The sequence below is a fragment of the Kitasatospora sp. NPDC034035 genome (assembly GCF_055575755.1).
Genome location: NZ_JBVISA010000035.1, coordinates 1 through 55,923, shown reverse-complemented (window position 1 = coordinate 55,923; position 55,923 = coordinate 1). Strand labels below are relative to the sequence as shown.

Genomic DNA, 55,923 nt, shown 5'->3' with positions numbered 1-55,923 from the left:
TGGACTGCCCGGCCCAAGAGACCTGTGATTCCGGTACCGCCCCGATCCACACCATTCCCGACCGAGAGGTCCACCGTGATCAGTGACGCGATCCCACTCTCCACCAGCGACGCAGCGCATATCTCCTTCGCGGACGGCTATGTCTTCCACGTCCGCGGGGGCCAGATCACCGCCCCGGGCGAGCCGTGCCCGTGCGTCGGCCTGGAAGCGGTCCACCAGGTCACGGCCTACCGGGAGGCGTACCCGCAGTCCCAGTTGTCCCTGACCGACCAGTGCAACATGGCCTGCACGTACTGCTCGTTCCGCGACCGGGTCCACGCCGACGGCAAGCCCGTGACGATCCCCCTGGAGACGGTGGTGCAGGGCCTCGCGACCCACCGCAAGCGGCTCGGCGAGGAGAACGCGCGGTACAGCCGGATCGACTTCGGGCTCGCCGGCGAGACGATGCTGGTGCGCCACATGCACGAGGAGGTCCAGGCCCTGGTGGAGGAGGGCCTGGCCACGTCGCCGGTCAGCGTGGTGTGGGCCGGGCCGATGGTCACCAACGCGACGCTGTCGATGACGGCCGAACTCGCCGACCGGCTCGGCCCGCCCCAGGACATCAGCCTCGACGGTCCCAAGGACGTCCACGACCGGGTCCGCTTCTACACGGGCGACCGGGGCGGCACCTACGACCACGTGCGGCCCGTCCTGGACCAGGTACTGGCCCGCCACCCCGACATGGGCGTCTCCGCGGTGCTGACCGCGTACTGCACCGACTTCGTCGCGATCTTCCGCCACCTCTTCGAGGACGTCGGCGCCCGCAACATCTACATGAAGCCGGTCAACGCGACCCACGACAAGGACTACGCCCTCAACGCCGCCACGCTGCCGGCCTTCCGCCGGGGCTACGCAGACCTCGTCGAGCACATCCTCGGCCAGCCGCCGGAGGGCATCCTCGCCCGACTGCTCGCCCTGAACTCCGAGGACTTCTTCATGCGGTACTTCTACCGGGTGAAGGACCGCGCGGCGCAGGTCTACCGGTGCGGAGCAGGCAAGAGCGGCACGTACCTGGACACCAACGGCAACCTCTACCCCTGCGCGCACTTCATCGGGAAGTCCGGCTGGCACATCGGACACGCTTCCACCGGCGTCGAGGACAGCGAACGCAGCCGCTACCTCAACCTGGTCGTCGACGACCGCGACGGGTGCTCCACCTGCCCGTCGCGGTACGTCTGCGGCGGCGGCTGCTACTACCAGGCCGTGCTGGCGAACGGGGACATCACCAAGCCCGACGACGTCAAGTGCGACCTGATCCGGTTCCTCACCGACTTGGCGGTCCGTCTCGTCATCACGCTGCGCGAGAAGCACCCCGAGGTGCTGGACGCCCTCCCGGCCCCATACGGGCTCACCGACGAGGCCCTGACCGCACCCCCCGAGGCCGACTACGTGCCGGCGGCCCGCCTGCACGCGACCTCGGGCAACGAAGACGCGGTGCTCCCGCTGGTTGGGCCGGGTCGCCTCCGGGGAGGGTTGGTGAACCCGGAAGGCCTGCGCGCTCGGCTCTCGCTCGACGACGGTCACCTCGCGGTCCGTCTGGACTTCGGGGGCACGCCCAGCATCGTGCGTGCCGTCCGAGTCCGGCTGCAGCCGCTGGGATCGGGCACCTTCACCCTGCATGACCTCGCCGCCCAACAGTGGCCGGGCGAGCAGCAGCTGAGTTGCAGCCGCGACGGCGCCCAGTGGCTCCAGGCCCCGACCGCCCGCTTCCGCCGCGTTCCGCACCCCGACCCCATCTGGGAGGACGCCGTCGACGTCGACCTGTCCTGGACACCCCAGCAGGTGCGGCTCACGGTGCCCCTGCCCGCACAGGAGCTGGTGGCCGAGCTGGGGGTGAACGTGTTCGTCGACTTCGAGGACGGCGGCTGGACCGCCCTGACCCTGCACGAGCCGTTCGCGCTCCTCGACCGCTCCCGCGCCGGAGTCCTGCGGTTGTCGGGACCTGAAGCACCCGTGCACCCGGAAGCGGCCAGTGTGAACGGGCGGATGCCCGCCGGGCTCACCCCGATCGGCCGCTGGGCCGGCCTCCAGGGCAACACCTGCTGAGGGGTGGAACGGTGCGCATCCTCTTGACGACCCACCGATTCGCGGACGACGCCGCCGGCGGCACGGAGATCCTGGCCGATGACCTGGCTCAGGCGCTGAAAGCCCGTGGCCTGCACGTCAGTTGGCTTGCAGCGGGCGAACCGCCACCGCCGCACCGCCGCACGGCCGATGAGTACCTGAGCGTGCCCGCGGCCTTTGCCGACGACTACCCCGTCGGCTGGCTCGCCCAGGAGACGAAGCAGGCCCAACGCATCGCGCAGGTGCTCGCGACGCGCCCGGCCATCGATGTCGTTCACGTGCTGCACTTCAGCCGCATCGGCCTGGAGTTCCTGAACACTCCGTCCCTGCGAGGGGTGCCCGTCGTCGCGACGCTGACCGACTACACCGCGGTCTGCCCAGACCACCAGCTCGTCATCCGGTCCACCGGCACACAGTGCACCGCGACCGCGGCATCCCGGAACTGCGTCGGATGCCTCGACGCCCCCAAGAACGCTCTCGACGACGTGGAGCGATGGCGGGTACGGAACATCGCCTGGCTGAACGACCGAGTACAAGCCGTGTGGACTCAGACACCTCACCAAGCCGTGGAATTGGCAACAGCGGGCGTCGACATGGGCAAGATCGTCCGCGACCGGGCCCGCTACGGGCTGCCCGTCGGCTGGGCGCCGCTCACCGCCAGCGGACCCACTGGAGGCTACCTGCTGTTTCTGGGCAGATGCTCACCCGAGAAGGGCCTTCAGCTCCTGCTCGACGCCTACCGCAGCAGCCGCACCGAACTCCCGCTGGTGATCGCGACCGTGCCGGACGACGGCAGCTACGAGGAACAGATGCGCGCCGACGCTGCCGCGAACCCCCGGGTGCGCTGGCTTCCCCCGCACTCGCGCACCGAGGTCGGCCCGCTACTGGCCGACGCGCAGGCCCTGCTCGTGCCCTCGCAGTGGTGGGAGAACCACCCGCTCGTGGCGCACGAGGCACGGGCCCTGGGCGTTCCCGTGTGGTCCTCGGCGGTCCCGTCCATGCGCCACCTCGCCGACGACCCCGGCATCCACCTCGTCGAGGACTACCAGGACCCGGCCGCCTGGACGTGGGCGATCGAGACGGCATCCGAGCACCCGGCCCCCTGGGCGCCGTCGTTCGGCCGCCGGGCGCAGAAGTTCGAGCTGTTCGCCGACGAGACCGTCTCCGTGTACCGGAAGGTGGTAGCCAGATGATGCCCGAGGACACGCCGATCACGGTGCCCGAACGGTTCCAGAAGTTCCTCGTCACCGACGACTTCGACCGCTACGGCCTCACTCCCGGCCGGCCCACCCTCACTCCGCAGTACCTACAGGTGGAACTCACCGACCTGTGCAACCTCGCCTGCGCCGGCTGCCTGCGCGCCGTCCACGAGAGCAGCGGTGGCCACCTGTCGCTGGAAGTGTTCGTCGCGCTCCTTGACCAACTCCCCGACCTGGACCACGTCTCCTTCGTCGGCGGGGGAGAGGCACTGATCGTCGGTGACTTCGCCGCCTACGTCCAGTTGTGCACCGACCGTTCCGTCTTCACCTCGACGAACACCAATGGCCTGCTCGTACGCCGTCGGCTCCGGCCGGTCCTCGACGCCGGGCTCAGGCTGCTCGCCATCAGTGTCGATGGCGCGGACGACGTCACGCTCGGTCGGATGCGCTCAGGGTTGCGCCTCTCCCAACTGAGCACGGCCCTGCGAGAAGCTGTCAGGCTGACCGAAGGCCGGGCGACAGGGCTGTCCGCTGCGGTGACGCTCTCGACCGTGAACCTGGATCAGTTCCCGGCGATCGTCAACTTCGTTGCCGACCACGGTGTGAAGCGCGTGAGCGTGGAGAGCCTGCACCACTGGGGCGAGGACAAGACCCTCAACGCCGAGTCCCTGTTCGCCCTCCCACCACGGGACGTCGTGCCACACCTGGAGGTCGGCCTCGCGCGGGCCGACGAACTCGGTCTGCAGTTGTCGATCTTCGACTACTCCCGCCTCGCCTCCCCGGCCGCTGCGAATGCCGTGTGCCCCTGGCCGTGGGACGCCAGCTACATCACCAAGGACGGCGATGTCACGCCGTGCTGTGTCCACATGGAGTCCTCCCCGGGCAACGTGCTCGGCAACATCCACCAGACGCCGATGACCGAGATCTGGACCTCGCCGCCGTACCGGTCCCTACGGGACTCCTTCCTCCAGGGCCCCGCCTGGTCCTCGTGCGAAGGCTGCGTGTATCGAATGGAGTTCGGACGTGCTTGACCCCCAACCGCCCGCCCTGCTGAGCAGCCGGCCCGTCGGCGAAAGCCGGAAGATGCTGCACCGCGCGGTCGACCTCGGACTCGACTTCGCCACCGGCAAGCTGCGCGACCACCGCGTACTGCGGCACGCGACGGTCCAGCAACTCATCGACCAACTCTCCGAATCGATCCCCGTCACCGGGAGCAGCGACGACCAACTGATGAGCTCCCTGGGTGAGATCGCCCGCTGGTCGATCGCCCAGGCCGACCCGCGCTACCTCGCCTTCCCGGACACGGGCGACAGCCTCGCCGCTCTCGCGGCCGACATCGTCGCCACCTTCCTCAACCAGAACCTCATCGCCTTCGACCGCAGCGCGCCCGCCGCCAGTGTGATCGAAGCCCAGCTGATCACCTGGTTGCGGGAACTCATCGGCTACCAGGTCACGCCGTTGGCCGAGTACCAGGGACTCGCCTCGCTCGGCGGGATGTGGACCTCCGGCGGCAACATGAGCAACCACGTCGCCATCGCCGCCGCCCTCGCGCACACGTACCCCCAGGTCCGCCAAGGTGGCCTTCGCGCCCTTCCCGAACAGCCGGTGATCCTCCTCGCCGGCGGCGTCGAGCACTTCTCCTACCTCGCCGCCGCCCAAGCCCTCGGCCTCGGTAGGGACGGGCTGCTGTGGGCCGATGCCACCCCCGACTTCACCAGCGACCCTCGTTCCATCGGACACCTGCTTGCTGTCCCACCGCCCGGCAAGCGGATCTTCATGGTCGTCGGAGTCGCCGGGAACTGCCGCACCACGGGCATCGACGACCTGCAGGCACTCGCCGACCTCTGCCGGCTGCACGGCGTGTGGTTCCACGTCGACGCCTGCCACGGCGGAAGCCTGCTCTTCTCCGAGAAACTCAAGATCCAGCTCGCAGGCATCGAACGCGCTGACTCCGTCGCCCTCGACCCCCACAAGGGCCTGTTCGTCTCCTACCCCTCCAGCTACGCGCTCTTCCGCGACCCGGCCGCGCTCGGCAGCTTCGCCCGTTACCCGGACCGCGCCGAGGACCCCGACTGCCTCGACCTCGGGCTGATCACCCCTTTCTACGGATCCCGCGGCTTCGAGTCACTCAAGCTCTGGGCCCTGATGAAGCACCAGGGTACCGACGGCATCGGGCGGCTCGTCGAAGCCCGGCAGGCCACCTACCAGAGGATGGTCGACCTGCTGGATCGCACCGGCAGCTTCCGCATGCTCGGTACGTCCGACTTCTACCGGTGCGCGTTCGTCTTCCTGCCCACCCAAGTCGCCCACGTCCTCCAGGAGACCTACAGCCGACCGGAACTTCACCCCGCGGTGCGCGAACTCGTCTCCCGCTACACCGCGGCCTTCGCCGACCGCCTCTACCGCAGCGGCACCGTGGTCTTCGACCTCTTCGCCCTCCAGGACCTCGCCGATCGCATCGGACTCGGCACCGCTGCCAAGTACCAGGTTATGGGCATGTGCGTCGGCCATCCCCACATCGCCGACGAGGTCGAGCAGGAGATCGAGCAGGCCATCCTCGACCTCGCCCAGGAGTTCACCGCCGCCATGCTGACCGATGCCCGCACGATCCTCACCGCCCCGGCGCCGTCCGACGGTGGTGCGGCGGCGGCGGCGGACGTGACCGGACCGGCGGGCTGGTGAGTGCCGTGACCTACCCGCCCGCGTTCACCATCGCCTACCTCGTCCACAGCGACGTCGAACTCCTGCGCCGCACCATCCCCACCACCCTGGACGCCCTGACCCGCGGCACCCACCACCCGTACGACCTGGTCCTCGTTGTGGACGGCGCCGAAACCGCGCCGGTCGAAGAAATCGCCGAACTCGCCTACTCCACCTGGGGATTCGACGAAGTGCGGCTACGCTGGCGCACCCGTCACCGGGCCTCTGGCGACCAGGCCAACAACATCCACACCCACTTCGTCACCGACAAGAGTCGCTTCCTGATCACCATCGAGGGCGACGTCGTCGCCTTCCGCGATCCGGGTGCCACGGACGTCCTCGCCGAGATCTCCGACACCTTCGACCGCTGCCCCCAACTCGCCCTCGCCTAGCGCATCGACGATCACGACTGCTGGCAGTGGCGACTCGAAGAAGCCGGTCCCGCCCTCAGCGCCGATACGCGCTCGGTCAACCGGGTCTCCTCCCACTTCCTGATCTACGACACCCACCGGGCACGGCCCGTCATGGCCGCAGCCGGCGGCATCCCCGGCGACCGGTTCCACGACGACGGCCAGAGCTGGATGAACTACGAGGACTGGCTCTCCCACACCTTCGCCCACCCGGCCGGGCCCGGCATCGGCTACCTTCACCAACTCTCGCTTCGGGTCTTCCACTGCGACGAGAAGACCGTTCCCGGCTCAGCCCACTACCGCCGAGACCTCGCGACCCGCCTGCGCGTCTTCGCTGAACGCGAGCAGCAGGCGAAGGAGGAGTTCCGTGCCTGACGACCGCCTCGTCCCCGCACCCGTCTTCATCCTGTCCCCGATCCGTTCGGGATCGACCCTGCTGCGCTGCCTGCTCGGTTCCCACCCTGACGTCCACGCCCCGCACGAACTCCACCTCGGCGGCCTCACCGTCACGGTCGACGACGAGTTCACCGACCTCGCCATGCGCACCCTCAACCACGAGCGCCAGGACCTCGAACACCTGCTGTGGGATCGACTGCTGCACAGCCAACTCACCGAATCCGGCAAGACCGTGTTCGCTGATAAGTCCCCCGGCAACGTCTTCATCTGGCAGCGGCTCGTCGACTGCTGGCCCGACGCCCGTTACATCATCCTGCGCCGCCACCCGGTGGCCATCGCCGACTCCATCCGCCGCGCAGGCGACGCCACCGATCTGGCCGAAGCCGCCGTCACCGTCGACAAGTTCGCCACCGCCCTCGACGAGGCCGCCGCCAACGTCCCCACCTCCATCAGCGTCACCTACGAACAGCTGACCGCGGAGCCGGAGGCCATCTGCAAGGCGCTGTGCAAGTACATCAGCATCCCCTGGGAGCCGACCATGCTCGACTACGGGCGCCACGACCACGGCCCGTTCATCTACGGCATCGGCGACTGGTCCCCCCAGATCATCTCCGGACGCATCCAGGACGCCACCCCGCCTCCCTCCGTTGCGACGACCCCACCGCTGCTCAAGCACTGGTGCGAGAAATGGGGCTATTCGGCGTGAACCGGTCACGCTCCGCTGCGGTCTTCTGGCTCATGGGCCTGCCGGCCTCCGGCAAGAGCACCCTCGCCCGCCGACTCCGCACCCACCTCCAACCCGAGCACCACGATTGCGGTCTCTACGACGCCGATGAGCAACGGGCCACCGGAATCCTGCGCGAACTCGGTTGGTCCCGAGAAGACCGCATTGCGACCATCGAGGCGCTCTCGCACGCCGCCAGTCGACACGCCGTGGGCATCGTCACGCTCGTGACCTCCACGCCAGTGGAACGACAGCTCGCCGCCGACCTCCTCGGCCAGCGACTCCACCTCATCCACGTTCGCGCACCCGAAGAACTCCGGTACGCCCGCGACGCCCTCCGACCCTCACCCGCCTACCGTGCGAACCCCGCACCTGACGCACCCGAGCTCTCCTGGACGGAACCCGAGTACCCGGAGCTCACCTTAACCACCACCGGTTTCGTCGATGTCTCGGTGAAAGCCCTCTGCACCTTCGCCGACAGCGTCCTACGGGGCGGTACTGAGTAGTGGATGACCGTCATGCGCCAGCGGGACGGCCCGGTGCGCAGCCACTATCAGGGCCGGGCAGAACGCCGTCCCGTATCTGCGGATCGACGTCGCTGGTCAACCGCTCACTACGAGGACGCTCGGCGACCGCGATGAAAGCCAGCTCCGAGAAGAAGAATCCGCCCAGCCGGTCTGCCTCGCACACCGCCGCGTACCACTTCTCGACCTCGGCCGTACTGACCGACCCCCGACCGTGCCTGGCGGCGGACAACATTGCCTTCCGGACCTCGCTGATCCGGTCGGCCGCGTGCCCTGACAGCTCGGTCGACCACGTCAACAACGGTTCGATACTCACCAGCCTCAACGGGCTCCGTGCGAGCAGCAGCCCGAGCTTCCGGCCGATCCGCCCGTCCGCGTGATCCATCCAGTTCTGCGCATCGTCCGCGAAGGTGTGGCAGAGCCGTCGATCAAGGTCTGCATCCGCGCCGGCGATCACCAGGGAGTCGAAGTCGACGTGTGCGAGGATCGCCCGCCCGCCCGGCCTCAGGATCCGTGCGACCTCGACCAGCATCCGCTCCGGGCGAGGCAAGCACTCGATGGTGTTGTACGAAACGACGATGTCTGCGCTCTCGTCCCCGCATGGAAGCGGGGTACGCAGGTCCGCTGCAAGCGTCACCACTGGACCGCGGTGCGCCTGGAGCTCCTGCCGCGCTTGCCTCAGGAACGTGACAGACCTGTCGATCCCGATCAGCGTGGCCTGGGGAGCCATCCGGCTTAGCGCGAGAAGCGTCGGTCCGGAACCGCAGCCGAGATCGATGACCTGGCTGTGGGCCGTCGGTGCGATCAGCTCGGCAAGCCGGGAATGGATCGCCTCGGCACTGTCGGACACGACACGACCCCATCCTCTCGTGGCCCGCCTGCGTTCCGGGCGGCAGCCCATCTAAGACATGTATGCACAATATGTGACAAACAAGACCATGTCCTTCTGTCGGCAGTCGCATTGGCGCGGGGGCTGCGTGGCACGGTCCCGGCGGATCAGGCGGGCGGGGCTGCTGCGTGCTGCCGCCCGGTTGGTGTACGGGCGGCAGCACGCGACTGGTCCGGCTGCCGTGGGTCACATCGCGGCGGCGAGCGGGCTCGTGGTCAGCTCGCTGATGCTCTCGGCCGCCTTACGGGTGTGGTAGATCAACGGGCGGAGGTCGGCGGGCATTTCGGTGGTTCGCCGAAGCAGGAGGACGGCGCCCATGATGGAGTCGTGCCACAGGACCGGGGCCGCGACGGAGTCCCAGCCGGGCATGCATTCCTGGCGGCCGACGCCGAAGCCGAGCCGACGGATCTCATCCAGGGACGCGGAGAGGGCATCGTTGTCGCGGATCACGCCGGGGCCGGCGGTGGGCGGGACTTCCTCGGCGAGGACCAGATCGCAGATGCTCTGGGGGAGGTGGGCGAGGATGACGCGTCCGGAGGCTCCGGTGCGCAGGGAGCGGGAGACGGAGACGACGTCCTCGGCGGACATGCCGACCTCGGCGGGGTCGAGGTCGCCGATGACGTAGTCGGTGCACAGCCGCTTGGCGCCGCCGAAGGGGGAGAGGACGTAGAGCAGGGCGAGGCCGCCGGTGGTGGCGTGGAGGCCTTCGAGGATCGTGTGGGTCGAGGCGGCGCTGGGGGAGTGGGTCATCGCTTGGACGCCGGCGCGGGCGGTGCCGGCGCCGAGGCGGTAGCGGCCCCGGCCGACCTGTTCGAAGGTGCCGTTGGTGACGCCGGTCTTCAGGATGCGGTGGGTGGTGGCGTCGTCGAGTCCGGCGGCGCCGGCGATGGCACGCAGGGAGTGGACCTCGCCGGGGAGTTGGGTGAAGGCGGCCTGGACGGCGAAGGCGCGGGCTGCGAGCGAGGACGGCGGCTTGCTCGACGATGCGTCCTGGTGCTGAGCGGGCACGGCGTCGGACGTGGTGGTGCTGGTGAGGGTCATGGGTGGCTTCCGGAGGTCGTCGCGCCGTCCGGCGACGGCGCGATGGGGGCGTGCCGGGGTAACCCGTCGGGTGCGGGTGTACGGGCAGCTCGACGGGCCGAGTGGTCAGCGGTCGAGGTCAAGCACGACCTTGCCGCTGGTGAGACGGGCGGCGAGGTCGTGGTGGGCCTGGCGGGCCTGGCCGAGCTTGTAGACCGGGCCGTTGAGTGGCTTGAGCCAGCCGTCGGCGACCGCCGCGAACAGCGCGGACATCGAGTCGTTGAGGTGGGTGCGGGAGGGATAGAGATTCGGCAGCCAGAAGCCGCTGACGGCCTTGGAGCCGGCCAGCAGGCTGGTGATCGGCACGAGCCCCTCCGCGCCGGTGACGGCGCCGAACACCGCGAGGCGCCCGCGGGGGGTGAGGGCGGCGAGGGTGGCGTGGAAGACGTCGCCGCCGGTCATCTCCATGGCGGCCGACACGGGACCGCCGGCGGCCTCCAGGATCCGGTCGGTGAGGCGCTCGGGGCTGGAGGAGTCGACGACGGCGTCCGCCCCCAGGGCGGTGGCGGTGCGACGCTTCTCCTCGCTCGAGGCCATGGCGACGACCTTGGCACCCGCGTGCTTCGCGAGCTGGACGGCGAGCGAGCCGACCCCGCCGGCGGCCGCCGGGACCAGCACGGTGTCGGCGGCGGTGACCCGGAGGTCGGTGAAAAGCAGGTGCCACGCGGTGTTGCCCTGAAGGGTGAGGGCGACGGCGTCGTGGTCGGCGATATCGTCCGGGACTTCGAAGGCGAGCTTGCGGTGGACGAGGGCGGTCTCGGCGTATCCGCCACCGCGGCTGAGCGCGATGTAGCGGCGCCCGTCCTCGGCGACGCCGAGGACCTCGTTGCCCGGGATGAACGGGGTGGGCATGGGGGCGGGGTACGAGCCTTCGCGCAGGTGGATGTCGGCGTAGTTCACGCCGGCCAGCCGCGTGCGGAGACGAAGGTGGCCGGGGCGGAGCTCCGGCTCGGGCATCTCGGTCGGCTCCAGGACTTCAGGGCCGCCGAACTCCCGAACAGCTATTGCACGCATGTTGTTCAAACCTAAATATTGCACGGTGGATTCTCGGTGAAGCGCCCCTTCGGTGATGCGCTCGGACAGCGAATATACCTGGCGCAAAAATGCAGAATCCGCTGCGCATATAGGGGAGGCGTGTACGGCGACATGGCGAGTGGTATTCGTCACGTGACGCTCCGTGGCCGAATCCAGATGGTTGCTCACTGTGAGAATGCAAGGTGAAGGCCTTGCTGTCGCTCACTGCTCCGCTTGCGGAGTGTTGCTTGGGTGCCTGGTGGAGATCATTTCTCAGTCTCCGAAAATACCCTGGTCCTACTCGCGTAGATCCCCTTGATTTCTTGACCGTGTTCGGGTCGCTACTTAATGTCTTCCCTGCGGCAAGGGCTTGCCGCGCATTATTGATGGGGGATCAGGTTATGAGGCTTCAGCTGAATCCGGGCTCGGTCACCACCGGTGAAGCCCGTCGTCCAGAGGTCTCGCGAATCAGGCGGAATCACCGCGAGTGAGAATGCCTGCGGGCATGGCGGCCACGGATGGTCACTGCGAGCCGGGAGGCCTACGAGAACGACGCCGCCCGGTGGCCACGGGCCGTGACACAGAACCGGGTGCGCCGCCGACGAGGCCGCACGGAGAACACGCTGGATCTGTCGGCGCGGTGCCCCTATGGTGCTGCTCCCGCCGCAAGCAGGCCGGCGGACCGGGACGCGAGCAACCAGCTCAGCGCCCGCTGAAATGAGACCGGCGTCCTGGAGCTACCAACTCCTGGACGCCGGGCCCGACGCCCCAAGAGGCGCCGATTCACTACCACGTGCACGCGGGACTTCTTCGCACGAGACCGCCGCGCACGTTCCTACGAAGCACGGAGTATCGCATGCCCGCCATACCCAGCGGAACCCCGACCTGCCCGACCCCGGACACCCGGCCGCGCCTGGCGGCCAAGCTCGCCGACATGATCCCGGGCGCCGCCAAGGTCGCCGTCGGCTTCACGGACCCGGTGACACAGTGGCCCCACGCCTACGCCCGCGCCGCCGACGCCACAGGCCGCCCGGTCCGGCTGAGCCCCGTCGCCCGACGGGTCGTCGCACGCTGGGTCGTCCGGGCCCACCCGGACGCCGACTGGACGAGGCCGCACATCCTGGACCTCACCACCGGGCAGCTCACCGCCGCCGACCACACGCCGGTCCGGGGCCGCTGACATGGCGCGAATACGCTCCATCAAGCCGGAGACCTGGGTGAGCGAGACGCTCGCCGAGGTGTCCATCCCCGCGGTGCTCACCTTCCTCGGCATGACCAACCACGCCGACGACCACGGCAGACACCGCGACAACGCGGCGGTCGTCTACGGCCTCATCTGGCCGCTGCGCGACGAGGTGAGCCGCACGGACGTCGAGGACCACCTCCGGCAGCTCGCCTCCGTCGACGCCATCTGCCGGTACACCGGCTGCGACGGCCGCCGGTACTTCCACTACCCGACCTGGCGCAACCACCAGAAGATCGACAAGCCCAGCCTGTCCCGGCTGCCCGCGTGCCCGCACTGCGAGCCGGAGCGGTGCGGCGTCTGCAAGGGCCCCTGCATCCAGCGGGCCGCCCTCGCCGATGCCCCGGGAACGGTCGCCGAGGACGCCGCGAACGCTCCCCGAGGATTCGGCGAAACCTCGGCGAACACTCCGGCAGCCCTCCCACAGCAGAACGAGCCCCACGCTGTACCCGCAGCGAAGACGCCCCCCACCGCTGCCCCAGTAACGGACACAGCGGTCGGCACCGAGGGTAAGCCGGTCCCGAGCCCTCGAAAAACCGCAGGTCAGGCCATATTCGGCGAAACCTCCCCGAAGGTTCGCCGAAGCCTCGACGAGGGCTCGGCGCCTGGATCTAGGATCTTGGATCCTGGATCTTCTTTCCCTACGGGGCGCCAGGCGCCTGACGCGGACACCGTCTCGGCGAACCAGCTGATCGGCGAGTACGTCGCCGCCTGCACCGAGCGCCCGCCGGGCAGCGTCCTCGGCCACCTCGGCAAGGTCGTCAAGACCCTGCTGGACGAAGGCATCGCTCCCGACCACGTCCGCGCCGGGCTGCGGCGCTTCGTCGAGATCCAGGGCCACCCGTCCCGGCTGCCGAGCCTGGTCAACGACGCCATGAACGCACGAGGCGCCGGTTTGGCGCGGCCGGGAATCCGGCCTAACGTGCCCGCACACCAGGCGTGGACTAACCCGGTCGACGCTGCCGCCGCCTACGCCGAGGAGCTGTGATGCGCACCCACCGCGACCCGCAGACCCTCGCTGACGCCCCCTCGGTGCTCGACCGGATGGCCCGCATCCTCGCCGCCCGGGGCATCGACCACACCACGATCGACGCCCTCCCCGACGAGGTGGAGCCCTACTCGGCGGAGGCCGCGCTGTCCGCCGGGCTGCCGCCGCGCTACCGCGACGCGCTCGCCACGAACCCGCAGGTCCTCACCTGGGTGCGGCATGTGGCCGCCCAGGCCACCGCTCCGGGCCTGGGCGCCCGCCGCCAGGTCACCACCGGCCCCAGCCTGCTGATGGCCGGGGTCGTCGGCGCAGGGAAGACCCACGAGGCGTACGGCGCTGTGCGCGCCCTCGTGCAGGCCGGCATCGGGGTGCGCTGGCGCGCCACCACCGCCGCCGACCTCTACGCGGAGCTGCGGCCCAGCTCGGACACCGACGCCGAGCGGGTCCTCGCCGCCTACAGCCGGGTGCCGCTGCTGATCCTCGACGACCTCGGCGCCGCCAAGTCGAGCGAGTTCGTCGAAGAGCAGACGTACCGGCTGATCAACCGCCGCTACAACCACATGCGCCCGACCCTGATCACCACGAACCTGCCGATCAGGGACCTCAAGGCCCACCTCGGTGACCGCGTCACCTCCCGGCTCGCCCAGATGACCACCCGGGTCGAGTTCGAGCCGGTCGACCGCAGACGCCTCCAGCGCGCCGCCTGACCGCCGCAGCGCCCGGCCGCCCCACGGCGAGCCAACCGACCTTCACCGACCAAAGCGCCCTCTCCGCCGACGCCGACCTCGCGCGCGGATAGCGATCGGAGCAACCCCGCATGACCACCACGACCCGCCCTGCCCGCCACCGCTCGCTCGGCGACCACACCTGGCAGGACCAGGCCGTCTGCACCCCGACCGAGTACAACCCCGTCGACCCCGAGACGTTCTTCCCGGGGCCGGAGGACGCCGACAAGATTGCCACCGCGAAGGCGCTGTGCGCCCAGTGCCCGGTCGCCCGCGTCTGCCTGGACGCCGCCCTGGAGACGGGCGACACCCATGGCATCCGGGGCGGCCTCACCGAGGAGGAACGCGAACCCCTGCACACCAAGATCGCCGAACGCCTCGACTACAGCCGCGTCAATGCCACCCTCGCCGGACGCGACATCCACCTCACCCGAGCCGAACGCCGCGCCGTCGTCCTCGCTGGCTACCGCCAGGACGTCCCGGTCGAACGCCTCGCCTGGCTCCTCAAGATCAGCCCGGAGCACGCCCTCAAGCTCTATCGCGAGACCCGCCGAGCGATCCGTCACCGGCAGATCGCCGAGGAAGCCGCCCGCGCCGCCTGGGCCGACCAGGGAGCCACCGAGCAGCTCAGCCGCGACGACTTCGGGACGGCCGCATGAGCACCACCACCGCGACCACCCCGACCGCCGCCCACGTCACCGGCTGGGACCGCGCCGTCGTCATCGCCCTCGGCGCCTCCGGCTGCGCGCTGAGCTTCTCCGCCCTCCAGCAGATGGCCGTCGCCATCCACGTCCGGGGCTTCCTCACCTACCTCTTCCCGATTATCGTCGACGGCTTCATCTCCTACGGCGTCCGCGCACTGCTGGTCCTGCGCACCGCACCGCTGCGGGCCCGGATCTACGTGTGGACGCTCTTCGGCGCGGCCACCGGGACGAGCCTGTGGGCCAACGCCCTGCACGCCGTCCGGCTCAACGAGCAGAACACCACCTCCGGCCTTCGGCTGGGCGACATGGTGGTCGCGGTGCTGTCCACCATCGCCCCGCTCGCCCTGGCCGGCGCCGTCCACCTTTACATCCTCATCGCCCGAGGACCGGTCAGCCCCGCTGAGCCGGTCGGTCACGGTGACCGACCGGCCGAGGCCGACCTCGGTCAGGTCACCCCCGACCCCGGTCAGGCCACTGCGGAGGAAGCCGGACTGACCGGGCGGCCGGTGGCGCCGACCGCCGGTCAGGACAGCGCCGATCACCCCGCCTTCGGTCAGCCGGTCAGCCACCCGGTCACCGCCCCGGTCAGCCGCCCGGTCACCGCCCCAGCGCCGCAGCCGCCGCTGACCCCGGTCAGCCCGGTCAGCCTGACCAAGCCCTCTGACCTGGGCGGCCACCCGGACACCGACCGGCCGGTCACCAACCGACCGGCGGACAACGGGTCGGTCACCGCCCAGCAGGTCAGCATCGCCGAGGTCACCGGTCAGCCGGTCAAGGCCTCGGTCACCGTCCCGCAGGTCGCTGACCGGGATGGTGACCGCCGAACTGACCTGGACACCGAGGACCTGCTGAAGATTGCCCGGCAGGCGGTCAAGGAGGAGGACAAGCTGACCCGCAAGGTGGTCGCCCAGGCGATCCGAGGTCAGCAGATCCCGCTGTCCAGCGACACCCTGACCCAGCTGATGTCCCAGCTTCGAGCCCAGCACGGTCAGCCGGTCACCACCAGCCGGGACTGACCGACACCGCACCGCCGGGGTGACCGACCCGGTCGCCCCGGCCGGTCACCCACCCGAACCACACTCGAACGGGAGCACCCCACCATGCGCACCACCCCCGCCACCTGGGCCGAGGCGGACTCCTGGCTCGCCGTCCTGCATCAGCGCGGTCACCTCCATCAAATCGAAACCGGCTCTGACGGCACCCGCAGCGTCCAGCGTGGCCGGCACTCGCACCCCTGGACCCTCCACCACCCCGTCCTCGCCCTCGACTTCGTGGAGGACCTCGTCCGCGAGATCCGCCAGCAGGACACCGAGGCCAGCCGGTGACCGCCACCGGGCCGGACCGCACCACGGTGGGACTGGAGCGTGACCGTGATCGGGCTCCTGCCGGAGCAAGTTGTGGGGTAAGGAGTCCTTACCCCGCCCCCGCCCCGGAGGGGGCGGAGGCTCCCCGGTCGGTGGCAGACCCAGGGGGGCCTGCCACCGACCGGGGAGTCGGCCCAGGGGTGCCGACGAAGGGGGAGAAGCAGCAGAGCCCGCCGACCGACGACGCCGTCCGCGTTGCGCCGCGCCGCCGCCTGCGCCAAAGCGTGCCGCGTACCAATCGCATCTGCCCCCGCTTCAGCGACCCCGAGTGGTCCCTCCTCCAGCGCGCCGCAGCCCGAGCCGAACTCGCCCCCGGCGGCTACACCGCAGCCGCCGCCGTGGCCGCTGCCGCAAGCACTGATCCCAACGCCGCGGTCGCCGACTACCGGCGCGGCATTCAAGAACTCATGGAGTCCAACCGCCAGCTCGGCGCGGTCGGCAACAACCTCAACCAGCTCGCCCACTACGTGAACGCCGGCGGCCAACCCGGCGCCGAGCTGCGCCAGGTCCTGGCCCGCGTCGAAGCCTCCATCGACGCCGTCGACGACGCCGTCGACTGGCTGGTCCGCCGGTGATCCCCAAGATCCGCACCGGCACCGACCGCTCCTTCCCCCTCATCGACTACCTCTTCGGCCCTGGCAAGCATGAGGAACACACCGACCAGCACCTCGTAGCGAGTTGGAACGGCTTTGCCCCAGACCCGGGCCCCAACCCCGAACGGCACCAGGTCGCCAAACTCGCCAACCAGCTCGACCAGCCCGTCAAGGCCCTCGGCAAGCAGGCCCCGGCCACCAGGATCTGGCACTGCTCCGTCCGTACCGCCCCCGGCGACCGCCACCTCGACGACGCTGAGTGGGCCACCATCGCCCGCCGCATCGTCCAGGCCACCGGTATCGCCCCCGAAGGCGACACCGCGGCCTGCCGCTGGGTCGCCGTCCGCCACGCACCCGACCACATCCACATCGCCGCCACCCTCGTGCGCCAGGACGGCCGCCTGGCCGGCCTCTCCTTCGACCGCCGCAAGGCCCAGGCCGAGGCCCGCCTCATCGAGAAGGAGTACGGCCTGCGCCGGCTCAACCCCGGCGACGGCACCGCCGCCAGGAACCCCACCAGCCAGGAGCACTTCAAGGCCGAGCGCACCGGCCGCACCGAGACCCCACGCGAGACCCTTCGCGAAGCCCTCCGCCAGGCCGTCGCTGGAGCCGCGAACGAGGAGGAGTTCTTCACCCGCCTCCGCGAAGCCGGCCTCCGGGTCAAGCTGCGCCACGCGCCCTCCGGTGACGCCCTCGGCTACAACGTCGCCCTGCCCGGCGACCGCAACGCCAGTGGTGAGCCCATCTGGTTCCCCGGATCCAAACTCGCCCCCGACCTCTCCCTCCCCAAGATCCGCCGCCGCCTCGCCGCCGCACCCGCCACCGGCGCCCCCGCGCCGGACGACCACACCGCCCGCGCCGGGCGCTCCGCTCCCGCGCACTGCCGCCGGGACGCCGCCGGTGTCGCCGAGCGCGCCGCCGCCGTCCTCGACCAGGACGACGACGAGGCCGCCGCCCACCTCATCGGCGCGGGTGAACTCCTCGACGCCCTCGCCCAGACCTCCCCGGCCGCCACCCGCGCCGAACTCCGAGAAGCCGCCCGGGCCTTCGAACGCGCCACCCGCAGCCACGTCCGCGCGGAGAAGGCCGACATCCGCGCCCTGCGCTCGGCCGCCCGCGGAATCGTCCACGCCGGTGGCGCACTTGGGCGTGGAGAGGACGGCGGCGCCACTGCTATGGTCCTGTCCACCCTCGTCCTGGTCACCCTGGCCGCCGCCCGCTGGCACTCCGCCCGGGGCCACGCCCAGCAGGCCACCGCCTCCCGCCAGGCCGCCGACCACCTGCGCGCCGCCTACCGGCAGGCCGCAGCCACCCCCATGCGCACCATGTGCGAGATCGGCCGCGCCCTCCCGAAGGGCGAGCGGTTGCGCCACGACACCACCATCCGCACCGTCCTCGGCAGCACCGGCAACCCGAAGGGGCCGGCGCCCGAGTACGACGCCCTGGCCGCCGTCCTCGCGGAAGCCGAGAAGGCCGGCCACGACCCCAAGGCCCTCCTGGAGAAGGCCGTTGACCGGCGGGAACTGGAAACCGCCCGCAACACCACCGACGTCCTCGTCTGGCGCATCCGCCGCCTCGCCGACCTGCCCGCCCACCTCGAACACCCCCACGTCCGCACGGCCGCCAGCACCCGTGCCCGGACCGTGCCGGCCCAGGCCCGCCCCGCGCAGCCGGCACCGCCCCAGCCCCCGGCCGGCCCGCACCGCCCGGCACCACGCCGCTGACCCCGAAACCCCTCGACACCCGGTTCCACCAGGTGTTACGCAAGTACCCGAGCACCGCGAACGGAGAGCCCGTGACCAGAACCACCGAGCACACCACCACCGCCCCGACCCCGATCACCATCCAGGCCCCGGCCGCCTCCGACCCGCTCCTACAACTGGAGTACGAGACCCAGCCGCCCAGCGGACCCGAGACCGTCCGCCTCGCGCAGTGCCCCTCTGAACTGGCGCTGCGCGGCATCCCGGTGACCTGCGCCAGCTGCCGCGCGCGCCGCGACTGGCTGCTGATCAACCACCGCCGGCACGTCTGGATCGGCTGTCGCTGCGGGGCGGAGTGGCTGGAGCCGGAGATCACCCGGCGGGACTTCGACGCCATGATCGCGGACCCGACCTGGACTCGGTACGGCAGCCTCACCGAGGCCCGAATCGCCCTGGGGTTCGACGGCATGTTTGCCGGGCTGTACCTGGAGTAGGCAGGAAACGCGAAGCGACCGCCACCGGCGTCGGGCGGCGGTCCCTTGCGCTTGGTCAGCGCTCCGGGGCCGGAGGAGGTGCTGGTGAGGGGAGTCGGCCGGAGACGGTCAGCCGGTGGAGGCTGAGCCGGACGGCGGCCGGGCGCAGGCCGAGGCTGTCGGCCAGCGTCTCGGGTGCGAGGCCGGGGGCCTGCTGAAGGTGTTCGAGGACGGCGCGGTCGGTCCGCTCGTCGGCCGCGCGCATCGTGCGGTAGGCGCCGAGCGCGCCGCCAGCGAGGGCGAACAAGCCGATGGCGCACACCGCGTAGGCGTCGGCCAGGGCGGCCGGGACGGCGGTGGCGGCGCCCAGGATGGCGAGGGCGCAGCAGGGGATGAGCGCGCCGGGGCGGCGGATCGGGCGATCGGTCATCGGCGGGCAGTCCTTCCTGGGGCTGGCCTGGTCACGGGCGTGCCGGCATCGTGCCGCGGAAGTCGCAGCCGGGGAACAGGGCGAGGGCATTGGAGGAGGTGGGCACGGCGGACTTCGTCAGCTGCTGGTGTCGGTGGCCGGGCTGGTACGCAGGTCGCTGCGGTGGCCCTGGCCGATAGGCTTCCAGCACTGGAGGGTGGACGGCTTCCAACGGGGGCGGTCGGGGACGCTGGTGTCGTCGGGGGCGGGAAGGGTGCCGCGGTTTCGGCGGTTGCGGGCGGCGCCGACGCTGATGCCCAGGTGCGCGGCGACCTCGGCGTAGCCCCAGAGCTGCTGGTCGTCGGCCATGCGTTGTCCTTCCTCGGTGCTTCGGTGACGAGCGTACGCGCCGCCGCTCGGGTGGGCGTACGGCGAGGCCGCCCCGGTCCGGTTGGTGCGGGGCGGCCTTGTGCGGTGGTGCTCAGGAATCGGCGAGGTGGTTGGCGAGGTTGAGCGCGGCGGTGGCGACGGCGAGGGCGGAGCACAGGCCCGTGACCTCGTGGAGGGTGGGACGCACCAGGCGGGGCCAGTCGTCGGGGGCGGCGGGCCAGGTGGCGAGGTGGACGTCGGTGGTGGCGAGGCCGAGGCGGGCGGTGACGTCCCAGCCGGCCTCGGAGGCCTTCTCCCATCGCAGCAGGATGCGGCCGAAGGGGAGTCTGGGCACCGTGTTCGGGATCCAGAGGACCTGGATTGGCTGGCCGGGGTCGGTGGGGACGCGGCGGACGAGCGCTCCGCTCGCCCACGGCGGCACGGGGTGCAGCGCGAACCGGTCGAGCGGCTGTGGGAGGGCGAGACGATGGGTGGTGGGGATGCGGGTCTCCTCGGGGCGGTTGGTGGTTCAGGCCCAGGCGAGTTCGTCGCGGACGGCGGCGGGCAGGTAGCTGTCCTGGCCGTCCTCGGCGAGGTAGGCGATGCCGTCGTGGACGACGACGTCCGTGCCGATGTAGTGGGCGAAGGCCCAGTCCGGGTTCACGGCGAGGCGGACGCGCAGGTTCGGGTCGACGGTCTGGAGCTGGGCGATCAGGTGGGCGACGGTCAGGTACTGGGGCACAGCGGTCTCCGGGCGGTGTAGGGGCGGTGGAGGGACGGGCGGTGGTCACGGGAGATTGGGGAGGAACCTCTCGCACAACACAGCCACTCAGGTCCTCTCGGCGGATGGGATCGTCGGGTCGGGAAGGCGGCGTCGGGGACGGACGAGGACGGGTTCGTCGGCGGGCCACGGGTCGCAGCACTCCCAGGGGAAGTCCCGGGTGAGGACCACGGTGCCGTGCGGGCCTTCGACCTCGGGCAGGCCGCAGACGCCGCATCCGCAGGTCGGGTCGTACGGGCCGGGGTCGGCCGGGTAGGGGCCGCAGGCGAAGTAGTCGGTGCGGCGCAGGCGCCCGGGGGCGTGGGTGGTGAAGGCGGAGACGATCAGGTCGCCGGGGCGGACCTCGTCGGCGCGGACGATCCGAAGGGCAGGGCTGCCTAGGAGGAGGCGGGCGGCGCGGTGGGCGGTGGCGGAGGTGACGATGAGCGGGTGGAAGACGACGTGGTGGGTGGTCATGGCACTGCCCCTCGTGGTGGGCGGCTGCCCCGGCGCGGGCCGGGCCAGCCGGTGGTGGTTCAGTCAGCGAGGCGGCAGGAGCGCTGCGGCAGCGGCCCGTCCTCGGGGCCGAGAAGGACCAGGCCGTCGTCGGCCAGGCGGCCGAGGGACCTGGCGACGGTGCGGTCGCGCAGGCCCAGGGCGGTGCCGATCCGGCGCACCCGGGTGCCGCCGGGGGACTTGGCGAGCTAGGCGAGGACGCGGGCATCCCGGCGCAGGTCGCTCTCGTGGACATCGTCGAGGGTGAGCAGCAGGCCGCTCACGGCGAAGCCGAGGCTGAGGGCGAACGTGCTGGAGACAGGCGGGACGAAGAAGGCGTTGGTCAGGCCGAGCGCGGAGATGACCGGGCCGGGGACGCGGGTGAGGACGGTGATGATCGTCAGGGCTGCTTTCTTTGCCGGAGTCGGTGGCGGTGCCGGCCGGTCAGGCGCGCTGGCGCGGTATGGGCGGGGCTTCGCCGCCGTGGGCCTCGATCAGGTCCCGCACCAGGGCGACGGGGACGTGCAGGTAAACGGATTCGGTGGGGTCGTCCTCGTCCGCGCCGGGGTCGAGGTGCTCGCGCCCGTGGGCCCACGGTTCGGGGCGGCGGGTGGGGAAGCCGACGTCCAGCGTGGCGGCGGGCAGCAGGAACACGTCGGCGGCGTCGGGTGCGAGCACCGAGAGGCGGAAGCCGTCCGCGCACGCGATGTGCGGGTCGGCCAGGGCGCGGCCGAGTGCGTCGCGCGCGGTGCCGTGGGCGATGCGGTGGTCGAGGCGGGGTGTGGGCAACGAGTCCTCCGGGAGCGGTAGTTGGCCGGGTCAGTGGGCGGGGGTGGCGATGAGCGCGGCGAGGAAGCCTGCGACGGCCTCGGAGGGGGTGTGGACGCCGAACTCCTGGGTCCACGGGGCGGCGCCGATGGGCTGGACCTGGATGCGCCAGAGGATGCCGCGTTTCCAGGCGCCGGGGTCCTCGGGCAGCCAACCGACGTACACGAGCCCGTCCGGGCTGGTGCAGTGCACGTTGGCCTCGGGGGTGTCGACCATCGGCCAGCCGAGGCCGGAGAGCAGGGCGAGGACCGGCGTCGCGCTGTGGTCGGACACGAGCCAGGAGCGCTCTTCGGCGGACGGGCGGACGGGGGCGGGCAGGAGGCTGCTGGGGGTGTTCACGGGGGCCGGTCCCTTCGTTGACCTGCGGTTTCAGCGACACGAGTACGTTGACATGCGGCGTCCCGAAGTTCGTAGTCGTTTACCGGGAACGGCCCTCTGCCGTGGGCGAACCGGGCGAGAATGGATCGGGGTGCCCGGGTGCTGAAGCAGGGTTACGGCGCTACGCCGTACGGGATCACGAGGGGGATGAAGGCGATGGCGGCGGGCAGAGGCCGGGACATGGCGGCGCTGGAGCGCAAAATCCGCAGCGCGGGGCGGGCGTGGACGTTGGGCGACGTCACGGCGATCGGCGAGGGCCAGTGGGCCGTCGCCACGACGAGCCGCGCCGAGCGGCGGCAGGAGGAAGCGGTGGAGGCGCGGCTGGCGGATGGCCGGCGGGTGGAGCTGACCGTGGAGGAGCTGGCCCGCGTGGTGGGCGCCACTGACCCGGGTGCCCACCACGAACCGGAGGCGAACTGACCTGCGGCTAGCGCCGGTTCGCCACCGGCTGGGCCGCGGCGGCAGCCGAAGGCGGGGCGGGCTGGTCGGCGGGAAGCCCGAGAGGGTGGGGTGCCCGCGAGCTGCGGGCGGTGGCGGCCCGCGCGCGCTGGGCGTTGGGACTGCCCTCGGCGGTGAGCGCGAGTTCGCGGGCGTCGATGACGTGGCGGATCATCTGGACGGCCGTGTTGCTCTCGGCGTAGGCCGTGCGCAGGGCGCTCGCCGAGGCGGTGATCCGGTCGAGGTCGTAGAAGGCGGGGACGTGGCCGGGCCGGGTGAGGGCGTGCAGCCGATCCTGGTGCACGGCAATGGAGTTGGACACGACGACGAGGTGGGAGCGGTGGTGCATGGCCGCGCGCAGCATCGCGTCCTCGACGGGCAGGCGGGGCGCGGCCTTCTCGAGTTCGGCGATCGGCCGCTTCCAGGCTTGCTCGATCATGGCGTCCGCGTGGTCGAGGGCGGTGGCGTCGGACACGGTGTCCTCCGAGACGTTGGTGGGGTGGTCAGCGGGCGGGGCCGGCGAGGGTGACCTGAGGGGGCGCCGGCGGCCGGGTCGAGGTGGTGTAGGCGAGCGCGGCGGCCGGGGCGCGCGTCGCGGTGATGGAGCGGGAGGTGGCGGCCCGGACGCGCGCGACCTCCAGCGGGCTCGGCGCCGTGGGCGTCGCGACGGCGCCCGCGGGCAGGCGCGCGACCTCCGCGCGCCGCAGGTACCGGTGTACCGGGGACGGGTCGAAGGCGGCGGCGGTGAGTGTTTCCAGCAGGGGTGCGGGCACGTGTGAGGAGGCTGTGGCGTACCAGCGGCGCTCGGGCGGTCCCGATTCGAAGAGCCACCGTGCGCTGGTGTCGTCCATCTCCTCGGCGTGCGGCAGGAAGCCGGGGCGCGTCGCGCGCATGACGAGCTGGTCGGGGCTCTGGACGACGATGGGCTCCGCCCACCGTCCGGCCACCCGGCGCGGGGCGGGCTTGCCGGGGCCGAGGTAGGCGTCGGGGCCTTGGGTGTAGGCGTCGGCGAGGGCGGTGGTGAAGTCCTGGACGATCTCGTTGGGTACCCGGTCGTCGAAGGTGACCAGCCACCTGGGGACGGTCGCCTCCGGACCGGCGCTGATCTTCCAGAGCGTCGAGTCCTGGCCCTCGGGCAGGAACGCCAGGCGGGCCGTCAGGTCCGGTGCGGTGACGTAGGCGTTGCCCAGCTCGTCGTTGCTGGCAGCCCACCCGGCCCTGAGTAGCGGGGTGATGGCATCGGTGGCGTCGGCCTCCGACCCCGCGAGGTAGCGCGGCTGGACGCGGTACTCGCGGGGCTTCTCGGGGGTGTACGGCATGAGGGGTTCCTTCGGGCGGTCAGCGCCGACGCGCTCCGCCGGGCGCCGGCACGGCAGCAGCTGGGGCGGTGGGGCCCTGCGGCGGGCTGGCGTTCGGACGGCGGGCCGGGTGCGGGGCGCGGCGGGCGGTGACATGGGGCAGGTGGCGGGCCGGGATGCCGCGGAGGGGCCGCTCGACGGGCTCGGGGGAGCTGAAGGCGAGGGCGGCGCGTAGGAGCGGGTAGAACGGCACGCCGATGGTGAAGTCCGCACGCCAGGAGGGGTGTTGCGGGTCGCCCGCGAGCATGGTCCACGACGGCGGGGCCAGGCCGGCGACCTCCGCGTCGGTCGGCTGGTGGCCGACGCGGTGCCGGTATCGGGCGGTGGTGTCCGGCGCGACCTGGTCGTGGAAGCCCTTCGGTCCTGGGGCGGGCTGCCAGCCGCGGTCGGCGAGGACGGAGGCGGGCGTGCCGGGCAGGTGGTGCGGCCCGCCGCGCAGGTAGTCGCGGTGCCCGCTGCGCAAGCCGTCGACGAGGACGGCGGTGAAGGCGGCGGTGATCTCGGCGGGCGTGCCGGGGTCGAACGCCGCACGCCACAGCGGCTTTGAGTCGGGTGCGGGGTAGCCGTGGACGGTCCAGGCCCACGAGCGGTCGGGTGGGCCGGAGCAGGTGATGGTGGCGGTGCGGCAGGGGCTGGTGAAGCGGACACTTCCGTCCGAGGCGCGGGCGCGGCTCCAGCCGGGAGCTGCGGCCAGCAGGCCGGTGACGAGGCGGTGGTCACCGGGGCCGGCGAGATGCAGCGGACGAACAAGCAGAGGGGCGGCGGAGGACAACGGGGGCTCCTGAACGCGGCGGGGAGCGGACCCGCACACCGCCAACGGCGGCGAGGCGGCGTGCGGGCCCGGGGCGCTGAGATCGGGGAGCTGCTCTGAGCTGGGAGTCCACGGTGGTCACCGCCCCCGCGCGGGGTGGGAGGCTGCGGTTGAGGCGGAGGGGATGCGCGGTGCGGCACCGAGGCGTGGCTGAACGGTGCGGAGGGGGCCGGGCTGCGGCGCAGTGCCGCAGCGGTGCGCACGGACTGCGCGGGGGAGGCCAGGGTACGCGTGGCGGCCGGCACTGCCGGGGCCACGGTGGTCGTGTGCCGTTGGTCCCACTGCTGGAGGGCGGTGTAGACGGGGCCGAGCGCCTGTCCGGCGTCGGTGAGGATGTAGGGGGCGCCGTGCACCCCGTTGCCGGCGCGGGCGACGAGGCCGTCCGCGTGCATGCGGCTCAGCCTGGCGGCGGCGGACTGCTCGGACGCGCCGAGGCGTTCGGCGAGGTGGGGAGGACGCAGGCTTCCGTGCTCGGAGAGCAGGCGGACGGTCTCGGTGGTGTCCGCCAGTTGCAGGCGGTGCAGGGCGTCCTCGATCCGGTCGTACCGGCCCTGCGCGGGGTGGTCGACATGGTCGATGGACCACTGGGCGAGCGCGCGGTAGACCGGGCCCAGCGTGCGGGCAGCGGGCGAGAGCCGGTAGGGCGCCAGACGGTCGAACTCGCCGTCGCGGGCGACCAGGCCGGCCTCGGACATCGCGGCCAGGCGCTTGCTGACGTACGACTGGGAGATCGACGGAAAATGCGGGGTGACGTCGGAAACGCGCATCTCCGGGCCCCACTTGGCGATGGTGTGGACGACATGGGTGGTCCACCTCGGGGCGAGACGGCGAAGGACAGCCTCGGCGCGCTGCGCGTCGGAGATGTTCATGGAGGTCGACTGGGAAGACATGGCGGCGCGGGTCTGGGACATGGCGGTGGTTCCTGGTCAGCGGGAGCGGGTCGGTTGGGCGGATACGGAGGGGGTGGCCGGCGCAGGCCTGGCGGCAGGTGGCGTGGTGGGGCCGGTGGCGCTGCGGGAGAGCGCGGCGGACACGCGCTGGTCGGCGGCGCGCGAGGCGTCGAGGAGGGCCTTGCCGGCGGGCGTCAGCGAGAGCAGGTGGCCCAGCCGGTAGGACGATGAGCTGGTGTCGGCAACGACGAGGTCCTCGGCTATCAGCTCCTCGACGGTCTGCGGCCAGACCGACGGGCTCTCGCCACTGCCATCGGACATGAACTTGTAGCCGTAGACGGCGCTTTTGCACAGCCATAGACCACCGCGGTCGATCGTCGCCAGGGCCTCGAACTCCCGGACGCGGGGGTCGTATCCGGCCGACGCGCCGGGCAGATCGGGCGCTGCGGCCGGCACCGGGGCGACGCTGGCCGTCGCGTCCTTGAGAGCAAGCCGGCTCTCCGGTGTAGGCAGGCCCGCGTCGGTGCACCGCCCGTAGGCGTTGACCGCGCTGCTGAGTTGCTCGTAGGCCGCTCCCCGGCGGGCGGTGAGCAGTTCGACCTGGAGGCCGGCGGACTGGATGATGCCGTTGACGCCGCGCATGGTGGCGTGGTCGCCGCGGGCGATCGGTTCCAGGCGCTCGATGACCGTCTGGGCGCGGGCTGCGAGTTCCTGGTGGAGCTGGTCGACCTCGCGGGCCGAGGAGGCGACCATGACAGCAAGGCGACCGAGAGGGTCCGAGCCGGGGTAGCCGGCGTTCAGCTCCCAGGCGTTGCGGGCGCCGAGGCGCTCGTAGACGAGGTGGGCGCCGGGGTGGGTGAGCTGGTCGTGCGGGTTCACCGGGCCGTCTCCATCCGCGCGAGGAGGGAGCGGACCAGGGTGGGCAGGCTGTCGGGGCCCTCGCCGCCGAGGCGAACCACGCTGACCGACTCGTCGAGGAGACGGCGGGCGTCCTCGGTCAGGGCACCGGTGATCTCCGTGCACGCCTCGGTGAACTCCGCAGAGGCGAGCAGGGCCTGGCCCAGGATCTGCAGGTAGCGGCCGGGCGGGAGGGCGGCCTCGGCGGCGAGGGTCGTGATTGCTTGCCGGTCCTGCAGGGCGTAGCCCGACAGGTGCTCGGCCTCGCCGGTGGCGATGGCCGTGGCATCGACCGGCAGGGCGGCTTCGGAGACCAGGAGGTCGACGGCCAGGGTGAGGTCGGCAAGCGACTCGCTCAGCCAGCCCAGGGCGGAGGCGTAGGACGCGAGGGCGAACAGGGTGGCGGGGGTGGTTGGGAGCCTGGCATCCAGCAGGTCCTTCAGCCGGTCGGCAAGCGCTGTGATCACCTGCGGCCCGGCGGTGAGCGGTCCGAGGACGGGGTGGAGATGGGAACGCGAGGGCGAGGTGTCGTGCCGGGCGGTGACGATGCCGGAGACGGCCTGGGCGGCTTCGGCGAGCCACGCGGCGAGATCGGCGTGCGTGGGGGCGGGGGTGGTCATGAGCGGGCCCTTCGGGTGGCGGCGCCGGTGGCGAAGCCAGGGGATGCGGTGGTGTACGCGGGGCTGCCGGCGGCCACCGGTACGGGGCGTACGGACCGGGCGCGGGCGGCGCAGACGCGGGCTTCCTCGGCCGGGCTGCTGCCGGACGGCAGGTTGAGTCCGGTACGGCCCAGGCGGTTCTGCGCGGAGCGGTAGACCTGGTAGTCGAGCCGGGGGCCGGCAGCAACGAGATGGACCTCGCGCCGGTGCTGGGAGGCGGCGGGCGCGTCGCGGAACTGCACGACCAGGCGGTGGCTGGCCCACTCATTTCCGACGCCGAGGTAGACCTTGTGGTAGCCCTCCAGCCGGCCCTCCAGGCGAGTGGCGACGCGTTCGCCACGGACCAGGTCCTGCAGACTCAGCAGGGCCTGGTCGCGGATGGCGTCCGGGAGCTGGTGCAGGTCCGCGATGGCGTCGGGGTGGGCGGAGAAGGCGAACTTGGCGCGGCTCACAGCGACCGCCCCCGATCGGGCTGCGCGACGGCTGCTGCCGCGGGCGCGGACGCCAGTGCGGCGGCGGCGTTGGCCGGTGAGGTGGTGCTGCGGGCGAGGGCGGCGCGAGTGCGCAGGGCGTCGCGGCGGTACTCGGGCGGCTCGGGCAGCGGGGTGGAGCGCTTCTCCAGCCACTCATCGGCGGCGGCGTGGTCGGCGAAGGCCCCCTCACGCACCGTGTAGGTCCACTGATCGGGCTGAAGCGTCTCGATGAACAGGCGGACGGGCAGCTCCTTGGCCTCGCTGTCGACGGCGATGCTCCAGCCCTCGGTCTCGGCCCCGTCGATGACCCGGTAGTCGGCGACCTCCAGGTACTCGCCCGAGCGCTGGATGCGGTCCTCGACCCGGACGGACAGCTCGTCGGCTGGGGTGGGGCCGCCGAGGACCGGTGCGAGCGCGTCCGGCGGGCAGCCGCGGTTGACGAGCCAGTTCTGCGCGAACGCGAAGGTGGCGTGCCGTTTCCGGTGCATGCTGAACATGCCTCGGCTGCTGTCGCGGTCGGCGTCGAAGGAGACGATGTTGGCCTTGTTGGGGTAGTCCCAGGTGGCCGTCTTGTCGAAGGCGATGATGAAGCTGCGCTCGCCCACGTCGTGCTGGGAGATGAGCTGAAAGTCCTTCTCCCAGGGGTAGTTGTATGCATGACCGGGGGACTCGTCGGAGGGCTTGAGGCCGTCGAGGCGGAAGTCGAGGGTGTTCATGCGGCGAGTCCCAGCTGGTCGGGCGTGGTCAGGACGCGGTGGGCCAGCCGGGACGGGCTGGTGGTGCACGCGGCGAACGGGCCGTCCGGGGCACGGAGCTGGAGCAGGGCGTGGTCCAGGTGGTCGCGGTGCCACGTCGAGGGGCCGCCCTGGCCGGCCTCGGCGGCGGTCAGCTGCTGCCATGCGAGCCACAGCGCGTGGAGGCGGGCGACGGCCTCCGGGTGTTCGTGCCACTTCGCGCACCAGGGGCGGGTGGAGCCGATCTCCCGGCCGTAGACGGGCAGCAGGAGGTGAGTGACCCAGGCCGAGAGCTCGGCCAGCTCGGCGGTGTACTGGGCGCCGCCCATGGCGAGGATGAACAGAGGAAGAGCGGTGGCGGGTTCGGCCCCGGCCCCGGGGTCCGGCCCGGTTGGGCCGGACCCGGTCTCGTCGTCGGCTTCGGAGCCGAGGCGGTCGAGGATGACGCCGTGCTGGCGGACCTCGGCCATGGTGCGGTTCAGGGCGCTGACGAGGTCGTCGAGGTCCTCGTCGGGGATGCGGATCGGCTCGGGCTCGGGGGCGCCCGGCATCGGGTCGGACTCGGACATGGCACATCCAGGAGGTTCGTACGGACGGGGAGGGCGGGCGTGGCGGGTCTTCTTCTGGTCACAGCGGGGCTCCGGTGAAGCGCTCGTCGGGGGAGATGGTCCGCAGGATCGGCGGTTTAATCCGGCCGTCGATTCGTGCTAGGCGCAGGCCAGTTGGGTGCCGTGGTCCTGGATGAGACGCAGGCCGAGGGCGACGGCGTCGGTGAGGGTGTCAGTGAGCGGGTGGCCGGCAGCGGCGAGCTTGGCGGGGTGGTGCAGGCCGCCGGTGTGCAGCACCGCGTACGCGCCGCAAGCGTGGGCGGCCTCGGCGTCGTCGACGGCGTCACCGACCAGCAGCACCCGGTGCGCCTGGCCGGTGAGGCCGAGGGCTTCGAGGTGGGCGGCGAGCGGGGCGGCCTTGGTGCCGCCGGAGGGCCCGGTGCGGCCCTCGAACCGGGTGAAGAAGTGCCCGATGCCGGCCTCCTGGACCTCGCGCAGCAGGGTGTCGTGCGGGCACAGCGACAGCAGCGACTGGGTGTGCCCGGCCTCGCGCAGGGCGGCCATCAGCTCGACGGCGCCCTCGCGCACGCGCACCGGCTGGGAACGCAGGTGCTCCAGGAAGGCGTTGTCGCTGGAGACCCACTCCTGCTCGGTGATCGTGCGGCCGAGCAGGCGGGCGTAGAAGTTCGGGATCGGCACGGTGTGCTTGGCCCGGTACGTTTCGCGGTCGACCGGCTCGCCGCCGAGGGCGGGCAGGGTCGCGTTCAGCGCGTCGACGTGGTCGTCGAGGTCGTCCTTGACCGTCCCGTTCCAGTCCCACACCACGTGCATGCGGGTGGAGGGGGTTGCGGCGTCGAAGAAGGGGGTGTTCACGGCGGTGTCCTTTGGGGGCGTGGAGGGTCAGGCGGAGAGGTGGTCGTTGAAGCGGTGCAGTAGCCACAGCGCGAAGGCGGCCCCGGCGAGCGGGACGGCGGCGACAAGCAGCGGCCCGGCGGTGGCGGCGAGGGAGACGAGGGCGGTGCCGGCGGCCTGGCCGACGCCGATGCAGGCGATCAGCCAGGCGAACGCCTCCGTGCTCTCGCCGTACGGGGCGAGGCGGTCGACGGTGAGGAAAGCGGCGGTCAGCAGCGGCGCGAGGAAGGTGCCGGGCAGGACGGCGCCCAGGACGGCGACGGCGGGCGCGGGGTCGGGCAGCAGCGGCAGCCATCCGGCGGCAAAGCCGATGGAGGCGGCGACCAGGTGCCGGGTGGGGGTGCCGGGCCAGGCGTGTCGGCCGTAGGCGAGACCGCCGAGCATGCTGCCCAGCGACAGCGCGGCCGGCATCACCCCGGCCAGCCACCCGGCATGGTGGCGCTCAGCGGCCGACAGGGCCAGGACGTTGACGGCGCCGAGCGCGACACCGGCGCCGATCAGCGCGGCGAACAGCACCCGAAGGCCCGGAATCCGTAGCGGACCTGCCCAGTGCATGGCCTCGACGAACTCCGCAGGCAGCCAGGTACGGGAGGGGCGGGCGGTGACGACCAGGCCGGTGCCCAGCATGCCGAGCGCCGCGGTCGCCACCAGCGCGCTCACCGCTCCGGCGCCGGCCGCGAAGCCGGTGGCCAGCAGGGGACCTGCGACGAAGACTAGGCCCTGGCTGGAGGAGTCCAGGGCGAGGGCGGTGCGCTGGCGCCCGGCGTCAGGCAGAAGATGCGGCCACAGGGCGCGAAGGCCGGCCTCCAGCGGCGGCGTCGAAAGCCCCGCCGCCAGCACGGTGAGCGCGGCGAATATTGGGTGACGCGCCGGGCCGGTGCACGGCAGCGCCAGGAACGCCGCAGTGGCGACGAGCGTGGCGGGGAGGAGGACCTGGGCCTGGCCGTGGCGGTCGACCAAGCGCCCGAGCAGCGGCTGCCCGAGCGCGGAGGCGAGGCCGTACAGGGCGCCGAGCAGCCCGGCCAGGGCGAGCGGGCCGTGCTCGGCGCGCACCAGCAGCAGGATCGCGATCGGCGCCATGCCGGTGGGCAGGCGGCCGATCAGGGTGCCGCCCAGCAGGCGGGTGACGTGCGGCGCACCCAGGACAGCGCGATATCCGCTGTCCTGGGCTGGGCCGCGGTCGGTGGTGGTGCTCAAGGAGGAAGTCCTTCGGTCGTACGGGCCGGCGGCGCGCGGGCGCGCCGGACCAGGGCATGCGCAGGCATGACAGCCCCTTGGGGTCGATGCGGCTGCGGGGAGAAGAGTCCGCCGATTCCGGGATTTGGTACGGCCGGGAGAACGAGGTAGAAGCCCGTCATCCGGTGCGGCAGCGCGGGCAGCGCGCGAAGAGTGGAGCCAGCTCCAGTGCCCTGGCGGCTTCTTGGGGGCTGAGGCCGTTGCCGAGGGGGGTGTGCTGGGCGGGCCGGCCGGGGCCCGGCGTGGCAGTCACCCAGCCCGGCTCCAGCTTGCACCCACTCCACGGCCTCCGCGCGAAGCCGGTCGCCCGCGTCCGGGGGTGGCGCGGGCCGGGTGAGCATCTCTCAGCGGGCGAGGGCGGGGCATTTTGGCACCACCCGGGGGCGTCGGGGGGCGACCAGAGCGGAAGCACCACTGCTGACAGCGGCGGACGCCAGCCTTTGCCCGGCCACCGACCCGGGGTGCCGGCTTCGCTTGCCCTCGGGGCGGCAGTAGGGACGCCGCCGCGGACGGCAGGGCCAGGTCGCCGTTCCCGTGCTGCTTGTTCGGCGACCCCTTCGTTCCGTCGCTCGCCTTCGGCGTCGGCAGCAGCCAGTCCACCTCGTCGACCAGGTTCGGCCCGTGGCCGCCGCTCTTGCGCTTCGCCGGGTGCTGGCTGCCGCAGTTCCTTACCTGTAGGGCCTCGGGTTCCGTGGCACAGTCTCGGGCTCGATGGCACAAAGCTGGCACTTGTGCCGCCGTCGTGAGACTGGCAGATCAGGACCATCACTCTCTTTCAGGTGACGTCGATCCTGCCCTGGCGGTGTGCGTCGCGCTGTCTACCTTTTGGAGACGGCGAGGAAGGCGGCGATCACTCCCGCGATCGTGACGACGACCGTCACGCCGGCGACCGCGACTGTGAGCGGGGTCGCGAGCCAGGGGTGCGCGAGCGTCACGTAGAGCAGACCGGCTCCGACGATGAGGATGACGAGGACGAAGAGCAGGATCAGGAGAGGGAGCAGGGCCGCGGCAGCCGGGCCTGTGGGAGCCGGGTAGGTCTGCTGGGGCAGGGCGGAAGGCGTCTGGGTAGAGCTGAAGTTCGTCATGGCACGAGCATCGTTGCGATCGCCGGGCGATCCTGCCCGACAAAATCGGGGATGTTTCTCCGGACGACCGCGACGTGCCGAATGCCGGCTTGCGAGATAGTGGCTGTATGGCATTCGGGATGGGGTCCGGTGAGATCGAGATGGACCTCACCGAGACTGGCGTCACCCTGCGGAATCTCTACGGGTGGCCGGGCTGGGTGATCGAGGTCGACATCGACTGGTCGACCTGGAGCTCGCGCACAGTCCGGGACGCCTCGCCCCCTCGAACCCGGAGCAACGCCCGGCGACCGACCGACGACCCCGAACTGGTCCGGCGCATAAGAAAGGCAGCTGAGGCAGCCAGGGAACTCCCCCGCAGCTCGATTTGGGTGGTCTCCCTGGCCCTTCCCACGCCGCACAAGAAGAAGATGGACGGCGTGCAGTTGCGGGCCGCCACCATCGCCACGATGTACAACTACGCGCTCAAGCTTGGCCTCTCGCCGAAGCGCGCCATCTCGGAGGTCTATGACCTCCCTCTGGTGGAAGCCGAGGGTGAGCGCGCGCAGCCCTCCCGCAAATTCGAGCGCTGGATCGAGCAGGCCCGTAAGACCATCAACCCAGAAACCGGCAGGCCGTACCTCCAGCCCTATGACAGCGAGCTCCACGCTCCTAGGTTGTGGCCGATCGGCCGCGGACACCCACTGGAGCCGCGCCGCGCAAGGCCAGCGGTTCCCGAGCCGGTCCGAGAGGGACAGTACGCTGGCCACGTCCTGACCTTGAGGGTGTCGAGAACGGCGCCGCCGGACTGGGCAGCCCAAGAGGCCCGGGAACGAGGATCCCGGATGATCGGCCCGGACTTGGTCATCGAGGGGTCCTGGTCCAATGGCAAGGAATCGCCGCCACTTCCCGTGCTGCGGGGCGTCAGCCCGGGGGAGACCCCCCGCCGGGTGCAGAGCCTGGTCAAGGAGCTAGAGGGCCGCTATCCCGGGGCGAAAGTCACGGCTACGGTCAGCGCCCAGGCGGTGGGGCAGCTCCCCGGAGCGGACTGATCGCGGCGTCGGACCGGATCCCCAGTCGTACCCCTGGAAGGTTCTGTGAAAGGGCGTGTACGTGCGATTGCGGGCGCGAGCAGGGCGTCGCTGAGTACGGCGCGGTGGTGGACGCGGGCCTGGTCGGGTTCCAGGGCGGCGGTTTCGTTGACGTCGCCGGCGCAGGAGAGGACGTACCGCTGCGGGCTCGCGAGGGCGGCCAGGACGTCGGAGGCCGCTTCGGGGGCGGACAGGCGGCTGGTCGGGTTCAGGTGGGTCAGGTGCCGGGCGGCGTCGGCGAACTGGTCGGCGCGCGCGTGGAGCTGCTCACATTCGCACCGGGCGAGGGTGAAGTCCATAGTGGCTGGGCTCCCGTGGTGGAGGGGACGGGGGATCGGTTCAGCGCGAGCGGGCGGGGGTTCGCTGGGCCGTTGCGGCGACGGGCGGGGCGGTCCTTGGGGCGGGCGGTGGCTGGGGGCTTCGGGAGAGTGCCGCGCGTACCCGGGCCTCAGGGTCCGAGCGCCCTGCCGGGGCGGCCTTCCCTGCTGCGGGGGAGAGGAGTTGGTTGGCCGTGTGCCAGCGGGCGCGTACCTCGTCGAGCGGGCCGAGGGCGTGCAGCGCCTGGCCGATGAGGCGGCCGGGCGCCATGGCCGAGCCCTCAGCGAGTGCTTTGATCGCGGCAGCGGCTCCGGCGGCGGTGCGGACGACGGAGGAGCGGATGACCTGGTCGCCCAGCCATTCGGCCGAACCCGCCCCCGGTCCGCCGAAGAGCGCGTCGAGCTGTTCGCGCGAGATCGTGCCATCGGCCAGCAGGCCGCGTCGCTGGACCTCCCACAGGGCGGTCACCTCGTCGATCGGCTCGCCCCGGTGGTGGAGGGCGCCGAGGCAGCGGTAGACCTGGCCGTGGCCGGCGTCGGCGAAGTCACCGGGCCGCAGCCAGTCGTAGACCTCGGCCATCGCCGCCGGCTGGCTGACGAGGACGGCCAGGAGGAACCGCTCGTCCTCGGCCTCCTCTGGCCCGACCGGCGAGGGAGGAGCGGTCGGGCCCGTTGCGGGCGGCGGGATGGGCCGGGGCTCGGCGCTCCAGCGCCGGGCGAGGTCGCCGAGCACACCGGTGAGGACGTCGGCGTGGTGCAGGACACCCTCGACCTCTTGTGCTTCGGCGTTGATCCGGGCGACGTGCTCCAGGCGGACGGCGTGCTCCAGCACCGTGCGGTGGATGGATCCTTCGAGGACCATCCGGCCGTACACCGGGGCGTTTTGCGGGCGCGGGCACGCGGCGATCAGGGTGTGCGCGTACGAGGCGCTCAGCCCGCGCACCTCGCGGCCGGCCTCGGCGAGGGTGTCGGTCACCCACGACAGCGGCACCGTGCCGTCAGCTTCCCGGACGGGTCGCCGCTCGGTGCTCAGGGTCCGCATCGCGGTGAACAGGGCGCGGTGGGCCGGGCGGTAGAAGTCGGCGGGCGTCAGCCAGGCCAGCGTGTCGAACTGGGCCGGGTCGAGCAGGACCGCGCCGAGAAGGGCTTGCTCGCCCTTGAACAGCGCGTCCATCACCGCTTCCCCTTCCGCTTCTTCGGGGCGGCTCCCTGGTCGTCCCGCAGCCGGGCGACCTCGCGGTCGGCGGCGGCCATCGCGGTGGCGAAGCGGTCAAGCTCACCGGTGAAGACAGGGTCGGTGGCCAGGATCGAGCCGGTGTCGGTGATCAGCCACCACTGGCCGCCCCGCCGGACGACCGGCGCTCCGGCCAGCAGAAGCGAACGGCGGCGGTCTGCAGGGGAGTTGGTGTCGAACACGAAGACCTTCCAGGAATCGATCGGTGGTTCAGCGGCTGCGGCGGGCGGTTACCGGGCCAGCCACCGTGACGGCATCGGCCGGAACTGGCGGCGTCGCGGCGCTCGGCGGCCAGGAGCAGCGGTGCGCTGCTCTGAACCCCCTGCGCCAGGGAGATAACTCTCAGGGCGGTGGAGGTCGTTGTGGTTGCGGACGGGGCCTTGGCGTGGGCGGGTGGGCGTGGCATACCCGGTTGGAGCAGAGGAGGGGAAGTGGCCGTGGCGGCGTTGGCCGAGGAAGGGCGGACTCCTGGTCGGCGCCGCCGGGTGGGGCGGTCAGGCGGAGAGGGTGAAGTCGTCGCGACCGGTGGTGCTCTTGGCGAGGGCGCGCTCGGTGATGGCCTGGGTGGCGCGGGCGGAGGCCGGGCCGATCTCCTCGGCGGAGCGCTCCTTGTACCAGGGCTTGATGTTGAGCATCGCCACCCGCATGCCGGTCGCGAAGAGCAGGATCTTGCCCTTGGGCAGGGCGCGGATCTCGTCGGGCGGCAGGATGCGCTCGGTGCGCATCGACACCGACATCGACTTGCCGCTGCCGGAGTCGGACACGGAGACGGTCTGCACGTCGTGCTCGCCGATCTGCCGAGACAGCTTGTCCGCGAAGTCGGCGTCGTCGATACCCGAGCCGATGACCTTGACGGTCGCCGCGGACCACAGCGCGTCCATTCCGGCTTCTCCCCAGCAGCGCTGACCCTGCCGGTAGCTCTGCAGGATGGTGATCGGGATGACGCCCCGGCTGCCGAGGTGGGAGTACAGGTCCGGCAGGTCGCTGATGCGGCAGACGTTCGCGGCCTCGTCGAGGACGCAGAGCGCGGGCGGGTCGAGCCGGCCGCCGGATCGTTCGGCGACGATGACGGCCGCGCGCATCACCGCGTCGGTCGCAGCGGCGATGATCGCCGATGCGCTGCCGCCGCCGTCCTTGCTGAGCAGGAACAGCGTGTCGCGGGAGGAGGCGAAGTCGAACGGCTTGAACTCCGCAAGGTCGGGCGTGGGGGTGACCCAGGCGGCGATGTCCGGGTCGAGCAGGCAGCTCGCGTACTGGCGCGCCGTCTCGTAGATGCCATCCCTGGTCTCGGTGGCGCCGGTGACGGTGCCCTGGAGCTGGGCGGCGACCGCGTGGTGGCCGGCGTCGGTGAGCAGGTCTACGGGGGTGCGATCGGAGGGGGAGGCGAGCCAGGCCAGCACGTCGGTGATCGGGCGGCGGTGGCTCGCCGCCGCCAGGAAGAGAGACCCGAGGGTGTTGCTCGCCGCGGTCGACCAGAAGTCGGAGCCGCTGGACTCGTCCACGCTCGCGGTGACGAAGTGCCCGGCCAGGCGCTTGGCACCGGCCAGGTCGCGGGCGTCGGCGAGGATGTCCCACCACATCTCGCGCGGGTGGTGCGCGATTTGCTGGGGGTCGAGCGTCCAGACCTTGCCGACCTTCGCACGGGCGTCGACACACGCCGTAAAGGCGTCATTGGCGGCCTTGTTCGACGTCAACAGGACAGGTCCGGGGGCTGCCAAGATTGCGGGGATCGCGATGCCGCTCGTCTTGCCGGAGCGGGGCGCCATGATGGCGACCATCACGTCCTCCCACGAGGCCCGGACCTCGGCCTTACCCGGGGAGAGCGTGCCGATGGGGATGCCGCGGTCGGCCGGGGCGATGTCCTTGACATCCCTCAGACTCGGGCGCAGGCTGCGGGCCTTGGCGGTGACCTCCTTGTTCAGCAGCGGCGCGATGTCCGCAGACCGGGCCATGCCGCTCCTCGTCCCGGAGCGGTGGCGCAGCCACAGGATGAGCGCGGTGCCGGCGAGCGCGAGGGTGAGCGCGCCGGGAACGATGCGGGTGCCGGCCAGGACGGCGACCGGCTCCAGGTGGGGCCACAGCCGGTCGGGGTGAAGGAGGGCCTCGGTGGCATGGAACGGCACCCAAGGGCCGGACCCTACGAGGCAATTGGTGAAGTTGCCGGTCAGCCAGGCGAGTGAGCCGAAGGCGAGGGCTACGCCGACGACGGCGAACAGGAGATAGAGGAGCGCGTCCGTACCGGTGGTGGTCGACGGCGCGCCGGTGCGCGGGGCAGGCAAGAGGGAGTCCAGGAGGGTGCGAGCGGACGGAGGGCGGGGCGCTGGCAGGTCAGACGAAGGGGTTCTCAGTCGGCCGGTCGGTATCGACGGCCGCCTCCAGCAACTCGGGCAGGTCGCCTGGTTCGCAGGCGCGCTGGTCGATCCACCAGCCGGCGCGGGTGACCGTTCGGGCCTGGTCCTCGATCAACTCCCACTCGGGTTCCGCCATGCCGGCGTCGAGGACGAGCGCGGTGTAGGCAGCGGCGAGGACCTGGTGGCGGCACCGCATGCCCCAGGCGATGCCCTTCTCGGTGCCCTCCAGCGGCGGCATGCGGTACTGCTTGGACCAGTCGTCGGACTCGGCCTGCTCCGTGGCCCGCTTGGCCTCCAGCCACGCTGTCTTCTCGGCCTCGTGACCGGCCTTCGCCGCGCGCCAGCAGTCGGTGCACTCCTGCTTGGCCAGCCACTCGGCGAAGCCGGCCCGGCGGTCGGCCGGACGGTTGCCGAGGTCGCGTTCGGCCTCGTGCCCGCACGAGTGGGTGATCTGCCAGACCTTCTTCACGGCCATGCGCTCTGCTCCTTGAAGGGTGGGGTGGGGACGGTCAGCGGGTGCGGGCGAAGGCGATGCGCGGGTCGACCGGCGCGGGCGGGGGGCTCGCCGCGATGGCGGTCGACTCGGTGGCGGGTGCCTTGAGCGCGGCCTCGTCGACGCGGAACTTGTGCGTGGTAAACGCCTGCCGGACCGCCGTGCGGTGAGCGGCGACGTCCTCGGCGAGCTGGGGCTGCATGGCGACCTGGAAGTGACCGCGCCGCAGTCCCGTGACGGTGTGGGCCACCACGTCGAGGGACTCCTCCCGGGTGCCGGCCGGGGGGAGGTAGACGTCCAGTTCCCGGTGGTAGCGCCAGCCATCGGTGTCCAGGAAGATGCCCGGGTTGAAGGTCAGGTCGTCGTTGACGGCGGCGACGATGCCCAGGCTCGGGTGCTCGGCGATGGCGACATCCGGGCCGGCGTCCTGCACGGGTGCACGCTGCGGCCCGGGGACCTCCGGTATGGCGCGCGCCTGTCGAGCTTGGACCCGTTCCTGGCCATTGGTCTTCTCGGGAGCCAGGGACATGTCGGTGTCGACGCGGTAGCCAGCGCCGGTGAGGAGCTTGGCGGCCCAGGCGGCGCGCTCGGGGGCTTCGCAGTGCTGCTCTGTGAGCGTGTACAGGCGCGGGTTGCCGGGGAGGCGCTCGAAGTCGAGGCGTTCCAGCATCCACTGAGCGGCCGGGTTCTGGGCGGGCAGGGAGGCGACGATGCCGTAGCTCGGGTGGTGGCCGATGGCGACGTCGGGAAGCTGGGTGGGTTCGGTGGCAGGCACGGTGGGTTCCGCTTCGCTGGTTCGGACAGGGGCGACCGGGGCGGTGGGGACGGCTTCGGGCGGAGCTGATGATGCGGAGAATCGGGAGTTTGGCCCGGCCGGGCTCTGCTGCTAGAGCTCACGTCAGCCGCGCCGGGCAGCACGCATTGCGCGCGCCGCAAGGCCGGGGAGGCGGCCCGCTGCGGACGAGGACGACGGGGACCCGCTCCTTGCTGTCCGGTGTGAGGCGTGAGTTGTCCGTGGCGGAACCCGTGAGTTCAGGATTTCTGCCGTATGCAGGTCATGCGGCCATGCGGAAGTCGGTGTCGTACAGCTGCTTCTCCCTGCTGTGGAGGAGGTGCTGGACGATGAAGGAGAGCGAGGCGACCTTCCACAGGCCCCGGCCGCGGGTGAGGGCGGCGATGGCCTGGGCTTCTACGCCGGTGAGGCCGAGCAGGGCCATGGCTGCGGGGATCTGGTCCGATTCCTGGCGGTAGATGATCCTTGTGCTGCAGTCGCCCAGGAGGCCCTCGGCGAGAACTCGCCCGCGCGATCCGGCGTCGCCCGCAGACAGCAGGTCGGAAAGCCGGTGCAGGATCAGCAGGTTGGCGATGCCCAGGCCGCGGCTGAGCTTCCACTGCTGCTGCATGCGTTCCAGCAGGCCGACGTGGCGCATGATTCGCCACGCCTCGTCGTAGATCACCCATCGCCTGCCGCCGGATGGGTCTGCGAGGGCTGCCTCCATCCAGGCGCTCGCGCAGGTCATCGCGAGGACGAGGGCGGTGTCGTCGCCGCTGCTGCCGAGTCGGGACAGGTCGATGGAGAGCATCGGCGCGTTCGCGTCGAAGACGACGGTGGACGGTGCGTCGAACATCCCGCTGAGATCGCCGTGGACCAGGCGGCGCAGGGCGTGGGCGAGGTCGTCGGTGGCGTGGCCGAGGCTTCCGGCCTGGCCGCCGAGGGCGGCGTCGAGGCGGTCGGGGCGGCCGAGGATGTGGGCGATGTCGCCGAGCAGTGGCACGGTGCCGGCAGCGTCGGTGTCGGCGACGACCAGGTCGAGCGCGACGTCGAGGCCGGTGTGCTCCATCGGCAGCAGGTCGCGCTTGAGCACGGTGGCCGCGAGGCTGGCCAGCAGGAGCAGGCGGCGCTTGCGGACCTCGCCGCTCCAGTCCTCCTCGTTCACCCCCTCAGGGCGCTGCGGGGCGTCCAGCGGGTTCAGCCTTCCGGGGAGGCCGGGGCCCAGGGCGATGGTCTGGCCGCCGAGCGCCTCGGCCAGCCCCGACCACTCACCCTTCGGGTCGCTCGGCACGTAGATCTTGTAGCCGTGGGCGATGGCGCGGGTGGCAATCGACTTGGCGAGCGCGCTCTTGCCCATGCCGATGACGCCGCACAGGATCGCGTTCGGGTTCGTGAACCCTTCTATCCGGCCGGAGTTGTAGAGGGTGAAGGGGTCGTAGCAGAAGCTGCCCTCGGCGTGGAGGTCTCGGCCGATGAAGATCCCCTCGGCTCCGAGGCCGGCTTCCGCAAGGAAGGGGTAGGCGCCGCCTGCGACGGCGGTGGTCAGGCGGTGCTTGGGCAGACGGAGCTTGCCGCCGCGGGCGGAGGCAGGACCCGGTCGGCCGGCAGCCGGGTAGACGGGCTGCAGGTCCGCGTCGGGTCCGCTGTTTCGGGGGCGTTCGGCGGCGGGCTGCGCGCGGCGGGCCTTGGTGCGGGCCTGGGCGAACTCGGCTCGGGCCGCGCGCTGTTGGGCGCGGGTGCTCTTGTTCGGAACGAACAGGGGGCTGGCGGTGGCGCGGTTCCTGGGCATGATCACGGATTCCGGGGTGCAGGGTCAGCGGCGGACGAGGCCGGTGAACGGGGCGTGCAGGTCGGCGGGGGTGGTGCGGCGGCGCACCAGCTGCGCGGTCTCCTGGTGGCGGCGGCAGATGGTCAGCTCCGGCGCGCCTTCGGGCAGTCGGGCGCGGCAGGCGTCGGGGCCGGGGACCTCGCCGCTGCCGGGCCGGGGCGAGGCGTGGTAGGCGGCGTGGAGGTGGTCGGCGGCCTGCCACAGGCGGGTGCGCGCGGCCTTGAGGTGGTCGCCCTCGGCCGGCAGCAGCGGGAAGGTGCGCTGGGCGTGGGCGTCGAGGAGGCCGTGCAGCGCGACCAGATGCTCGTGGAGCGAGTCGAGTTCGGCGCGGGAGGCGACCAGCGGGCCGTTGGGGAGGTTGAGCGCGCGGTGGAAGTCGATCGCGGCGGTCGCGTAGGGGACGAAGTCCTGTGCGACGGGGGTGGTGGCCGGCATCGGGTGCTCTTTCGGAAGGCGGGAGGGCCGGCATCACGCGGCGAGGGCGAACGGCAGCGCGGCGGCGGTGAACGCCTCGGCCTGCTGCCAGGTGAGCGGGCGCAGGTCGAGCTGGGCACCCACGGCGGCGGTCTCCACCACGGCGCAGGCGGAGCGCAGTTCGTCCTCGGTGTCGGCGGAGACGGTCAGCAGGCCGGTGAGGGCGACGTCGGCGTGGCCGGCGATCAGCTGGCGTTCGCGGTCCTGGATGTCCTGGTACTCCACGGAGTCGGCCTCGCTGGAGACCTGGCCCTTGCGGGCGCGCTCGGCGGAGTCGGCGATCACGCTGGCCTTCTTGCGGCGCACGTCGCGCAGCGCCGAGTCGAGGTCCTGCGGCTCGTACGCGAGGGAGACGGTGCGGCGCACGCCGGAGGCGAACATGACCTGGTGCAGGAAGCCCGGGTTGACCTGCGTCCTGGGCCAGTTCTCCACCCAGTAGGTGGTGTGGTGGGCGGAGTCGGTGGAGATGTGGTCGGCCTTCTCCACCACGACGACCGGTCCGGCGGCGCCCGGGTCGGCGGACGGACGCCCGTCCTCGGACCAGCGGTCCAGCGCCGCACGGGACTTCGGGTGGTAGGCGGTGCGGGCGACGGCCGCGATCTCGCCCGCGGACAGCCAGCCGGCCGGGGTGAGGCCGGCGGTGCGGGCGGACTGCTCGAACGCGGAGGTGAGCTGGGCCAGGACGGCGAAGGCGCCTGTCAGGCCGCCTCCGGCCTGGTTGATCAGCCGCCGCGCGCCCTTGAAGTCCAGGGCGATGGCGACGTACGCCTCGTGCGGGGCGGCGGCCGGACCGGCGCCGCGGATCAGCTCTTCGTACAGCTCACCGGCGAGCGGGGTGTCGGGGCGGCCGTGCTCCTCCCAGTACCGGCGCAGCGCGTCGCCGGTGTCGGGGACGGTGCGCTCGATGACCTGGATGCGGGCGACCTGGCCGGTGCGGGCGAGCGCCGCCAGGGAACGTCCCCACCCGCTGACGTTGGCGTTCTGGGTGCCGGGGTCGAGGAGGGCGTAGGCGCGGGAGGAGACCTTGACGATCGCGGTGAGGGTGCCGGCGTGCGGGTCGTGGACGGCGCCGTGGCGGCCATCGGGAGCGGTGACCACGCGCAGGCTGGCCGCGCTGCCGGGCAGGTGGAGCAGGCCCTCGCGCACCGGGCGGGAGGAGGGACGGGCGAGCCAGATCAGCTGTCCGTGCAGGCGCCGCAGGCCGTAGCGGGCGGCGATGGGTGCCCAGTCGGCGAGGGTGCGGCCCCGGTAGCGGATGAATACCAGGGCGGCGACTCCCGCCCACAGGGGTATGAGCTGCAGGGCGCCGGTGACGCCCCGGGTGATGAGCACGGCGAGCAGCAGCAGGCCGGTGGCGGCGCAGGTGGTCAGCTGCGGGGCGCTCAGGCCGAGCAGCACGCCTCGGCGGCTGCGGTGGGGGAACTTGACGGACGCAGGGGTGGCGTCGGGTGTCGAGGAGGGCATTGGTGTTCCAGAAGGGGTGAGCGTGCGGGCGGTGGGCGGGGCGCGGCGCTCTTCTGGACGTCATCGCGGGTTCTCCTTCCGGGGGCTCGGGGGCGGGGCCCGGGGTGGGCGGTGGGCTGCCGCCCACCCCGGGTTACGGGGCTCTGGTCAGGAACCGGGCTGGGTGGGCCGGTTCGGGAAGACGAACCGGCCTGGCTCCGGAGCGGGTGCTCCGGCAGGGGACGGTGCCGGGGCGGCCTGGCCTCCAGGTGCCGGTGCGGAGGCCCCGGGCGTGGGCGGGCTCGCGGCCTGGGGCACGGCGGTTCCGGACGCTGGGACCGTGCCCGTCGCGACAGCGTCCTGGAGGGGCGGTGCGGCCGGGGACTCGTGGCCGCCGCCGGACTGCGGCTGCCCGTCACCTTCCCCGGGCGAGGCCCGGGTGACCAGGGCCGGCAGGCCGGGCCGGGTGACCAGGGCGCGTCCGCGGTCGCCGCCGGCGTTCGTGTCCTCGCCGAAGCGGAACTTCGTCGGCTGCTGCGCGGGGCCGGCGTCGATGCCTTCCTTGCTGATCCGGCCGGTCGGGTCGATGCCGGAGGCGGTACCGCCCCCGCTCATGCCCGGGACCTGGGCCGGGCCCTGCGGCGCCGGGACGCCGGTGCTCATCTGCATGGCCAGGGAACCGGCGGTCTTCGCCGCCCCGGCCGCGACCGCCATGCCGGCCATGCCGGTGCGGTGCGTGTCGTCGTGGCCGCTGCCGTCCGTCGCCCAGTGGACGAACTTGTAGACGGCGTACGGGCACAGCAGCACCATCACCATGATCACGACACCTGCCAGGGCGTCGGACAGGGCGGCCATGCCGTCCTTGGCGTCCGTCTTGCCGAGCGCGGAGACGCCGACGAGGAAGACCACCGTCATCAGCAGCTTGGAGACGATCAGGGTGGCGGTGGCCTCGATCCAGCCGCGCCGCCACCGCTGGGCGACCTCCCAGCCGCCGCCGGCACCGGCGAAGGCGGCGAGCGCCACCAGGATCAGCACGCCGACCTTGCGAGCGACCATCACGCCCCAGTAGAGGAACGCGCCGATCGCGCTGCCGACCGCGACCAGGGCGGGGATTGCCCAGCCGAGGGGGAACATGGCGCCGAACTGCGACACCTTGATCATGCGCCTGACCGCGTCGGCCACGCTGGTGTGCGCGGCTTGGAACAGTCCGGCCGACAAGGCGTCGACCACGGTGACCGCGACGGCGGTGAAGCTGATCGCGCCGAAGGCGAACAGGACGCCGGTCATCGTGCCCCAGCCGGCCTTGGCCAGCGCCCGCTCGTCCCGCCGCCAGGCGGCCAGGACCAGCTGCGCGCAGAACGTGCCCACGGTCAGGATCAGCCCGATCGGCAGGATCAACTGGTAGTTGTCCCGGAACCACGGCGCCGACAGGTCGATGGCCGTGGTCTCGTCGACTGCCTTCGCGCACAGGTCGACGGCGCTGGCCGCCAGCTCGCCCATGCTCTTGGCGATCCACGCGCCGATGCCATCGGTGATCGACTTGCCCGGGTCGCTGACGAAGTTGATGCCGTCGACGACGTTGCAGACCTGGGCGACCATCGGGAGGTTGCAGATATCCACGAGGAACTCCCAGGTCAGGGCGCCACGGCCGGCAGCACACCGGCCAGAGCACACGGGCGGTCAGGACGGCACTGCACGGCGAGGGTGGCCGAACGGTCCTCGGCACCACCGGCCGGGGCGCCGTTCCAGGAGAGCGACTGCTTCCCGGAGACGGTCACGGCGTAGACGTACGCCTGCGTGATCGCCCCCGGATCCGCCTGCAGCGCCCTGGTGAACCGGTCCGGGAAGTGCGCCTCGTCCGCGGTCGCGGTGGCGAACTGCCCGGAGTCGGCCATCCGCCCCCACAACACCGGCGAGGGCACCAGGCGATCGACCGAGTCGGCGTCGACGTACTGCCCCTCGCTGGTCAGCCACCGGTGGAGGGAGGCCACCAGCTCCGGCTGCGAGGACGAGCGGGTGTCGTACGACCACAGCGCCACCGCCGCCGCCTTCGCGAACGCGATCGGATCGTGCGTCGAGGGCGGACCCGCCAGCGCTTTCGGATGCCCGCCCGGCGTCGCCGAGGCCACCGCGCCGGAGGCTACGGGCGAACTCGCAGCCATGGAAGCCGGGTTGGCGGCGTCACGGCCGTCCCGGGTGAGGTAGGCGAGAAGGCCGGCGCAGGTGATGAGCAGCATCAGGACGATCGAGCCCAGCAGCGCCCGGCGGCGCACCACCGGGCCGCCGAAGTCCCCAGAACGGGCAGGGCGGTTGAGGGAACGTTTCTGCGTCACTTGATCTGGCCGCCGAGTCCGGAGAAGAAGCTGACGACCCCGTTTGCGGCGCCCAGCAGCAGGGCGGCGCCCGCGCTGACGAGGACGCCCTTCTTGCCGTTGGCCTCGGCCTGGTGGCCGCCGGAGTGGTGGCCCCACGCCCACACCCCGGCGCTGACCGCGAGGGCTCCGACGACCGCCACGATCCCGAACAGATTCAGGCTGCCCATCACCTGCTTGAGGACCGAAAGGCCGGGCAGACCGCCCTCGGCGGGGGCGATGCCGGGATCGTAGGCGAGCTGTACGACTGCGTCCGCGAGATACAAGGGAAGCTCCAGAGCAATTCAGGGCGCGCGAAGGCAGCCCGAAGAAGAAGGGGGAGGGAGAGGGGAGGCGAGGGTGCGCGTCAGACGACCCGGCGGACCGCGAGGATCTCCGGCCGCCACGAGGCCAGGGTCGAGATCGTGACCACGTCACCGGTCTTCGGCGCGTGCACGATCAGCCCGCTGCCGATGAACATCCCGACGTGCTCCGGCACGGCGGCACTGCCCCGCGTGAACAGCAGGTCGCCCGGCTTGAGCGAGTCCGGCGAGGCGGCGGTGCCCTGCTTGACCTGGTCGTACGTGGTCCGCTCCAGCGAGACGCCGGCCGACCGGTACGCCACCTGCATCAGCGAGGAGCAATCACACCTGCCCATCGGGTCCGCGCCATGGGAGTTGGCGCAGGTGCCGCCCCACTGGTAAGCGGTGCCGAGTTGGCCGAGCGCCCACCGGATGGCAGCCTGCACAGGCTGCGGTGCGTCGGCCGGGATCGTGTAGCCGCCTGGCAGCGAGCCGGCGGGGATCGTGCCGAAGTCGCTGCCGTCGCCGCCTGCCGTGGGCGTCCCGCAGCCGCCACCCGCGGTCGGGCTGTCGCTCGCGCCGGCCGTTGGGGTCGGTGCCGGTGTCGGGTTCGGCGTGGGCGAGGTGTCGGAGGCAGGGGCGAGCAGCGGCGCGAGGGCTTTCTGGAGTGCCTCCGCCAGCGGCTGCCACTTGGCGTAGGCGTCGGGGAAGCCGGAGCGCTGCACCGCCTGGGCGGCCTGGGTGACGGTCATCGACCCCCAGCCGCTGACCTTCTGCAGCGCCTCGTAGAACTTCGTCGAGGCGTACACCGGCTGCATGATCTGCTCCGGCGTGCCCCAGCCCTGGCTCGGCCGCTGCTGGAACAGGCCCAGCGAGTCCCGGTCCCCGCCGTTGACGTTGCGAAGCTCGCTCTCCTGCACCGCCGTTGCCAGAGCGACGACCTGCCCGCGCACCGGGATGTGCATCGCGACCCCGGTGGCCTGGATTGTCTTTGCGTTGGGGATCTGCTCGGACGGCTTGCTCAGCCCGGCCACGGCCGGAGCCGACAGCGGACTGGAGCCCTTGAGGATCGCCTCGACCTGCGCCGCCACCGCCGAGGAATCCACACCCTGTGAATTTCCGCCGGGAGGGCAGGAACTGGACGTGGCGGCCGAGGCGTTGCCCGCGCCGACGATCGCGACGGGCAGGGCCAGCACCAGCGGACCGCACGCGACGACGCCGACGAGCGCGCCGACCGTCTTCTTCATGACGGCTCCCGGTCACCGGGCAGCGGCAGACCGGGTGGCGTAGTTGGATGAGGGCACGGGTGTGCCAGGGCATGCTGCATCGCAGCGGCTCCTCGGGGGTTCGTAGGAGAACGCGGTGCCGGCCTCTCGTGCGAAGAAGTCGCCGGCACCGCGCCGGTGGTGAAACCGCCCTCGTTCAGGGCGCTCCCGGGTCAAGGGAGTTGGTAGCTCCAGGACGCCGGTCTCGGGTCACGCGCGGCAGCCAGCCGCGCTCGTAATCTCAGCCGGAACACGACGGCGCTCCTCGGGATCGGGGGAAGGGGAGATGCTGCCCGCGTGGCTCCGCGAGCACAGGGCAGCACGGATCAACACGCCCCGGGCCAGGGCCGTTTGGCCTGCTGCCCGGTCGGCATGGCGAGACAGTAGACGCGAAAGTCAGCCGCACCAAACGACCCAGACCAGGCCCGGAACCCCCACCAACGCCCGTTAGGTACGGCCGCCGATCGCGGCTACCTTCCTCGGCATCCCCGCTGCCGACGGCTGCCGTCCGGCGCCGCCCGGAGCGGGCCCAAGCGCCATGCCCCGAAGGAAGACCCCATGAGCTACAAGCTGCACCGAGGCGACGCCCTCACCGTGCTGAAGACCCTCCCGGACGAGTCCGTGAACGCCGTCATCACCGACCCGCCGTACAACAGCGGCGGGCGTACCAGCTCCGAGCGCACCAGCCGCGACGCCCGCGCCAAGTACGTGCAGACCGGCTCCGCCCACGACCTCCAGACCTTCCCCGGCGAGAACCGCGACCAGCGCTCCTACCGCTCCTGGCTCACCGAGCTGCTCACCGAGGCGTACCGGGCGAGCACCGAGCACTCGGTCGCCATGGTCTTCAGCGACTGGAGGCAGGAACCGACAACGAGCGACGCGCTGCAGATGGCGGGTTGGACGTGGCAGGGCACCATCCCCTGGATCAAGCCCGCCAGCCGCCCGCGCAAGGGCGGCTTCAAGCAGAGCGCCGAGTTCATCATCTGGGGCGTCAAGGGCACCCTCGACAACAGCCGCGCCCTCTACCTGCCTGGCCACTTCATCGCCAGCCAGCCCCGCAAGGACCGCGTCCATATCACCCAGAAGCCGCTGGAGATCATGCAGCAGCTCGTCCGGATCTGCCCCGAAGGCGGCACGGTCCTCGACCCGTTCACTGGTAGCGGCTCCACCGGCGTCGCCGCCCTACGCGAAGGCCGGCGATTCGTCGGTGCCGAACTCTCGCCCCACTACGCCGACGTCGCCGAACAGCGGCTGCGTGCCGAGCTGACCAAGGACGACCTCGTCCTCGCCGGACCGGAGGCGTGAGCGTGAGAACCGCCACCCGGCCAAGGGGCCGAAGACGCGAAAGGGCGGCCGGAGCACCAGACTCCAGCCGCCCTTCCCCGCCCCGTCAGGACTCCTCGACCGCCCGCCGGATCAATGGCACCGCCTTCTCCACGTCCGCCGAGGAGGCGATCCGCACCTCCAGGTCACCGGTCCCCAGGTGACCGATGCCGCGGACGTCGCGGGTGAAGCCCTCCTCCAGCTCCACCGTGTCCGGGTCCAGCCGCAGGTACACCAGCAGCGCCTGATGCGACGGCGACGGGCGGAAGACCACCGACGCGACGTTCAGCAGCCGCTTGTAGGCGATGTAGTGCTTGAGCATCACCACCTCCAGCTCGCCCGCCGCGGTCAGCGCCTCGTCAAGCTCGCCGTACAGCACCCGCAGGCACTCCGGCACCTCCACCTGCGAGGGCCCCGCCGGCACCACGACCACCTCCGGCTCGTCACCCGCTTCGTCGGCCGGACCGGTTGGCACCGGCGCGGCACCCGAGGCGGAGAAACCCGGAACGGTCTCGACCAGCTGCAGCGTCAGCAGGTCCGGCCCGAAGATCCGGTAGCGCACCAGGTCAAGGCGGTGATCTCGCTGGTACAGCGACGCCGCCGCCCGGTCATGACGCGAGAACTCGCCCGCCACGCAGATCACCCGAGGCCGCTGCCACTGGAACGACTCCGCCACCTCGGCGCCCAGCCGTCTGCGCACCAGCGCCTCGAACTCGTGCCGGTGCGCCAGCAGCCAGACCAGGTAGGACCCAGCCTGGGTGATCACCCCGGCATCGCGCCCGCGCTTGAACTCGATGACCACCGGCACGCCGTCCTCGTCCAGCCCCAGCGTGTCGATCCGCCCCTGGTGCCACGGCCCCGTCGAGTACTCCGACGCCAGGAACCGCACCCCCAGCATCGCCTCCAGCGCCCCCTCGACCCGCTGCTGCAGCTCCCGCTCCCGCGCCACCGTCGAACCCCGCAGCTCGACATCTCGGCCATCGGCACCCCGCCGGAACACCTTCAGATCGGCCACACCTGCCCCCTTTGCACGACCGTACGGAGAGATCAATCGAAATGAGGAATGATGTATTCCACTTCAAGGTATCCATCGTGGCTCACCCCCTGGCCGGTGGTTTCAGGACGACCGTGATCCGAGTAGTCGATGGATGCTCATCGCACTCGGCGAGCGCGTCACCGCGTTCGCCGGTGCCGAGGTGGAGTTCGTCCGGACCGCGGTCACCCCGGAGCAGACTGAGCGGTACCACGGCTTTGGCATCGCCCTGGCTCCTTCGCCGGAGGATGCCGTCCCGGCGAGGTCGCGCGGGATCTGTCGGGCGTGCTTCGCCGGCAGCCAGACGCGGGGCGTCTGGCCGTTGTCGGCCGCGCCGCCTGCTTGTCCTGGGGGAGGGATATCGTTGGCGAGTCGCCCGCACAGGGACTACGACACCCCGCCTGGGTCCACCCAGCAGCACATGCTCGGCGCGCACACGCCGAGCATGCTCGAAGTTGGGTGACAGGCGGAAACACCACGGCCTTCGGGTCGCCGCCCTTTGACGAGCAAGGACACCCCTGACTGATGGCAGTCACCCAGCAGGAGATCGAGAGCCGGTTGTGGGACGCCGCCGACGAGTTGCGCGTGGCGATGCCCGAAGCGCAGTACTCCTCGGTCGTCTTTCCGCTGATGTTCTGGAAGTACCTGTCGGACACGTGGGAGCACCGTCACCAGGAGTTCTTGGCTGAAAACGAGGGCCTGGACGGTCTCTCCGTCGAGGAGGCCCGCGAGATCGAGTACCGCGACTACCAGTCGTTCGATATTCCGTTCATCCACCCCGGCACCGTCCAAGAACGGCGAGCCTCCTGGACGTCGATCCTCGGCACCATCACCCAGCCCGGCCTCGGCCAGCGGGTCCGGGCCTCCCTGCAGGCAATTGAGACGGCTAACCCTGACAAGTTCTCCCGCATCTTCGGGTCCATGACCTGGGCCTCCGAAGAGGTGCTGTCAGGCGAGGTGTTGGCGGCGGTCATGCAGGCAATGGACCGCACCCCGAAGATGCACGAGGGCAACATGTCCTACGACGTGCTCGGTGGGGCGTACGAGTACTTGCTGAAGCGGTTCTCGGACGGGTCCGGCACCCGCGCCGGCCAGTTCTTCACCCCACGTGAGGTCGTCGAGCTGATCGTCGAGGTCCTGGACCCCAAGGGCTTCGAGTCAGTGTACGACCCGACGTGTGGGTCGGGCGGCATGCTCATTGCCTCTGCGAACCTCCTGAAGGATCACGGCGGGCGTGGCTACACGCTCAGGCTGCACGGGCAGGAGGCCGTACCGGACACTGCGGGCGTGGCACGCATGAACCTCTTCATGCACAACCTCACCCAGTTCCAGGTCGAGGTTGGCGACACCCTGAAGGAGCCGCGCTTCAAGAAGTCGGACGGATCCGTCGAGCAGTTCGACGTGATCCTCGCCAACCCGCCCTACAGTCTGAAGTGGAAGCCCTGGACCAGCGACCCGCGTGCCCTCGGCGGGGTCGCCCCGCAGTCGTCGGCGGACTGGGCGTTCGTGCAGCACATGATTGCCAGCATGAACCCGAGGAATGGTCGAGCCGGCGTGGTCTTGCCGCACGGCGTTCTCTTCCGCGGCGGCCAGGAAGCGGCCATCCGTCAGCGCGTTCTGGACGAGGACCTGCTCGAAGCGGTCATTGGCCTGCCTGCCAACCTCTTCTACAACACCAGCATCCCCACGGCGATCCTGGTGTTCCGCGCGCCCGGCACCAAGGCCTCGGAACGGCAGGGCGGCGTGCTATTCATTGAGGCCTCGAAGCGGTTTACCAAGGCCAAGAACCGCAACATCCTGGCCGACGCCGACATTGCCGACGTCGTGACCGCCTACAACTCGAAGTTTGACGCAGAGGGTAACCCAGTAGACCTCGACGGCGCAGGCGGGCTAGCGGCGCGATTCGTCACCGCCACGGAGATCGTGGCGAGCGGGTACGACCTCAACATCGGCAGGTACATCAAGCAGGCTGCTGCTGAGCAGGAGGACCTTGGCACCCTCATCGACGCCTACAACCTCGCTCGAGCTGAGCGGCAGAAGGCCGAACAGCGCATGCTCGCTGTTCTCGCTGGTGCTGGAATCGAGGGCTTCGATGAGTGAATGGCGGCACGTTCCTGCGGGGAAGATCGCGCGTCAGCGGCGTGAGATCGTCCGCCTGGAACGGGGAATCGAATACCGCACGATGGGTGTGCGGTGGTATGGCAAAGGCGCCTACGACAGGGGTGTCGTAACGACTGAGACAGTTAAGGCCAAGTCTCTCTACCGGGCCCGAGAGGGAGACTTCACATTCAACCGGATCGACACTCAGAACGGCGCATTCGATGTCGTCTCTGCTGAGCTTGACGGCGCCCTGGCGACGAATGAGTTCCCCCTCTACGAAGTGAACGACGAGGAAGTAGAAGCGCGTTTCCTGCGCCTCAATTTCCAGCGAACGGAAGTGTTGCGGCGGATCGGTTCCCTGCGTGCGGGCTCTGAGGGACGTGCTCGATGGAAGGAAGCTGACTTCGAGGCGTGGATGGTTCCCGTGCCGCCGCTTCCTGTCCAAGTTCGGATTGTTGAGGTGATTGCCGCGGTCGACGAACAGATTGCCGCACTCGACACCGAGGCCGAGGCATTGGAGCGCGTGTCGATGGCCATCGCCGGAGACATGCTTTCCAACGAACCAATCGTGGTGCTCGGAACGATGCTCGATGACATTCGAGGGGGGAGGAGTCCCCAGGCAGACAAGCGGCCCCCAGGCGCTGACGAGTCTGGCGTGTTGAAGGTCAGTGCGGTCACGTCCTTCCGGTTCCTCTCAGAGGAGTCCAAGACGCTTCTGCCTGGCACCTCTATGCCTGAGTCCGCGCTTGTTCAGCCCGGCGACGTACTCATCACGCGAGCGAACACGCCTTTGCGTGTTGGGGCCGTCGCGAGAGTCCCCGCCGATGTTCGGAACGGCCTCTATCTCGCTGATAAGACTCTTCGCCTCGTCCCGTCGTCAAACCTGGACCCTGATTTCCTTGTGGTGGTGATGGCGCTGAAGTCGGCCCGGACCCACCTTGCGAGTTCGGCTACAGGCACCAGCGCATCAATGGTCAACGTCAGCCAGGATCGCATTCGTGAGACACCGATCCCGCTTCCTGGCCTGGCCCGGCAACGGGAGGTTTCCTCCGCCGTGCTGTCCGTTCGCTCGAACGCTGATGCGGCACGTGCTGAGGCCGCGCGCCTTCGGAATACACGTTCTGGCCTACTCACGGGCTTGCTGGATCGCACCATCGAGATCGAGACTGCAGAGCTGGAGGTCTGAGCCGTGGCGAAGGGTATTCGGGAGCGCGAGTTCCAGAACTTAATGATCCAGTGGTCTCTCCCAATGGGCTGGGAGTTCACTGCGGGGCGGGCGTTGCCGCGTGAACTGACGCAGACGGTGGTCGCCTCCGAGCTGCGGGATGCCATCGTCAGGTTGAACCCTGGGGTGATCAATGGGTTTGACGTGGACGGCGTGGTCGATGAGATCACCGCGACGGTCAATGCCGTCGAGGGCGGGCTGGTACGGGCCAACGAGCAGGTTCTGCACCTGATGCGGGGGCGTAAAGAGTTCCGGGACACAGACGGCGTGTGGCACGCCCTGAAAATCATCGACTTCGAACACCCGACTGCCAACACGCTGGTCGTGTCCGACGAGGTGACCATAACTATTCCCGGCAAGACCTCCCGCCGGTTCGACCTTGTGTACTGGGTCAACGGTCTACCACTGGTAGTGGCCGAGGTGAAGTCCCCGACCGCGGAGTCCGGGTGGATCGACGCCGCCCACGAGATCAACAACGTGTACGCAGCCGAGTACCCGTGGTTCTTTACCCCCAATGTCTTCGCTGTCGCTTCTGACGGACGGAAGATTCGGTTCGGTGCCGCCGGCACGCCGACGAACCTGTGGCAGCCGTTCCGGTCCACTGCCGACGACGAGAACCTGTCCGGGCAGGACGACGTGAAGCGCTCCGTCGAGCTGCTACTCAACCCGGTCACCGTCCTGGACGTGCTGGCGAACTTCGCCCTGTTCGATACCTCCGGGGGCAGCGTCGACAAGAAGTACCTGCCCCGCTATCCGCAGATGGAAGCCGCCCACCTGATCCACGAGCGAGTCCTAGCTGGCGGCCAGAAGGGACTGATCTGGCACCATCAAGGCAGCGGGAAGACGTTGCTGATGGTGTTCGCCGCCTCGCTGCTGCTGGCCGACACCCGCACTGAGTCACCCACGATCATCCTGCTCTCGGACCGGACTCAGCTCGTCCGACAGACCTCCGGGGTGTTCACCTCCGCGATGGGGAACGCCTACTTCCACAAGCCCGCAACTAGCCAGGAGTTGCGTTCCCTGCTGGCCGACGACGTGCGCGGCGTCATCTCCACGACCGTCCACAAGTTCGCCGATGCCGGCAAGAACCTGTCGACCCGGAGCAACATCATCGTGCTGGTCGACGAGGCACACCGTACACAGTCCGCCAAGGAGAAGTCCCTGGCCGGGCAGATGCGCGCAGCGTTGCCGCACGCGAAGTTCTTCGGCATGACCGGCACCCCCGTCAGGAACCTCGCCACCGACACCTTCGCTCTCTTCGGCGAGGAGACCGACCCGGGCAGGGTCCTGCACCGGTACTCGGTGTCCCGGTCTCTACGGGACGAGGCAACCGTCCCGGTCATGCTGTACCCCCACCCGCTGTCCTTCGAGATCAACGATCAGGAATTGCAGGCCGAGTTCGACCAGTTCGCCGATGACTTCGACCTCGACGACCCCGACCGCGAAGCCCTGTCCCGAAAGTTCGGGCGCCTCACCTCCGTGTTCGCCAACCCCGACCGCATCCACACGGTCTGTCAGCACATCGTGGACCACTACCTGGCTGGCGCCTACCGCAACGGCCTCAAGGCCCAGGTTGTCGCCTACAACCGTGAGCTGGCCGTGGCATACACGGAGAAGATCAACGAGCTGATGGCCAGCTTCGAGGCGTCACAGGTGCTCGCCGAGATTGGGAAGCATGACCGGATCACCGCCGAGGTGAACATCTCTGTCTCGGACGCCAAGAACGAAGACCCCGCCATGCGGGCATTCCAGCTCTCGGAAGCCGAAGAGGAGGAGCAAAAGCGGCGATTCCTCACCCCGGACGACCCGCTGTGCTTCCTGGTGGTCACCGCGAAGCTGATGACGGGGTTCGACGCCCCCAACGAGGGCGTCCTCTACCTGGACAAGCCGCTGAAGGCCCACAACTTGTTCCAGACGATCACCCGCCCGAACCGCACCTGGGTTTCCCCGACCGGGTTCGTGAAGACCTCGGGCGTGGTCGTGGACTACATCAGCCTGGGCGAAGAGGTCCAGCGGGCCGTCGCCGACCCCGCCTCGGAAGGGGCCGGGAGGGGTGGCGGGTTTGTCACCGACCTGGACGTGCTGGTCGGCGAGTTCCGCATCACCTTCGCCTGCATCGAAGACCTTCTCGTGGACGTGGATGGTCTGGACCTCGCTGTCCACGGATACGAGTCCGTGCGAGCCATTAACGTCTTCCTGGCCGCCAACCCTGGCGCCGCCGAGGTGTTCGCCAAGGACTACCGGCTCCTGGCGCACCTGTATCCGCTCATCAGCACCGACAAGCGGGTCACCAAGTACCGGGAGGGCTTCGGGCTGTTCGGGTCCGTGTACACGACCCTGTTCAAAAAGTCCTCTGACGAGGAGAGGAAGGAACGGCTGGCCGAGCTGGGGCCCATGGTCCTAGAGATCATCAATGCCCACGTCCACTCCTTCACTGTGGTTGCCTCTCAGGAGGAGGCCCTCGTCCTGGATGCTCAAGGCATCGCCATACTCAAGGAGCTGCTGGCCCTCGTCCGTCCTAGGTCCGGCAAGGGGGACGGAGAGGACAAGACGCCGCCGTCCGCCGCGGAGATCCTGGACCGCATCAAGGCCGCCCTCGACAAGGGCGTCGAACCGGGCTCTGCGAAATACACCGCCCTCGCAGAGCGGATCAAGCAGCTGCGGGACCGGATCATCCAGAACTCCCAAGATGCTCTGGAGTTCCTGTCCGAAGCACTCCGGATCGCCCGCGCCATCGTCAACGCCGAGAAGCACCCTGACAATGCCGTCGTCGTGCTGGACGACGACCACGTGGGTGTCCTATCGCGGATCATCCACGACCACGCTCCGACCGGCCTCACAGTCACGGAGAGGAACCTGGCCGAGGAGATCGACCAGGTGGTCACTCGCACCCTCGCCCGGTCATGGGACAACGCCGACGCTCGCAACCGAGGCGCCCGGCGCGCCACGGCCGCGGTCTTCCGCCGGTACATGCTGAAGCCGGTGGGGGAACCGTATGACTCCACCGTTGCCTACATCGAAGCCCACTACCTCGTTGACTGACAGGTACACGAGGCCCGGCAACCATCGCGGTTGCCGGGCCTCGTACTCGGGGAGTGTGCCGCCGAGCTGGTCACTCCGGCGAACTTCTAGGCGTTTGACCTGCGTTGCCTGGAGCCGCACGCTGACGATGCCAGGCACTCGACCATCGCTTCCTATTGCCGAAGGACGCGCTATTCCAGCAGCCCCCGCTCCAGCGCCTGCCGACGCACGTTGAACAGGCTTTCCCAACCGTATTCGGTCTCTACGTGCCACAGCTTCCAGCCGTTGCAGGAGCCTCGATTGAGTACGATCTGACCGGCGGTGGAGAGGCTGTCGTACGGAGCACCGTTCTCCAACTGGACTCGGCCGTCGCCGAGGAGGACAGCCTCGTAGGTGTTGCCCTTGTTCGTCGCCCTGAGCGTGATGCCCGCCTTCAGGAGACCGCTGGCGATGAGCTGGGCCGGTGAGATGCCGTAGTGCGCGCGCCTGGTGGCAGGCCTGACCTCGGCCACACCCTGGGGCATGGTCAGCCCCAAGCCTGTCGGTTCCCAGATCAGTTCACACAAGCGCCGGTACAGCTGCTGCCGCTCCCCGATCGCGGAGGGCGGAAAGGTTTCCGGGTACGGGCGGACCTGCTTGACCAAACCGTGAAGGTCGAGGAAGCGTTGCAGGCGCGGGTGTCTCGTGTATACCGCCGGATGCAGAGAGGCTGCCAGCACGTTCTGTCGCTGGTAGTGCTCCAACTTGCGTTCGTAGACGTCGTCCCGGTAGCTGGCGTTGTCCGACTTCGGGAGGAGTAGCAGTGCGCCCAGTCTGTCGCGCTGTTGCCGGAACCGTTCCTCGCTGCCTACCTCCTTGTGCCGTTCGTAGTGGTTCTCCCAGATGTGCTCGATCTCGTGGGGGCGGGAGCCAGCCAGGCCGAGGTACTCGGCGGTGCGGTCAGGGTTCTGAGTGCCTTCCTCAGCGAAGGCCGTCATCCGGGCCAGCAAGTAGCGCACCTGCTTGCGGTTGTCACCGCGGAGCCCGAAGGTGTTCAGCCCCGAGAAGTCGTAGCCCAGTTCCGCCACTTCGCGACCGAGCACTGCTGACAGCTCGTCGAGCCCTGAAGCCTCGCGGACCAGCGGCACTAGTACTCCAGTGCGACTTCGTGATCTATCCGGTTGAGGGGCTGGCGAGTCGCCGCCGGTAGTGGCTTCGGCGGGCTACGGCCTGATG

60 protein-coding genes and 1 pseudogene (1 of these 61 only partly in view) are annotated in these 55,923 nt (G+C 70.8%); 24 read left to right on the top strand and 37 right to left on the bottom strand.

The features are described 5' to 3' along the window. From ACZ52J_RS35070 to ACZ52J_RS35030, 9 genes are all read left to right on the top strand, one after another. Positions 1-28, top strand: partial view of a hypothetical protein gene (locus tag ACZ52J_RS35070; protein WP_360263777.1) — the end only. It extends 1,784 nt beyond the left edge of the window; the window shows 28 of its 1,812 coding nt (coding positions 1,785-1,812); its start codon lies off the left edge, out of view; the stop codon is at positions 26-28. 47 nt (positions 29-75) lie between these two features. Then, the gene (locus ACZ52J_RS35065) at positions 76-2,085 is read left to right on the top strand and encodes a radical SAM/SPASM domain-containing protein (protein WP_360263780.1); all 2,010 of its coding nucleotides are present in this window, start codon (positions 76-78) and stop codon (positions 2,083-2,085) included. Positions 2,086-2,108: 23 nt separating this feature from the next. Beyond that, complete coding sequence (locus tag ACZ52J_RS35060) at positions 2,109-3,296, top strand: glycosyltransferase (protein ID WP_360263783.1); 1,188 nt, start codon at positions 2,109-2,111, stop codon at positions 3,294-3,296. Continuing rightward, positions 3,293-4,333 carry a radical SAM/SPASM domain-containing protein gene (locus ACZ52J_RS35055; RefSeq protein WP_360263786.1) on the top strand — a complete coding sequence of 347 codons (1,041 nt, stop codon included), beginning with the start codon at positions 3,293-3,295 and terminating at the stop codon, positions 4,331-4,333. Before ACZ52J_RS35060 ends, ACZ52J_RS35055 begins: the two co-directional genes overlap by 4 nt. After that, positions 4,326-5,984: a pyridoxal phosphate-dependent decarboxylase family protein gene (locus tag ACZ52J_RS35050; protein WP_465624558.1), complete on the top strand. Its 1,659-nt coding sequence runs from the start codon at positions 4,326-4,328 to the stop codon at positions 5,982-5,984. The genes ACZ52J_RS35055 and ACZ52J_RS35050 overlap by 8 nt, the downstream gene beginning before the upstream one ends. Before the next feature lie 5 nt (positions 5,985-5,989). Further along, complete coding sequence (locus ACZ52J_RS35045) at positions 5,990-6,394, top strand: hypothetical protein (protein WP_465624557.1); 405 nt, start codon at positions 5,990-5,992, stop codon at positions 6,392-6,394. A 132-nt stretch (positions 6,395-6,526) separates the two neighbouring features. Further along, on the top strand, positions 6,527-6,787 hold the full coding sequence (locus tag ACZ52J_RS35040) for a hypothetical protein (protein WP_465624555.1): 261 nt from the start codon (positions 6,527-6,529) through the stop codon (positions 6,785-6,787). Beyond that, positions 6,780-7,514, top strand: coding sequence for a sulfotransferase family protein (locus ACZ52J_RS35035; RefSeq protein ID WP_360263794.1), 735 nt, complete (start codon positions 6,780-6,782; stop codon positions 7,512-7,514). The genes ACZ52J_RS35040 and ACZ52J_RS35035 overlap by 8 nt, the downstream gene beginning before the upstream one ends. Next, positions 7,511-8,038 carry an adenylyl-sulfate kinase gene (locus ACZ52J_RS35030; protein ID WP_360263797.1) on the top strand — a complete coding sequence of 176 codons (528 nt, stop codon included), beginning with the start codon at positions 7,511-7,513 and terminating at the stop codon, positions 8,036-8,038. The genes ACZ52J_RS35035 and ACZ52J_RS35030 overlap by 4 nt, the downstream gene beginning before the upstream one ends. A 10-nt stretch (positions 8,039-8,048) precedes the next feature. Here ACZ52J_RS35030 and ACZ52J_RS35025 read toward each other — a convergent pair whose 3' ends face one another. The 3 genes from ACZ52J_RS35025 to ACZ52J_RS35015 form a co-directional block, all read right to left on the bottom strand. Then, the gene (locus tag ACZ52J_RS35025) at positions 8,049-8,906 is read right to left on the bottom strand and encodes a methyltransferase domain-containing protein (RefSeq protein ID WP_360263800.1); all 858 of its coding nucleotides are present in this window, start codon (positions 8,904-8,906) and stop codon (positions 8,049-8,051) included. Positions 8,907-9,131: 225 nt separating this feature from the next. Further along, complete coding sequence (locus ACZ52J_RS35020; protein WP_360263803.1) at positions 9,132-9,986, bottom strand: IclR family transcriptional regulator domain-containing protein; 855 nt, start codon at positions 9,984-9,986, stop codon at positions 9,132-9,134. Between the two features lie 105 nt (positions 9,987-10,091). Then, the gene (locus tag ACZ52J_RS35015; RefSeq protein WP_360263806.1) at positions 10,092-11,039 is read right to left on the bottom strand and encodes a quinone oxidoreductase family protein; all 948 of its coding nucleotides are present in this window, start codon (positions 11,037-11,039) and stop codon (positions 10,092-10,094) included. 856 nt (positions 11,040-11,895) lie between these two features. On the opposite strand from ACZ52J_RS35015, the gene ACZ52J_RS35010 reads away from it, so the two are divergent. The 9 genes from ACZ52J_RS35010 (at position 11,896) to ACZ52J_RS34970 (ending at position 18,850) form a co-directional block, all read left to right on the top strand. After that, a complete protein-coding gene (locus tag ACZ52J_RS35010; protein WP_360263807.1) occupies positions 11,896-12,219 on the top strand; it encodes a transcriptional regulator in 324 nt (107 codons plus the stop codon). Position 12,220: 1 nt separating this feature from the next. Beyond that, on the top strand, positions 12,221-13,270 hold the full coding sequence (locus tag ACZ52J_RS35005; RefSeq protein WP_465624552.1) for a hypothetical protein: 1,050 nt from the start codon (positions 12,221-12,223) through the stop codon (positions 13,268-13,270). After that, positions 13,270-13,977 (top strand): ATP-binding protein, encoded by a 708-nt coding sequence (locus ACZ52J_RS35000; RefSeq protein WP_360263812.1) that lies wholly within the window; start codon positions 13,270-13,272, stop codon positions 13,975-13,977. The genes ACZ52J_RS35005 and ACZ52J_RS35000 overlap by 1 nt, the downstream gene beginning before the upstream one ends. Positions 13,978-14,087: 110 nt before the next feature. Then, positions 14,088-14,654, top strand: a complete 567-nt coding sequence (locus ACZ52J_RS34995; protein WP_360263814.1) for a WhiB family transcriptional regulator — start codon at positions 14,088-14,090, stop codon at positions 14,652-14,654. Continuing rightward, on the top strand, positions 14,651-15,715 hold the full coding sequence (locus ACZ52J_RS34990) for a DUF2637 domain-containing protein (protein WP_360263816.1): 1,065 nt from the start codon (positions 14,651-14,653) through the stop codon (positions 15,713-15,715). The genes ACZ52J_RS34995 and ACZ52J_RS34990 overlap by 4 nt, the downstream gene beginning before the upstream one ends. A gap of 84 nt (positions 15,716-15,799) precedes the next feature. Beyond that, complete coding sequence (locus tag ACZ52J_RS34985; protein ID WP_360263819.1) at positions 15,800-16,024, top strand: hypothetical protein; 225 nt, start codon at positions 15,800-15,802, stop codon at positions 16,022-16,024. 179 nt (positions 16,025-16,203) lie between these two features. Next, a complete protein-coding gene (locus tag ACZ52J_RS34980; protein ID WP_360263821.1) occupies positions 16,204-16,638 on the top strand; it encodes a MobC family plasmid mobilization relaxosome protein in 435 nt (144 codons plus the stop codon). Beyond that, the gene (locus tag ACZ52J_RS34975; RefSeq protein ID WP_360263824.1) at positions 16,635-18,380 is read left to right on the top strand and encodes a relaxase/mobilization nuclease domain-containing protein; all 1,746 of its coding nucleotides are present in this window, start codon (positions 16,635-16,637) and stop codon (positions 18,378-18,380) included. Before ACZ52J_RS34980 ends, ACZ52J_RS34975 begins: the two co-directional genes overlap by 4 nt. 71 nt (positions 18,381-18,451) lie before the next feature. After that, complete coding sequence (locus ACZ52J_RS34970) at positions 18,452-18,850, top strand: hypothetical protein (protein ID WP_360263826.1); 399 nt, start codon at positions 18,452-18,454, stop codon at positions 18,848-18,850. A 55-nt stretch (positions 18,851-18,905) separates the two neighbouring features. Here the strand turns inward: ACZ52J_RS34970 and ACZ52J_RS34965 are convergent, their stop codons facing one another. From ACZ52J_RS34965 to ACZ52J_RS34930, 8 genes are all read right to left on the bottom strand, one after another. Further along, complete coding sequence (locus ACZ52J_RS34965) at positions 18,906-19,259, bottom strand: hypothetical protein (protein ID WP_360263829.1); 354 nt, start codon at positions 19,257-19,259, stop codon at positions 18,906-18,908. A 117-nt stretch (positions 19,260-19,376) separates the two neighbouring features. Next, positions 19,377-19,607: a MarR family transcriptional regulator gene (locus tag ACZ52J_RS34960; protein WP_360263832.1), complete on the bottom strand. Its 231-nt coding sequence runs from the start codon at positions 19,605-19,607 to the stop codon at positions 19,377-19,379. A 112-nt stretch (positions 19,608-19,719) separates the two neighbouring features. Next, complete coding sequence (locus tag ACZ52J_RS34955; RefSeq protein WP_360263834.1) at positions 19,720-19,962, bottom strand: esterase; 243 nt, start codon at positions 19,960-19,962, stop codon at positions 19,720-19,722. 174 nt (positions 19,963-20,136) lie between these two features. Further along, positions 20,137-20,349: a hypothetical protein gene (locus ACZ52J_RS34950; RefSeq protein ID WP_280683814.1), complete on the bottom strand. Its 213-nt coding sequence runs from the start codon at positions 20,347-20,349 to the stop codon at positions 20,137-20,139. 87 nt (positions 20,350-20,436) lie between these two features. Then, a complete protein-coding gene (locus ACZ52J_RS34945) occupies positions 20,437-20,844 on the bottom strand; it encodes a hypothetical protein (protein ID WP_360263836.1) in 408 nt (135 codons plus the stop codon). Between the two features lie 59 nt (positions 20,845-20,903). Next, a complete protein-coding gene (locus tag ACZ52J_RS34940) occupies positions 20,904-21,044 on the bottom strand; it encodes a hypothetical protein (RefSeq protein WP_360263838.1) in 141 nt (46 codons plus the stop codon). 262 nt (positions 21,045-21,306) lie between these two features. Next, positions 21,307-21,651 (bottom strand): hypothetical protein, encoded by a 345-nt coding sequence (locus ACZ52J_RS34935; protein ID WP_360263841.1) that lies wholly within the window; start codon positions 21,649-21,651, stop codon positions 21,307-21,309. A gap of 30 nt (positions 21,652-21,681) precedes the next feature. Next, positions 21,682-22,029, bottom strand: a complete 348-nt coding sequence (locus tag ACZ52J_RS34930) for an SPDY domain-containing protein (protein ID WP_465624546.1) — start codon at positions 22,027-22,029, stop codon at positions 21,682-21,684. Between the two features lie 138 nt (positions 22,030-22,167). Between ACZ52J_RS34930 and ACZ52J_RS34925 the strand changes: the two genes are divergently transcribed. Continuing rightward, positions 22,168-22,488, top strand: coding sequence for a hypothetical protein (locus ACZ52J_RS34925; RefSeq protein WP_465624544.1), 321 nt, complete (start codon positions 22,168-22,170; stop codon positions 22,486-22,488). Between the two features lie 7 nt (positions 22,489-22,495). Here the strand turns inward: ACZ52J_RS34925 and ACZ52J_RS34920 are convergent, their stop codons facing one another. From ACZ52J_RS34920 to ACZ52J_RS34865, 12 genes and pseudogenes are all read right to left on the bottom strand, one after another. Continuing rightward, a complete protein-coding gene (locus ACZ52J_RS34920) occupies positions 22,496-22,981 on the bottom strand; it encodes a hypothetical protein (protein ID WP_360263849.1) in 486 nt (161 codons plus the stop codon). Positions 22,982-23,009: 28 nt separating this feature from the next. Beyond that, positions 23,010-23,825, bottom strand: a complete 816-nt coding sequence (locus ACZ52J_RS34915; protein ID WP_360263852.1) for an SPDY domain-containing protein — start codon at positions 23,823-23,825, stop codon at positions 23,010-23,012. A 19-nt stretch (positions 23,826-23,844) separates the two neighbouring features. Continuing rightward, positions 23,845-24,636 (bottom strand): SPDY domain-containing protein, encoded by a 792-nt coding sequence (locus ACZ52J_RS34910; RefSeq protein WP_360263855.1) that lies wholly within the window; start codon positions 24,634-24,636, stop codon positions 23,845-23,847. 662 nt (positions 24,637-25,298) lie between these two features. Then, positions 25,299-25,442, bottom strand: a pseudogene (locus ACZ52J_RS34905) (hypothetical protein); the annotation flags it as partial. Positions 25,443-25,601: 159 nt separating this feature from the next. Beyond that, on the bottom strand, positions 25,602-26,444 hold the full coding sequence (locus ACZ52J_RS34900; RefSeq protein WP_360263861.1) for a hypothetical protein: 843 nt from the start codon (positions 26,442-26,444) through the stop codon (positions 25,602-25,604). After that, entirely contained in the window at positions 26,441-27,082 is a 642-nt protein-coding gene (locus ACZ52J_RS34895) for a hypothetical protein (RefSeq protein ID WP_360263864.1), read from the bottom strand. Before ACZ52J_RS34895 ends, ACZ52J_RS34900 begins: the two co-directional genes overlap by 4 nt. Further along, on the bottom strand, positions 27,079-27,573 hold the full coding sequence (locus ACZ52J_RS34890; protein WP_465624541.1) for a hypothetical protein: 495 nt from the start codon (positions 27,571-27,573) through the stop codon (positions 27,079-27,081). Before ACZ52J_RS34890 ends, ACZ52J_RS34895 begins: the two co-directional genes overlap by 4 nt. Next, positions 27,570-28,310, bottom strand: coding sequence for a glycosyl hydrolase (locus ACZ52J_RS34885; RefSeq protein WP_465624539.1), 741 nt, complete (start codon positions 28,308-28,310; stop codon positions 27,570-27,572). Before ACZ52J_RS34885 ends, ACZ52J_RS34890 begins: the two co-directional genes overlap by 4 nt. Further along, positions 28,307-28,897 (bottom strand): DUF4913 domain-containing protein, encoded by a 591-nt coding sequence (locus ACZ52J_RS34880; protein ID WP_360268712.1) that lies wholly within the window; start codon positions 28,895-28,897, stop codon positions 28,307-28,309. Before ACZ52J_RS34880 ends, ACZ52J_RS34885 begins: the two co-directional genes overlap by 4 nt. Positions 28,898-29,035: 138 nt before the next feature. Beyond that, a complete protein-coding gene (locus tag ACZ52J_RS34875; protein ID WP_360268715.1) occupies positions 29,036-29,749 on the bottom strand; it encodes an HAD family hydrolase in 714 nt (237 codons plus the stop codon). 27 nt (positions 29,750-29,776) lie between these two features. Continuing rightward, positions 29,777-30,985 (bottom strand): MFS transporter, encoded by a 1,209-nt coding sequence (locus ACZ52J_RS34870; RefSeq protein WP_465624536.1) that lies wholly within the window; start codon positions 30,983-30,985, stop codon positions 29,777-29,779. A gap of 857 nt (positions 30,986-31,842) precedes the next feature. Beyond that, positions 31,843-32,109 carry a hypothetical protein gene (locus ACZ52J_RS34865; protein ID WP_465624534.1) on the bottom strand — a complete coding sequence of 89 codons (267 nt, stop codon included), beginning with the start codon at positions 32,107-32,109 and terminating at the stop codon, positions 31,843-31,845. Between the two features lie 107 nt (positions 32,110-32,216). On the opposite strand from ACZ52J_RS34865, the gene ACZ52J_RS34860 reads away from it, so the two are divergent. Then, on the top strand, positions 32,217-33,137 hold the full coding sequence (locus ACZ52J_RS34860) for a hypothetical protein (protein ID WP_360268723.1): 921 nt from the start codon (positions 32,217-32,219) through the stop codon (positions 33,135-33,137). 378 nt (positions 33,138-33,515) lie between these two features. On the opposite strand, the gene ACZ52J_RS34855 is transcribed toward ACZ52J_RS34860, so the two are convergent. The 12 genes from ACZ52J_RS34855 to ACZ52J_RS34800 all read right to left on the bottom strand — a co-directional run bounded on the left by ACZ52J_RS34855 (position 33,516) and on the right by ACZ52J_RS34800 (position 45,988). Next, the gene (locus ACZ52J_RS34855) at positions 33,516-34,667 is read right to left on the bottom strand and encodes a DnaB-like helicase N-terminal domain-containing protein (protein WP_465624532.1); all 1,152 of its coding nucleotides are present in this window, start codon (positions 34,665-34,667) and stop codon (positions 33,516-33,518) included. After that, positions 34,667-34,909 carry a hypothetical protein gene (locus tag ACZ52J_RS34850; protein WP_360268729.1) on the bottom strand — a complete coding sequence of 81 codons (243 nt, stop codon included), beginning with the start codon at positions 34,907-34,909 and terminating at the stop codon, positions 34,667-34,669. Before ACZ52J_RS34850 ends, ACZ52J_RS34855 begins: the two co-directional genes overlap by 1 nt. A gap of 312 nt (positions 34,910-35,221) precedes the next feature. After that, positions 35,222-37,006: a type IV secretory system conjugative DNA transfer family protein gene (locus tag ACZ52J_RS34845; protein ID WP_465624530.1), complete on the bottom strand. Its 1,785-nt coding sequence runs from the start codon at positions 37,004-37,006 to the stop codon at positions 35,222-35,224. Between the two features lie 49 nt (positions 37,007-37,055). Next, positions 37,056-37,553, bottom strand: coding sequence for a hypothetical protein (locus tag ACZ52J_RS34840; protein ID WP_465624528.1), 498 nt, complete (start codon positions 37,551-37,553; stop codon positions 37,056-37,058). A gap of 34 nt (positions 37,554-37,587) precedes the next feature. Further along, complete coding sequence (locus ACZ52J_RS34835) at positions 37,588-38,346, bottom strand: hypothetical protein (RefSeq protein WP_465624527.1); 759 nt, start codon at positions 38,344-38,346, stop codon at positions 37,588-37,590. A gap of 280 nt (positions 38,347-38,626) precedes the next feature. Then, positions 38,627-40,132, bottom strand: coding sequence for an ATP-binding protein (locus ACZ52J_RS34830; RefSeq protein ID WP_360269087.1), 1,506 nt, complete (start codon positions 40,130-40,132; stop codon positions 38,627-38,629). Between the two features lie 24 nt (positions 40,133-40,156). Next, complete coding sequence (locus ACZ52J_RS34825; RefSeq protein WP_360269084.1) at positions 40,157-40,606, bottom strand: DUF6238 family protein; 450 nt, start codon at positions 40,604-40,606, stop codon at positions 40,157-40,159. 33 nt (positions 40,607-40,639) lie between these two features. Further along, positions 40,640-42,109: an SCO6880 family protein gene (locus tag ACZ52J_RS34820; RefSeq protein WP_465624524.1), complete on the bottom strand. Its 1,470-nt coding sequence runs from the start codon at positions 42,107-42,109 to the stop codon at positions 40,640-40,642. A gap of 147 nt (positions 42,110-42,256) precedes the next feature. Next, positions 42,257-43,708, bottom strand: coding sequence for an SCO6881 family protein (locus tag ACZ52J_RS34815; RefSeq protein ID WP_465624522.1), 1,452 nt, complete (start codon positions 43,706-43,708; stop codon positions 42,257-42,259). Positions 43,709-43,722: 14 nt separating this feature from the next. Continuing rightward, positions 43,723-44,325, bottom strand: a complete 603-nt coding sequence (locus ACZ52J_RS34810; RefSeq protein WP_465624580.1) for a hypothetical protein — start codon at positions 44,323-44,325, stop codon at positions 43,723-43,725. A 92-nt stretch (positions 44,326-44,417) separates the two neighbouring features. Then, positions 44,418-44,726, bottom strand: a complete 309-nt coding sequence (locus ACZ52J_RS34805; protein WP_188308008.1) for a DUF6112 family protein — start codon at positions 44,724-44,726, stop codon at positions 44,418-44,420. Positions 44,727-44,806: 80 nt separating this feature from the next. Beyond that, positions 44,807-45,988 (bottom strand): C40 family peptidase, encoded by a 1,182-nt coding sequence (locus ACZ52J_RS34800; RefSeq protein ID WP_465624520.1) that lies wholly within the window; start codon positions 45,986-45,988, stop codon positions 44,807-44,809. Positions 45,989-46,564: 576 nt separating this feature from the next. Here ACZ52J_RS34800 and ACZ52J_RS34795 point away from each other — a divergent pair. Next, positions 46,565-47,311, top strand: coding sequence for a DNA-methyltransferase (locus ACZ52J_RS34795; RefSeq protein WP_360252398.1), 747 nt, complete (start codon positions 46,565-46,567; stop codon positions 47,309-47,311). An 85-nt stretch (positions 47,312-47,396) separates the two neighbouring features. On the opposite strand, the gene ACZ52J_RS34790 is transcribed toward ACZ52J_RS34795, so the two are convergent. Continuing rightward, positions 47,397-48,344, bottom strand: a complete 948-nt coding sequence (locus ACZ52J_RS34790; protein WP_360252395.1) for a DUF5655 domain-containing protein — start codon at positions 48,342-48,344, stop codon at positions 47,397-47,399. Positions 48,345-48,887: 543 nt separating this feature from the next. Between ACZ52J_RS34790 and ACZ52J_RS34785 the strand changes: the two genes are divergently transcribed. From ACZ52J_RS34785 to ACZ52J_RS34775, 3 genes are read left to right on the top strand one after another with little or no spacing between them, the layout of a single operon-like run. After that, the gene (locus ACZ52J_RS34785; RefSeq protein WP_360252392.1) at positions 48,888-50,462 is read left to right on the top strand and encodes a type I restriction-modification system subunit M; all 1,575 of its coding nucleotides are present in this window, start codon (positions 48,888-48,890) and stop codon (positions 50,460-50,462) included. Continuing rightward, positions 50,455-51,648 (top strand): restriction endonuclease subunit S, encoded by a 1,194-nt coding sequence (locus tag ACZ52J_RS34780; RefSeq protein ID WP_360252389.1) that lies wholly within the window; start codon positions 50,455-50,457, stop codon positions 51,646-51,648. The genes ACZ52J_RS34785 and ACZ52J_RS34780 overlap by 8 nt, the downstream gene beginning before the upstream one ends. 3 nt (positions 51,649-51,651) lie before the next feature. Beyond that, complete coding sequence (locus tag ACZ52J_RS34775; RefSeq protein ID WP_360252386.1) at positions 51,652-54,729, top strand: type I restriction endonuclease subunit R; 3,078 nt, start codon at positions 51,652-51,654, stop codon at positions 54,727-54,729. Between the two features lie 170 nt (positions 54,730-54,899). On the opposite strand, the gene ACZ52J_RS34770 is transcribed toward ACZ52J_RS34775, so the two are convergent. Continuing rightward, on the bottom strand, positions 54,900-55,835 hold the full coding sequence (locus ACZ52J_RS34770) for a restriction system modified-DNA reader domain-containing protein (protein ID WP_465624516.1): 936 nt from the start codon (positions 55,833-55,835) through the stop codon (positions 54,900-54,902). Positions 55,836-55,923: the final 88 nt, after the last annotated feature.

Coding starts and splice junctions, on each gene's coding strand:
- ACZ52J_RS34820 (WP_465624524.1), bottom strand. CDS start 42,109: ATGCCCTCCTCGACACCCGACGCCACCCCTGCGTCCGTCAAGTTCCCC.
- ACZ52J_RS34810 (WP_465624580.1), bottom strand. CDS start 44,325: ATGCTGCTCATCACCTGCGCCGGCCTTCTCGCCTACCTCACCCGGGAC.
- ACZ52J_RS35040 (WP_465624555.1), top strand. CDS start 6,527: ATGGCCGCAGCCGGCGGCATCCCCGGCGACCGGTTCCACGACGACGGC.
- ACZ52J_RS34780 (WP_360252389.1), top strand. CDS start 50,455: ATGAGTGAATGGCGGCACGTTCCTGCGGGGAAGATCGCGCGTCAGCGG.
- ACZ52J_RS35000 (WP_360263812.1), top strand. CDS start 13,270: ATGCGCACCCACCGCGACCCGCAGACCCTCGCTGACGCCCCCTCGGTG.
- ACZ52J_RS35055 (WP_360263786.1), top strand. CDS start 3,293: ATGATGCCCGAGGACACGCCGATCACGGTGCCCGAACGGTTCCAGAAG.
- ACZ52J_RS34785 (WP_360252392.1), top strand. CDS start 48,888: ATGGCAGTCACCCAGCAGGAGATCGAGAGCCGGTTGTGGGACGCCGCC.
- ACZ52J_RS34995 (WP_360263814.1), top strand. CDS start 14,088: ATGACCACCACGACCCGCCCTGCCCGCCACCGCTCGCTCGGCGACCAC.
- ACZ52J_RS34895 (WP_360263864.1), bottom strand. CDS start 27,082: ATGACCACCCCCGCCCCCACGCACGCCGATCTCGCCGCGTGGCTCGCC.
- ACZ52J_RS34915 (WP_360263852.1), bottom strand. CDS start 23,825: ATGCCGTACACCCCCGAGAAGCCCCGCGAGTACCGCGTCCAGCCGCGC.
- ACZ52J_RS34985 (WP_360263819.1), top strand. CDS start 15,800: ATGCGCACCACCCCCGCCACCTGGGCCGAGGCGGACTCCTGGCTCGCC.
- ACZ52J_RS34990 (WP_360263816.1), top strand. CDS start 14,651: ATGAGCACCACCACCGCGACCACCCCGACCGCCGCCCACGTCACCGGC.
- ACZ52J_RS34795 (WP_360252398.1), top strand. CDS start 46,565: ATGAGCTACAAGCTGCACCGAGGCGACGCCCTCACCGTGCTGAAGACC.
- ACZ52J_RS34830 (WP_360269087.1), bottom strand. CDS start 40,132: ATGCCCAGGAACCGCGCCACCGCCAGCCCCCTGTTCGTTCCGAACAAG.
- ACZ52J_RS35005 (WP_465624552.1), top strand. CDS start 12,221: ATGGCGCGAATACGCTCCATCAAGCCGGAGACCTGGGTGAGCGAGACG.
- ACZ52J_RS34865 (WP_465624534.1), bottom strand. CDS start 32,109: ATGACGAACTTCAGCTCTACCCAGACGCCTTCCGCCCTGCCCCAGCAG.
- ACZ52J_RS34825 (WP_360269084.1), bottom strand. CDS start 40,606: ATGCCGGCCACCACCCCCGTCGCACAGGACTTCGTCCCCTACGCGACC.
- ACZ52J_RS34800 (WP_465624520.1), bottom strand. CDS start 45,988: ATGAAGAAGACGGTCGGCGCGCTCGTCGGCGTCGTCGCGTGCGGTCCG.
- ACZ52J_RS35015 (WP_360263806.1), bottom strand. CDS start 11,039: ATGCGTGCAATAGCTGTTCGGGAGTTCGGCGGCCCTGAAGTCCTGGAG.
- ACZ52J_RS34885 (WP_465624539.1), bottom strand. CDS start 28,310: ATGAACACCCTCGACTTCCGCCTCGACGGCCTCAAGCCCTCCGACGAG.
- ACZ52J_RS34945 (WP_360263836.1), bottom strand. CDS start 20,844: ATGACCACCCACCACGTCGTCTTCCACCCGCTCATCGTCACCTCCGCC.
- ACZ52J_RS34880 (WP_360268712.1), bottom strand. CDS start 28,897: ATGTCCGAGTCCGACCCGATGCCGGGCGCCCCCGAGCCCGAGCCGATC.
- ACZ52J_RS35020 (WP_360263803.1), bottom strand. CDS start 9,986: ATGACCCTCACCAGCACCACCACGTCCGACGCCGTGCCCGCTCAGCAC.
- ACZ52J_RS34960 (WP_360263832.1), bottom strand. CDS start 19,607: ATGGCCGACGACCAGCAGCTCTGGGGCTACGCCGAGGTCGCCGCGCAC.
- ACZ52J_RS34840 (WP_465624528.1), bottom strand. CDS start 37,553: ATGGCCGTGAAGAAGGTCTGGCAGATCACCCACTCGTGCGGGCACGAG.
- ACZ52J_RS34860 (WP_360268723.1), top strand. CDS start 32,217: ATGGCATTCGGGATGGGGTCCGGTGAGATCGAGATGGACCTCACCGAG.
- ACZ52J_RS34855 (WP_465624532.1), bottom strand. CDS start 34,667: ATGGACGCGCTGTTCAAGGGCGAGCAAGCCCTTCTCGGCGCGGTCCTG.
- ACZ52J_RS35010 (WP_360263807.1), top strand. CDS start 11,896: ATGCCCGCCATACCCAGCGGAACCCCGACCTGCCCGACCCCGGACACC.
- ACZ52J_RS34965 (WP_360263829.1), bottom strand. CDS start 19,259: ATGACCGATCGCCCGATCCGCCGCCCCGGCGCGCTCATCCCCTGCTGC.